The following is a 44,192-nucleotide window of genomic DNA, read 5'->3' as shown; positions in this document are numbered from 1 at the left end:
AGCGCCCCAATACGGTTCAAAACTCTTCTCTTGATGGAGTGGATTGTATTTCAATACGGTTTACTTAATGCTTTTGATGAATTTCATCTGACGATTTTCTGGCAATATAGCCATTTTGGGCAAGTCAGATTTTTCTTAAGTCAACTGTATTGATATATAAAGCAATACGGTTCACTTAAGACAATAAAGGTACGTAGTTGCGCTTCAGCGCTCTTTCTTATATATAAAGCAATACGGTTCACTCATGTACTGCTAGTCGTGAAAGTCCCATGAAAAATAGATACAGTTTGCTTCGTTCCTCTCGAAAGACAATCTTAAGTAAACCGTATTAGATTTTAAAATGGAGTATTTGCAGTTTAAGAGTTAGGAAATGGCGGAATGCAAAAGAAAGTTTGACAGTTATCCTATTTTCAGGCTCTAGGGGGTTAGTTTGATTGTAGGCGATCGACTTTATTTGCGATCGATCGAGTGCACGGGTGCGTCGCTTTGAGATTTTTGATATGCAAGTTAGGGATTTTTCGCAGGATCCACACCCTACGCTTACTGTTGCTTTGATCGTCACATTTCCCGCAGGGAAACGGCACTGCCCTCTCCGAATTTCGGGGCAATTGTCGATCGCATTTAAAACTGCTATAATTTTCGCCAAAAGGTCGATCGCCAAACAGCACCTACTTTTCCATGATGACCACAAAATCCTCAATCATCACGTCAAAAGTACGGGCTAACTTGTACACTGCGGCAAAGTCAACCATCGCCATCCCCTGAGAGCGGGCATAATTGCTAATCGTACTGTACCCCACGCCCGATCGCTCCGCAACCTCCTTCAGCGTCCATCCCTTCTCGGCCGCCAACTCTCGAACCCGCAACCTGACTAAACCTTTACTCATATAAACTATTTACAAAATTTTGGATTTAGTATAATATAGCAAAAAGCGATCGCCCGGGTGATTAGATTTTAGATTTTAGATTTTAGATTGACTCTAAAGATGAATCTGGAAGCTGGAACTTTGGTCTAACATTTTGGGCTGCTTACGGTAGAAATCGGCGCTGCTATCCGTTTGGCGGCAGAGTCAACGAAACTAAAGGCGATCGCCCGTTATAATTAATGCCGAGAGATAATTAATGTCGATCGCACCTAGCAGATAGACTGAGCTACCACCACCAGATGCAACTACAATGATATTAGAGAATCAGTTAAGATCGTCGTCAGCGATCGGCGCCTCAAAAATTATTCACAAATCGTTGACGGTCAATCCGCGATCGAGATTTGTCACCGAAGAAACCGTAGCACTTTTGTTCAACATCACGCCCGACCAAATTTACCGAATCGAATGCTGTCACAACATGGTGTACGTACACGCCAAAGGCCTCAGCAGATTCGTCAGCTACGCCGATTTCCCCCCAATCTTAGAAGTAAAACCGGCCTGCACCCAAGACTATCTCGGCTGGTACAAACGCTGGAAACGCACCCAAGCACCAGAATTTTGGACTAAATTTTATACGTACAACTTCAAAGCCGCTGTTTCAGTTGACAGCTTGCACGAGTGGGGTAAATTAGTCGCTACAGTTAAATTGGTAATTTCTGCCTCAGCATTGCAACAATTGCGCGATGTTTACGCTCAAGAAAAAACCTTAATGGAAAGTTTCTAAAGGGAGCATCTCATTTTGGTAAAAAGCATTTTTTCTTTGAGTGCGAGCGGGGACAGCACTACAAATGCAAAACTGAAATGCTCCCGAAGCTTTCTTACCCTATCTTGTTTTAGGCGATTTGTCTAGGATTGCCGGACTGTCTGATTTTCAGGCAACCTGTCACCCCGTCAGCTCGATTATTCTCCTGCATCACCAACTAAGCGCGTGATTGATACTCCCCACCGATGAATCGGGGGGATTCTTAAAGAGTCCAAATGCGAACCTTCAAGGGCGAAATCAAAGCGCCCCTACTGACTCCTTCAAGGCAAAGCCCTAAAGTTGCCGCTACTTTTCGCAAAATATTTGCAGCACCGTTGCAGTCTGCATTAATTTTGCTTCCATCTTTTGAGCGATACAAGCCACGCTTGACACGTTTCCCAGATTCTTTCCACCCTTCAGGTTTTTCACCGAACATAGGTAGTTCATCCTCATCTAAAAAACTCGCCTTACTTGTGTAGCTTTCTTCGGTTTCAACAAACCGAATGCCATACTGTTCACAAAGTTGAGAAATCCTATCTTTCAATCGAGCGGTAGGAATTTGCACAAAGTTTTGATTCGTTTTGCTGCCAAGATTGATTTCTTGACGCATTTTTTTGTTCCAGCCGAAAACAACTGTACCTATTTGGTTTTCCCGGCAGTGATTCAATACTAATCTAGCTGCTTTATTGACGGCATCCCTAACTTGTCTATTTCGTTTTTCCGTAATCCTCCCTAATTGTTTAGACCAAAAACCTTGAGGCTTGCCCTCTTTGATTGTTGCAACTCGTTTGTTGTACCACTGATTTAAGGATTTGATGTGCAGTCCATCTACAATCAAACTTGTACCCACATTGGAAACACAGGTCAACCAATTATTTAATCCTGGGTCAATACCTAGAACTTTACTGGCATCTAATTCAACTGTTATTGGCTGAATCTTGTAGACAAATTCAGCATAAAATTGCCCATTCTTTGGTAAGATGCGAATTTCTCGGATTTGGTCGTAATCCAAGTTTGACGGCATTGGTAGATAGAATTCACTAACTCCAAACCATAGTTTAACTTTACCTCCTAGTGGAAACCTTAATTAATTGCCCATTTTTTAACTTTACGTCCGCCTTGGGAAATGTCGCCAGCTTGAGGCTATTTTTGCGGTATCCCGGTAGTTTGGGATGTTGCGTTACTGTACCATTTTTGATCCCCTTAAGTAGTCCAATATACGACTGAAATGACTCTGCAACAGTTGTTAAAGTCTGTTGAGCTACGTGAGAATACAAGGCCTTGAAGTGGAGATTACTTTTTAATAGCCTGTGCAAAGTGGCTTTACTTGGGAATTTCCCAGTTTTGAAATACAATTGCCGAGAGTAGTAAAGTCCACAATTAGCTAATTTGTTTGATTCTTCACAAACAAACTCCAGGATACTTTTTAAAGCTCGATCTGGGCTAATTAAATTTTGTTGACAACCATAACTAGACATTTTTTTGATTTTCAATATACTGCTTGACTACTGAGATAGGCGCACCACCGACAGTTGAAATAAAGTAGCTGTTAGTCCACAGCGTTGGTAATCGACTTTTTAGCCAAGGAAATTCTTGACGAAGATATCGAGATGAGCGCCCTTTCATGTAACGAATTAGTTTGGCAATCCCAAATTGAGGATCGCATTCAACTAAAAGGTGGACGTGATCTGGCATTACTTCCATTTCAATTAATTCGCTCTTAAACTCAGTTACCACCTCTAGCAATATCTCCTTCAGCCGGGTATCAACGCCTTCAACTAGAACCTTGCGACGATACTTGGGACACCACACGATGTGGTATTTACAAGAGTAGACAACATTTTTGTTTGATTTGTATTTAACGCTCATACTATAGTTATACAACATAAAGCTGTATATGGTGCTGATTCTGTTTTAAGCTTTGTTAAATACTGAAGGCGGTTGAAACCGCTACCGACTTATCCCCATGTCTAAAACCCGGGGCCCGGCGGGCTCGTTCTTCGGTCATTGCGCCAGCAGCAGCAACGATCGTTTCGCCTGATTCCGATCGCCCCCCTATACAAAATTAGCCGGATCTTGATCTCGCCGGTGCTTCACAGGAATAGGCTCACCTTGGGCGTCACCCACGAGGGCGGCGGTTTCCTCTAAGCTTTCCCTGAGCCGTTTGGCCGCGTAAATGGACATATCGCGGGGCACATTTACCCGATCGCGCAAATACCGCAAAGCCCCATCAGATCCAACCGGTGGTTTACAAACTTCCCCAGTCACCATCAAAGTTAAAGCACAGCGCAAAGCCTCATCGAATAAGTTGTCATCAGCAGGGTTGACTTTAATAATGTTGCTGCGATGCTTAATGACGCGATCGAGTGCTTCTTTACGCGAGGTTTCCGGTTCTGGATACATCACATCGGGTAATCCAGCCCAAGGCCCATTATCCACGCGGGTTTTGTTGAGTAGCATTTGCGGTTCGCCGTTTTCATAACAGCCGCCCATTTGAGGTGGCAAATCGTGTACGTGGGTGTGAAAATCGCTTTGAGTACCGCGATAGGTCGATCGGCTTTCCATCCCCGCAAACCAGTCCGCAAAACGCGGGTTTTCTTCCCGCATTGAGTAGCCTTTGTAGTAGTAAAGACTGGCATTCATCCGTTCGACGTAGGGCGTAAAGATCACATCCGCAGTGCCAAATTCAGCGAGGAAATAAGGCCCGGGAGTGCTGGCCAAAGCTGCTTCAACTTGGGCGACGACGCTGATAAATTGGTTGCGATTGTGTTGTTCTACTTTGGCGGAACTGGCTGGGTAGCACAACCAAGAGCACCAAGCCCTAAATAACAGCCGTTCTAAACGCCGCATGGGAAGGACTTTCGGGTTTTCCATTCCTAAACTCAATGGCCCGTAAACTCGTTCGAGGGCGATTAAGATGTCATCGCTTTCGGTGATAATGCGGCTGTCTAGCTCGATCGCGGGTAGCATTCCCGATGGCACTTTGCGCTTGTACCAACTTTCTTTTTCCCCATAGCAGAACATGGTAACTTTTTCAATACGGTAGGGGATTTGTTTTTCTTCCAACCACAGCCAGATTTTTTGGCAGTAGGGACACCAGGCGTGGTTGTCGCGGTACAGAGTGACTCGCACATCGGATTCGGTTTTTCCAAACAGGCGCAACCGGGATTGAGAGTTGGTTGGGCCGTTGACTGTATCGACTTCAAAGTCTGTGAGGGCTTCTAATTCTGTCCAGGTTAGGGGAGTGGCGATCGTAGCGGTGGATGTCATTGGTTAATTAGTGCTGATGATACTTCCCCAAAATATAGACGAAATATCTAGCCTCAGTCGCGATCGTCCAGAAGCCAATGGCAAATTTGCCATTGGCTGATGTTTGTTACTGGCTACACCATCCCTACTGGCGATCGAGTTGCGATCGAGACTTACACGCAAGTAACTTATTTCTGTCATTGCGAGGCACGTTAGCGAAGCGATCCGAAGGAAAGCAATCTCAAAACCCTTTGCACACCGTAGAGCGTGCGTAAGTCCTAGTGACTCTCCACTGTTACCCGATCGGGTTTGCGATCGTTTACAGGTGGTTTTGGATCTGGGTTGCTGGTTGAGATGACGCTATTATCGGCGATCGAAGTTAGCTCATTTGCTGCTTTAGCCTGACTCAAGCAATCCTTGACATTCCCAAACAAATTGCACTCTATAGCAGTGTCTTTGGTGAATTTCAGATCGAGCATTCCTTGGGGGCTAACTGAATTCTTTATGAATTCCTCCTCTAATTTGTTAAAAGCCGCGATCGCATTGTTTGCTTGAGCATTTACTCCTGTAACCTGCAATAGGATTTTTCTGACTTCCTCGAAATGACTGCGGTTTAAAACAGTGCCTTCTGAAATTATTAGATTGGTTGTTCCTTCCGGGCTGTCGGATTTTTTTTCGACTTCCTTTTCTAGGGTTTCAACAGCCGCGATCGCCTTGTCCATCTTAGCATTATTATTTTTCTGCTTGATTCTTCTTTTTTGTTCACTTGCCTCTTGTTGAGTGATAGCTATTAAGAGTCGCTCTTGCAAGGAACGGAAGACAGCAGTCCCTGCCGAACCAGCGACTAAGGACATTGCTAATAACAGCAATACGCTGTCTGGTTTGATAAACACCATAGCAGGAACAGCAGCAGATGCACCAATAATAATTCTAGCAAAAATGCCCAAATCAATTACATTTTCTACACTAGCGTAAGCAAGTTTTGCCGCCAATTCATCTTCGCTGGGTGCGTGGGGCCGCTCAATATTGCCTTGCAGGTTCAGCAACTCAAAAACAATCCCGCCAACCCCTCCAGCAATTACCGTCACTAACAGCACTACGTAAAATTTGGGATTGTCTAGAGACTTGCTTTTTAAAATTACTTCGACATCCCAATCTGTTTGGACAGCCTGACTAGAACGTGCTGGTACCGATGCCGATGGACTTGGTTTATTGCTCTGGGCGCAGGCATCTGTGACACCTATGCTACTGACTAGGAATAACCCAATCAGAATAGATTTTATGCGTTTCATATTTTAGTTTCTCACTTTGTGGAAAATTTTAGTTTGAGCGATCGCTTTCTACCATTCCAGATAACTAGGATGCGATCGCACCAACCATCCCAACTGACACAAGGGCGATCGCTTCTTTTCACTACTTTTAACCGATGTTAAACAACTAACCCAGATGCAAGTATTGCTTGAGCAAGTTCTTGCAAACTAACGCAAACTCGCCCAATACCCAAACCAACATCAACACAGGCTTGTTGATCTACAAAACTAGCCGGATTCTTCAGATCGAACTCGCCTTGTACTGGCGTCGTTATGTCATACATTGTTACCCGTTTCACAAAGCTATCCCAAACGTGATGATGGCGAATCTGAACTCGGTAACGGATAATAAAGCCATCTTGTTCTAGCATTTCTATTGTTGCATCGCCTTTATTACCTTGGGCTATTGCATCGAAATATGATTCAATTTTTTGAGCCACTTCTGTGTTTCGCAAATCTTGAGCCATTTGACCCTCCTTAAAACATTACATTTCAATAATTTTGAGCTTTGATTCAGTAATAACCCGGATGCGCCGATCGCGTCAGTGAGAAATAGTTATAAATAGTTATAACTTGAGTGAAAAATATGCTATTATTTTAAGTATAATTACTTAATTTTCTGTATCGTCCAGCAGGAACCACCACTTTTTAGCTAACACACCCGATAATTTTAAATAAATGACGATCGACGAAGCACTGCTTTTCCTCGACTCGGTTCTCAAACAAGAACATCTCAACGATATTCACATACTGGTATTGCGGCAGACTTGGGAAGGACTGTCTTATCCGCAGATTGCCAAAAGCGCTGGTTATGATGCAGAATATATTAAGTTTGTTGGCTTTCAGTTATGGCAAGTTCTCAGTCGGGTATTCGGAGAAAAAGTCACTAAGAGTAACTTTCAGTCAGTTTTGCGACGGCAAGCACAACAGGCACAAGTCGCCGCATCACTACCAAATAGCCAAATTAGTCACAAGATCGACGCACAAGTCGATCGCAGTGGTACGATCGCCGATCGAACTTTAACTGACTTAACAAAACTCAACAAAACGATTAATTGGGGAGAAGCAATTGATGTTTCTATTTTCTACGGACGTGCAGAGGAATTAGCCTTATTAGAAAAGTGGCTGATTGTCGATCGCTGTCGCTTAGTTACGCTGTTGGGGATGGGTGGAATTGGCAAAACTTCTCTGTCTATTAAGGTAGCAGAACGCATCCAAGAACAATTTGATTATATTATTTGGCACAGTCTCTGCAATGCTCCCTCTATCCTTGACTTGTTACTAGAATTGATTCAATTTCTGTCGCACCAACAGGAAACGAATTTACCAGACAGCGTAGATGGTAGAATCTCGCGACTGCTGCACTATCTGCGACAGCATCGGTGTCTGTTAATATTGGATAATATCGAGTCAATTCTACAGGAAGAAGCACGCACGGGTTGTTATCGAGAGGGGTATGAAGGATACGGTCAACTTCTACGCTGCGTAGCCGAAATAAATCATAAAAGTACCCTGCTATTAACCAGTCGAGAAAAGCCGATCGGTTTAGCCGCTAGAGAAGGCGAAACTTTGCCCGTTCGTTCATTACAACTGAAAGGTTTAAGCACTCCCAAAGCACGGATTTTTTTTCAACGCATCGGTTCTTTTCAAGGGTCGGACTCTGAATGGGATATTTTGATATCTCACTATGGAGGAAATCCCCTAGCCTTAAAAATGGTTGCTCCCGCTATTCGCGATTTTTTTGATAGTAGCCTCCCCAAATTTTTAGAACTTTTAAATCAAGGAAGTTTAGTATTTGATGATATTCGCAACCTATTAGACAGGCAATTTAATCGTTTGTTAGATTTAGAAAAAAAGGTGATGTACTGGCTGGCTATTAATCGGGAGCCAGTATCGCTGGGTGAATTACAACAAGATTTAGTTGCAAAATTAACTGTTAAAGAATTACTAGAAGTTTTAGGTTCTCTGCTGAGACATTCTCTGATTGAAAAAACCTCAGACGGCTACACTCAACAACCCGTCGTCATGGAATACATGACGCAACGATTAATCGAGCAAGTCTGCACTGAAATCGCAACCAGCAAAATCGATCTTCTCAGAAGCCACGCTCTGCTCAAAGCTACAGCTAAAGAATACATTAGAGATACGCAAGCAAGTCTGATACTAAAACCTATTGCCGAGATCCTTTTTTTTTCTTTTGAACGCCAGCAAATCATCGAAAACCAACTCAAACCTATTCTGACATCCCTGCGCGGTAAACCCACACTAGACACTGGCTATGTTGCGGGTAATATTATAAATCTCTTGTGTCAAATGCAGATAGATTTAAGCGGTTGGGATTTTTCTCATTTGACTGTTTGGCAAGCTTATTTACCCGATACGAATTTGCATCAGGTAAACTTTGCTGGGGCCGATCTAACTAATTCGGTTTTCGCTCAAGTTCTGGGAAGCGGTTTGTCCATCGCTTTTAGCCCGGATGGAAAACTTTTAGCAATGGGCGATACTAATAGTGAGGTTCATTTGTGGCAAATGCCAGAAGTTAGGCTGCTGAGAACTGGCAAAGAATACGGCAGCATTGTGTTATCTGTTGCTTTTAGTCCAGATGGAAAAACCTTTGCTACTGGTGGTAGTAACGGTACGATTAATTGCTGGGATGTTAGCAGTTGGTCGATTCGTCAAATATTGCAGGGAAATCATAGCAGTGTGCTGGGAGTTGCTTTCAGTCCAGATGGCAAGATGCTTGCTAGTGGCATCGGTGATGGGACTGTGCGTTTTTGGGATTGGAGTCACGGACGATGTTTGCTAACTTTGCCGGCACACAAAAGTCAGGCTTGGTCGATCGCATTTAGTCCTCAAGGTAAGATGTTAGCTAGTGGCGGTGATGACGGCATACTTAAATTGTGGGATGTTGCTACCGGACAATGCCTGAAAATATTTGAGACTGACTGTCGTCAAATTCGATCGGTGGCTTTCAGTTTAGATGGTAAAATGGTAGCCCGGGGCGGTCATGACGCTTTGATTCGCATCTGGGATATTAACACGGGTGAACTCGTTAGGATTTGCTCTGGACATTCACAAATAGTAATGTCTGTTGCGTTTAGTCCTGACGGTCAGATTTTAGCAAGTTGCAGCGAAGACAGCACCGTGAGATTGTGGGAAGTGGCATCGGGTGAGTGTCTAAAAACACTCCAAGGACACGCCAGTCGGGTTTCAGCCGTCGCGTTTCGTCCAGATGGCAAAATTTTAGCTAGCACTGGTGAAGACTGTACGGTGAGACTGTGGGATGTTAAAACAGGTCGTTGTCTGAAAACAGTATTGGGGCAAAGCAATCCAGTAAATTCGGTAGTTTTTTCACCCGATGGCAAAACTTTAGCTAGTAGCGATCGCGCCGTGAGATTATGGAATATCAAAACCGGGAAGTGTTTTAAAAGCATACAGGATGGACGTACTAATCGATTGAAATCCATTGCCTTCAGTCCGAATGGAGACTTGCTGGCGAGTGGATTCTCTGACACGAGTGTCAGGTTATGGGATGCTAGGACTGGAGAATGCCTAAAAAGTTTAGAGGGTCATTCTGCTTGGGTTTGGGGAGTCGCCATCAGTCCCGACGGTAAGACATTGGCAAGTTTCAGTGAAGACCAGACGATCGAACTATGGGATATTAGTACAGGGCAATGTCTTTATTCTTTTACCGAGCATGAGAGTTGGGTGATGGGAATTGCTTTTAGTCCTTCAGGTGATATCCTGGCTTCTGCGAGTACCGATAAGACGGTGAAGTTATGGGATGTCAGTACAGGGAAAGTCTTAAGCACTTTGATGGGAAATAGCGGTTGGGTTTGGTCTGTTGCCTTTAGCCCTGACGGTAATATCTTGGCAAGCAGCCACAGTGACGGTAATATCAAGTTTTGGGATATCAATACCGGACAATTTTTGACCGCCCTGGAGGGACATGATGGTATTGTGTCATCGGTAATCTTCAATCATGATGGTACACTGTTGGCGAGTGGCGGTCACGATCGAACTGTACGAGTTTGGGATGCGAGCACGAAGAACTGCTTGCAAGTTCTGCGGGGACACGAAAATTGGGTGTGGTGTGTTGCTTTTAGTTTAGATGGTCAAATGCTGGCTAGTAGCAGTCAAGATGAGACGATTAAGTTTTGGGATGTTGTAACGGGTAATTGTATCAAAACTTTGCCTGTTCCGAAACCTTATGAAGGCTTAAATATTGCAGGTGTTAAAGGTGTAACTGAGGCGACTGCGGCGATGCTCAAAACACTGGGAGCAGTTGACAGTTGACAGTTGACAGTTGACAGTTGACAGTTGACAGTTATGGTACCCGAATCAAACCGTTTATGAAATGCTCCTTTGAGACTCTATTCATGATAGTTATTTATGTACTAACCGATGTGGCGGTTGCTTTACCAAAAACCCAAGAAAGCTAATCATTCCGACGCAACTGGATTTGATATTATACCAAATCCGCGCTTACTACCCTTTTTTTTGTATTATTTGTCATTGCGAGGAACGAAGCAATCGCAGAGACTAAGCGATTGCTTCGTTCCTCGCAATGACGGAGGGTTAGCCATGATATTAAACCCGGATTTGGGATCTGGCTACAATTCGGGAGATGGTGGGGCATCTTGAATTTTGGCGAGTGCTGCTTTAATTTGGGGAGTTGCCAGGAAGTTTTGGGTGGCTGCTATCAAGCGATCGCCCCAGAGGTTGTCTTTGAGAAAAGTTACTGTGGCATAGCGCTTGTCCAATTTCAGGGCGGCTTCTCCCAGGGCTAAACCTTTTTCTTTGTCGCCTTTGGTGTAAAGTGCTACTGCTAGAGCTAGCATTGGTTCTGCTGCTTTGTCGTCGATCGCGATCGCTTCTTGCCAGCGTTTGATGGCACTATCGACATCTCCTGTTTCGTATTTGACTAATCCGATATTGTTGATAGCGGGCCAGAGTTTTTTTTCTAAAGCAAAGGCTTTTTCATATTGGGCGATCGCGCGATCGAACTGCTTTAGCTTGTAAAAAGCGTTACCTAAATCAAATAATGCGCCCGGAGTGTCGGGCTTTATTTTTAACCCTGCTTGCAAATATTCGACTGCTTTCTCGTAGTTCGCTTTCCGAAAGTGAGCTTCTCCCAAGACAAATTTAATTGAGGCATTTTCTGGCGCCAGAGATTGAGCTTGCCCCAAAGCTTCAATGCCTTTGTCAAACTGCTCGATTTGAAGGTACAAGCTGCCTAACAAAGTCCAAGTTTGAGAATTCTTGGGGGCTAACTGCGTCGCGAGTTCGGCGCTGGGGACGGCGAGTTGGAACTGCTGGAGTCTCGCTAGCTGAACGGCTCGTTCTGCAAGGCTCAAGGCTGTCTGTTCGAGTCCGGCCGAGTCGATTTGCAGGGTGTAAGGCAAGAGTGCCTGACAGGCAACTGGCTTGGGCATTGTCCACAAACCGAGTGCGAGTACCAGAGATAGTAAAGGAATGCGATTAGGCACTGTATAGCCCCAAAAAAAAATATAATGGTTTCTCGATCGCCTATAATAACTCATATTTTTGAGTTTTGATATTGTTTCTTGACTCGCAACCCTTCCTACTTTTGAGTTGAATAGTTCCCAAATTCTGTTTTTACTCAGCTCTCAGACTTTTGATTTACTGCTTTTTTGCGGACTAAAGTCCTCACTACGAACCTGTTTTTACTCAGCTCTCAGACTTTTGATTTACTGCTTTTTTGCGGACTAAAGTCCTCACTACGAACCTGTTTTTACTCAGCTCTCAGGCTTTTGATTCACTGCTTTTTGGGGGACTAAAGTCTTCACTACGAACCTGGTAATTTCTTGACTCTTACGGAATTTATGAAGTTTATTTCACATTTTAAATAACTACCATAAAATCGGTTTGTAGTCAGGACTTTAGTCCTCCGAGTTTTCCGGGGAATGACTGGTTTCATTACCTACCTTTGCCACTCAATAATAGTTTTGATTCACTGTTTTTTTTGCGGGTTCAAGTCTTCACTACGAACCGGATAAATTATTCAATTTTAGGAATTTGAGTTATTTAATAAAGTCTGTTGAATTTGGTCTAACAATTGTGCTGCTGACAAGGAAGAAGGCAAAATTTTGGCAGATACTTCTTGCAGCAGAAAGTCGATCGCCTCCGATTCCGAATTTACAGCAGAGCGATCGTCCCAGACTAAAATTGGCAGTTTGACAGCCATTTGCCGCAGGTTCGATAGCGCTTGCAGCATCGCGGACGATTCTGAGGGAGCATCGCGCAAGCACAGCAACACTAAGTCCACGCTTTGATATTGCAACTGCTGCAAAACTTCTGTCCAGCAGGGAGCGATCGCCCCTCGAAAGCCTGCGGTTTGGATGTACTGAATCAAAGCTTGAAAGTTGGGAGTAGAAAACTTGGCATGGGGTACGGGAATCTCGGCTTTGGTCGATCGATCGCCCTTTGCCAATTCTCCTGTCGAATTCCCCCCAGTGGTGCAGTGCAAGTCCGGTAAAGTAGAAATGTCAGCAAATAAAATGCTGGGCTTCCAACTCATGCCCGCAGCTACTTGAATCACTTGCCACAACGCAGACGCCCCCAACCCGGTTTCTGAGGTTTCACCGCCTTCAGGACTCCCGCCTGCCAAACAGGGAAATACCGACAATCCTTTGACTTGATTTGCTAGTTGCGTCGTTACGGGGTCTAAAGTCACTAAGGGCAGAGAACCCAAATTTCGAGACAGACTTAACTGTTCGATAAAAGCTAAGGCGTTTTGCAGTTGGCTCGTACTGTCCAAGACGATCGCATCGGGCCGCCAAATTCGGGCCACGAGTTCTGCTTGGCCGAGATCGTCTGCTTCCAAAACTCGGCAGTAGTTGGGGTTGAGCAGTAAAGCAGAACCTTGAGAAGAACTGTTTTGCGGGCTGAGCCACAACACGGTTAAAGAACTCCTCACCTTGCTCGTACTGGCATCGGGGCGACCGATCGAGTCTGCCAACAGCCGCCGTAAAGCGGCTTCTTCCACCGGCAAGCTCAAAAAGCCTTCGGCGCGGTTGACAGAAGCCCGTTCTTTTTCGCCTCTGGTGGCTGTGACGATCGCCGGAATCGATCGGGTATCCGGATCGCTCTTCAGCAGCGTCAGCACGTCCCAACCGGACAGCAGCGGCAGCAGCGGGTTGAGGAAAATCGCTTCGGGACTGAACCTGCGAGCTTTTTCCAGCGCTTCGGTGCCGGAACGGGCGACTATTACTTGGTAGCCCAAACCAGAGAGGACTTTGCTTAAATCTTCGATATATTTAGGAACTGCTTCGACTATTAACACTAAACGAGAGCGAGAATTGGCGATCGGAATCTGATATTTTGGTTTGAATAATTCTTCCTCGTTCCCTGTATGTGCTGGGAATTCTTCCCCGCTATTTCCCGGAGGATTTGGAGGCAGCAACAATGTAAATTGAGAGCCTTGGTTTTCTGAGGAAATAAACGAAACGTCTCCGCCGTGGAGGCGGGCGAGCCGTTGAGTAAGTACCAGTCCCAGTCCGGTTCCTTGAAAGCGCCTGGTGAGGGGGCTTTCTAGCTGTTGAAATTTCTGAAATATCAGGTGCTGTTTGTCAGCCGGGATGCCGATACCGGTATCCCAAACTGTGAAGGCGAGCCAACCTTCCCAAACATTTACTTTCAATCCTATTTTGCCGCCAGCTTCGGTGAATTTTAGGGCGTTGGAAAGGAGGTTGACGAGCATTTGTCGCAGCCTTAGTTCGTCGGCAATTAAATAGCTCACTCCCGGATCTATTTCGAGTGTAAATTCGATTTTCGCAGGTGGTTCTTCTTGAGAAGCTTCGCCCTTGGTTTGGCTGGGCTGGGAAGGTGATTTTTCTTCTTGCTGTTGCAGTTGTTTTGCTTGTTCAAAGGCTCTTTTGCAGGTGGCTGCTATTTCGACTGGTTCCGGAATTAGTTCTAGCTGCCCGGTTTCCATGCGGGTCAAGTCTAAAATGTCGTTCACTATTGTCATCAAATGCCGCCCGCTTTGATGGATTAGTTTGGCGTAGCGTGTTTGGCGATCGTTGAGTTCTCCGATCAATTTATCTTTGAGAAGGCTGGACAAACCGAGGACGGCGGTGAGAGGGGTTTTTAGTTCGTGGCTGATGCAGGATAAAAATTCGTCTTTTAGTCGGTTGAGGTGGATTAAATCTGCATTTTTTGCTGCTAGTTCTTTGGCGACTAAATGTTCTTCGGTGACATCTTGTCCCATTACTAAAATTAGTTGATTTGAGAGTGGCTGTTTGACAAATTGCCAGATCCGTTCTTGACCTGTTTGTACGGGACAGTCACAAATATATGTATCTGGTTTGCCGGCGGTGGGACACCAAGCTGGAGCGGTTAAGGTTGATGGGGAGGCGGCGGCGTACAGGGGTAGCGGACAACTGGTGGCTGCGGTTCCATCACGGGCGGCGAAGCTATCCCGCAGCCCCTCGCCCGATCGACTTGCTCCTACTAGGCTCCTGCACTCAGAGGTGACGGCATCTACTTCCACGCTCTTGTATTCTTTTGTTACATGGCTTGTTTTGTGGGCCGAGTGTTTGCCCAAATTTGCCGTTGGTTCTGGAACTGGATCTGGGCCAGCTCCCAGCAAAATCCGCCACGCTGCGTTTTGGCTGACTATTTGGCCGGTGGGAGTTTGCAATCTCAGGGGTAGGGGCAGTTTTTCTAGGAGTTGGACTAGGGAGTTGAGGTTTTCCGAGGGTTTCAATCCTGCTTCTAGGAAGCGCACTTGAGATCCTAGGGCTGTGGCGATGGCTGCGGAAACCGTGGTTAATTCAATTTCTTTGACTGCTGCGGCTTCGGGCCTCAGGCTGCTGTTAAGTGCGGCGAATTGCAGCAGGCTCTGACACTCTAGCATTCCTAAAAATTTCCCGCTGGCATCTGTCAGGGCGATCGGGCTTTTGGAGCCACCACCGGCGCTAAGGCCAGACTCCCCAGGGGTGTTAAGTTCCTCTATTTGCAAATATTCCCAGAATTCGCTGACGCTCAGAGTCCCAGGGATTACCCGGATCGGCTCTATCGGCAGCGAACTTGCTGACAAAGGTTGCTCCCAGTCGTTTGTGCGATCGATCGCCCAGACCCAAAAGCTGCTCAGGTAAACTAATCCTAGGGGTTGTAGCTGTTCGTTGACTACTGCAATTCGATCGCAGTTGCCCTGGCTGAAAATTGACTGTAGCGATGATAGCGCCGCCGTTTGGAGGCACAGGGGCACTAACTCGATAAAATTTTTGAGACTGGGGCTGGTGGTTGACATAACAAACCTGAGAGTCTGCTATCGATAGCAGTAATATTTTTGATACCCAACGTAGCTGCCGATTTTTTGTATCTTATTTAGTTTTATACCAGTTCTCGATCGAGTCCCGTCGTGGCACCGAGACCTGCAAATTTGATGCCTGCACCTGATTTGAGGCAACTACCACTTATTTTAAGGCTTAAGCTTAATTGCAGAAATCAGGATAGGGGTGCTTGACACATCTGCCAATAAGTACACTCTGACGATCCCGCTGCTAAAAGCCGATCGCCATATTTGGCAGTTAAGATTGGTTACAATAAATGTTTAAATGATTGTTAAAATGTTAAGTATTTTATTATATAAGGAGATATCAACTCTGAGCGATCCAGCACTTTCGGGCAACTTGGGTAGTTCACCTAGAGGTTTGCTGCCCCAACTGTCGATCGGTATTTTTATCCGCTCTGAAAAACTTGCCAGCGATGCGATCGAGCTTTTGAGCGGGGAACGCTATACGTTAACCCACATTAAGTCGGCGGTGGAGTTTTTGGGATTCCTCAAGCACAATTACCACCTCGATTGTTTGGTTTTTGACGTAGATGACGTAGATAGGGATTTGCAATTGCTTTTGAGCAAGCTGCAAGAACGATCGCTCTTTTTACCTGCTGTGATTTTTTTGCCCCAGCCGGCATGGGATGGCAGCCAAGAATCACCACCCTCAGATGCTTTGGAGGGCGTGGCGAGTACCGCCGAGAAGAGTCAAGAGCAAAGTTGTGCTTTTTTTTATCACCCGGCTGAGGTGCAACTACCAATCGCGAGATCGAGCGACCTAGGTACAAGTATCGATCGGGCGATCGCACAATTTCTGAAACTTTCAACTCCGGTTCCTGTCAATGACCAATCCCCAAGGGTCGATGCCACGGCCCAATTGACTGCTCAAAGTTTACTCCAACGACAGCAGCGCCGACTTGCGGAAAAATTACGGGAGCGATTAGGATACTTAGGTGTGTATTATAAAAGAAATTCTCAGATTTTTTTGCGAAATCTTTCGGGAGAAGAGAAGCAAAAGTTTCTGGAGCAACTCAAGTCAAGTTATCGCGACATCGTTTTGCATTATTTTTCTGAAGATACTGCGGTCAACAATCAAATCGATGAATTTGTAAATTTGGCTTTTTTTGCCGACGTTTCCGTGACTCAAATTGTAGAAATTCACATGGGATTGATGGACGAATTTGCTAAACAACTAAAATTAGAAGGCCGCAGCGAGGAAATATTGCTCGATTACCGCTTGACTCTGATTGACGCGATCGCTCATCTGTGCGAAATGTACAGGCGATCCATTCCCAAAGAGACATCTCAAGTTTAGTTGACAGTTGACAGTTGACAGTTGACAGTTGACAGCTTACCCCCAAGCGCAGTCGAAGGGATGAGGGCCACCTCTACCTGGAAGTCCGAGGATTGGAGTAATGAATAGTCTGATTTTAATTTCTCCCTACAAGGGCTCCGGCTTTAAACCAATTCTTTCTGGCAAAAGCAAGAAGCAAGAAGGAAAAAGGAAGGCAAAATTTAACAAACTAGAAAGGAGAAGACAGTCGGCAGGGCTAGACAGAGGCTGAAATTATTATAAAATAACAAAGAACAGCGGATTCAAGACCAATAACAACTACAACTAACATCTGTCAACTAACACTCAACATTTAAAAAAGTTCATGAGTCCTCTGAAGAAAACCTACATTCTGAAGCTGTACGTTGCCGGAAATACTCCGAACTCAGTGCGAGCTTTGAAAACCCTAAAAGACATCCTAGAACAGGAATTTCAAGGAGTCTATGCCCTGAAAGTCATAGACGTTCTCAAAAATCCTCAGCTAGCAGAAGAGGACAAAATTCTAGCAACCCCCACCCTAGCGAAAATCCTGCCGCCGCCGGTGCGAAAAATTATCGGCGATTTGTCCGATCGCGAGAAAGTTCTGATAGGATTAGATTTACTCTATGAAGAACTTCGTGAAGAAGACCTGAATTCATAAGATAATCAGAAGACAGTCATTAATCAGCAGTCAGCAGTCATTACTTATTGACCAAGAGCCCAAACTACAAACTGGGTATAAAGACTCATGAGCTGGGGTTAATGAGTGACAACTAAAGAATACTGAGAGTTGACAAAAATCGACATGAATGAAATTAGTCAAACGGTGCAACCAGAAGGATTGGTAACGGCAGGCGTTGAAAAAATTCGCACAATGATTGAGGGTTTCGATGACATCAGTCACGGCGGAATGCCGATCGGCAGAACCACCCTCGTCAGCGGCACGTCAGGAACGGGAAAAACTTTATTTGCCGTACAATTTATATATAACGGAATCACCCATTTTGACGAACCTGGAGTGCTCGTAACTTTTGAAGAATCTCCGACAGATATTATTAAAAATGCTTGCAGTTTCGGTTGGGATTTGGCACGGCTAATCGATGAAGGCAAGCTATTTATTTTAGACGCTTCCCCCGATCCCGAAGGTCAGGATATTGTGGGAAACTTTGATTTATCTGCTTTAATCGAGCGAATTCAGTACGCCATTCGCAAGTACAAAGCCAAGCGCGTTTCTATAGATTCAGTAACAGCCGTATTTCAGCAGTACGAAGCTGCATCTGTGGTGCGCCGAGAAATCTTTCGCTTAGTTGCGCGCCTCAAACAAGTAGGCGCAACTACAGTTATGACTACCGAACGGGTTGAAGAATACGGCCCGGTAGCGCGGTTTGGAGTGGAAGAGTTTGTGTCAGATAATGTCGTGATTGTTCGGAACGTCTTGGAAGGCGAACGCCGCCGCCGCACCATCGAAATTTTGAAGTTGCGCGGTACAACTCACATGAAGGGTGAATATCCTTTTACTATGACCAATGATGGCATTAATATTTTCCCCTTGGGGGCCATGCGATTAACTCAAAAGTCTTCTAACGTGCGGGTTTCTTCCGGCGATAAAACTCTCGACGAGATGTGCGGCGGCGGTTTCTTTAAAGACTCGATTATTTTGGCTACCGGTGCGACGGGAACCGGCAAAACCCTGTTGGTAAGCAAGTTCTTGCAGAATGCTTGTATGAACGGCAATCGGGCACTACTTTTTGCCTATGAAGAGTCGCGGGCTCAGTTGTTCCGCAATGCTTATTCTTGGGGCATTGATTTTGAGGAAATGGAACACAAAGGACTGCTGAAGCTGCTGTGTACTTACCCCGAATCTGCGGGCTTGGAAGACCACTTGCAGACGATTAAATCAGAAATTGCTGAGTTCAAACCTTCTCGAATTGCCATAGACTCGCTTTCAGCCCTAGCTAGGGGTGTCAGCAATAATGCTTTCAGACAATTTGTGATTGGGGTGACAGGTTTTGCGAAGCAGGAAGAAATCACCGGCTTTTTCACGAATACCAGCGACCAGTTTATGGGTTCTCATTCGATTACGGACTCCCATATTTCTACGATTACTGACACAATTATCATGCTTCAGTATGTAGAGATTCGAGGCGAAATGTCGCGGGCAATTAATGTGTTTAAGATGCGCGGTTCGTGGCACGACAAAGGGATTCGAGAATACACGATTACTGAAAGAGGCCCACAAATTAAAGATTCGTTCCGCGGCTACGAACGGATAATCAGCGGTTCTCCAACTCGGATTTCGGTTAATGAGAAGAGTGAGTTATCCCGGATTCTCCAGGGCGTCCAAGGTCAAGACGATGACGATATTTGACAATCGGCAGTCTGTTGTAGGGTGCGCGGTGCGCGCTGCTGTGTTCTGAAATCGCCCACACAGCCAGAACTCCTTTACCAGGAAGAATTGGTTGAAAGCCCCAACCCCGATTGGGAGAAATTCAAATCAGACTATTTATTACTCCAATCTTCTTCCTTGTAGGTAGAGGTCGCTCTCTGGGAGTCAACTGTCAACTGTCAACTGTCAACTGTCAACTGTTGAACATTGGTCATAAAAAAGATCGATCGCGAACGATCGATCTTTTTATTAATTTCAGTGAGCACGGAGGGATTTGAACCCCCGACCCTCAGGACCGGAACCTGATGCTCTATCCACTGAGCTACGTGCCCTCAACGTTTTTTGAGTATAACACGTCTTGTCGAAAATGGCTAGTCGATCGAGCAAATTCGATCGACCCTCTCCAAACCGCTGGGCCGATGCGGGTTCTACTCGCCCGCGCGTATCGTGTATCAGGCACTTCTCGCAGCCTGAGACGGCAAATTTTGACAATTATTGTCAAAATAATAGGACAATGGGTAAAATAATATACTTTAATCTAAGCAAAGATTAGGCTCACATTCGATCGCGGTTCAGCGTCTACCACAGCTAATACAGCCCGCATCAATTTCCTCTAGCTAGTAGGTAGTAGATGGCGCTGCTGTTGCCATCAAGTAAATAATTCTCTGGAATCCCCTTGTAATTCCCGGTAAAAGCTGGTAGTCTGGATGTAGAACAAAAATACCGCCAGCAATGACTAAGTATGTCACACCGCGAAAAGCTTGCGAAATCCTGCAAGTCTCAGAAAAAACTCTTAGGAACTGGGAACTTGCAGGCAAAATCGCAACAATCAGAACCCCCTCCAACCAGCGACGCTACGACATTGAGAGTGTTCTTGGAACCGGGCAAAACCGAATCACCGCCATCTATGCCAGGGTTAGCAGTTACAAGCAGCGAGACGACCTCGAACGACAAGTCAGCTACCTGCAAAACCTCTACCCGCAAGCCAAAGTCTTCAAAGATATCGGTGGCGGACTCAACTTCAAAAGAAAAGCGCTGCTTGCCCTTTTGGGACAAGTCATGTCAGGAGATGTCTCAACAGTTGTGGTCGGACACCAAGACAGACTCGCAAGGTTTGGTGGCGACCTCATCAAATGGATATGCGAGCAAAACAATTGCCAACTCATGGTTCTCAGTAGAAACGAGCTATCTCCAGAACGAGAAATGGTTGAAGATATCCTTGCCATCATCCACGTCTTTAGTTGCCGACTCTACGGACTCCGCAAGTACAAATCTACTATCAAAGAAGATCCGAGTCTACCCGGAAACGGAGTTAGCAGCGAAATGGAGGACTTGGATTGCAGCAAGTAGATGGTGTTACAACCAAGCAATTGCCATTCTTAAGGACGAAAAAATTGGCAAATACGATCTGAGAAAAAAGATCATGGATTCAGTACCAGCTTGGGTTTCCGAACAACCTTACAACCCACGCCAAATGGCAGTATTTCAAGCTTTTGAAGCGCACAAAGCCGCCAAAAAGTCAAAAGGAATGGCAAAGTTTAGAAGCCGTTTTGATGGGTCTCAGACTATCAGGTTTCAAGTTGCCAATTGGAAGTCTGGAACTTTTTATCCGCAGGCGACCAAAGGACTATTATTTAAAGCCGCTGAACCAATTGTAGAAGTAATGGAACACGAGCCAACACTATCATTAATCAATGGGCAATGGTTTATTTGCTATGCAGTTGACACTGCAAGACTAGACCCGACCCAAAGTGACTTGGCTATTGCTTTAGACCCTGGTGTCAGAACGTTTCTAACTGGTTTTGACGGTCGTGATATCTTGGAGATAGGCTCATGTGATATAGGACGCATCTACCGACTGGCAAGACATTTAGATAAATTGATGTCAAGAATAGGGTTAAACAAGGGAGGGCAATTTAAACGATTGAGGTACTGCCTGAGAAAGTCAGCAGCAAAAATTCGGATCAAGATTAAAGCCTTGGTCAACGAGCTACACAAAAAGGCAGCCAAATACCTAGTCACAAAATATAAAGTGATTTTCTTGCCGACCTTTGAGACGCAGCAAATGGTAAAAAAAGGTAAGCGCAAACTAGCTACTAAAACAGCTAGAGCAATGGTTACCTTAAGTCATTACCGTTTCAAGCAAATGTTGAAGCATCAGGCTGTTAAATATGGCAGCACTGTAGTAGACGTAACGGAAGAATACACATCAAAAACCTGTTCAAAATGTGGACATATTCACATTAAATTAGGCGGGTCTAAAAAATTTAAATGTCCAGAATGCGGACACATTCTAGACAGAGACTTAAATGGCGCTTTCAATATTTTATTGAAAGCTTTGAGAGATACCTCCTTGACAGGAGAGCTTGCTGCTTTCTCCGTCTTGCCATACACGGCTAATTCGGGCTTAGTCCTGGATTTACCGGGTTAAATGTATCTGTTAAGATAAGCTCTCCAAGAACGGTTCTAGGCTAAGTTCACCAAACCTCTGAATCTTATGATTGATAAAATGTTAGATAAATTATCGCTGAGAACTGTTCTCATAGTTCCATTTGTGCTGCAAATCGTCGCAGCCGTGGGACTCGTAGGATATCTCTCTTTTAGAAACGGACAAAAAGCAGTTAATAATCTTGCCACTCAGTTAATGAGCGAGGTGAGTTTGCGTGTCGAGCAAAACCTGCAAGTTTACCTGACTACTCCCCATCAAATCAATCAAAGCAAGCTGGATGCTGTCAAACTCGGGTTGTTAAAGATGGAAAACTTATCAGATTGGGAGAAATATCTTTGGCGGCAAGTCCAATTATATCCCTATATCAATTTTACCTCCGTTGGCAACAAGAAAGGAGACTATCGAACCGGAGAAAAACTGTCAAATGGCTCTCTAATGATTAATTTGTCAGGCAAATCTACAGGTTTTGATTTTTATTCTTACAATACTAATAATACAGGCGATCGCACTACCGTAGCAACAGTTGTCAAAAACTTTGACATCCGCGAACATCCTTCGTACCAAAATGCGGCTAATGTCGGCCAACCAACTTGGAGTTCCGTTTATATTTCGTTTCTAGAACCGACCTTAATACTCAGCGCGCTCGAACCCGTATACGACAACAATCAGCTACAAGGAGTATTAATTTCTGCCTTGCGTCTCGACCATATTGGGAGATTTTTAAACAGTCTCAAAATTGGCAAAACTGGGCAAGCATTTATTATCGAAAAAAATGGTACATTACTGGCAACTTCAACTGTCGAACAACCATTCCGTACCAAAGACAATAATAAAAAAGAACTGTTCAAAGCAGAAGAGAGTATTGACCCCTCGACTCAAGCTACAGCTAAATATGTAGCAGTTCGGTTTCAGCAATTAAAGGAAATTCAAAGTTCCTATCTCTTGAATTTTGAAATAGACGGCAAGCGACAATTTGTCAACATTCTACCTTTCCAAGACGGCAAAGGTTTGGACTGGCTGATTGTGGTAGTTGTTCCTGAAGCAGATTTCACCGAACAAATCGATGCCAATACTCGCATGACAATTTGGCTTTGTTTGGCAGCTTTAGCCATAGCTGTAGTTATCGGCATTCAGACTTCTCGGTGGGTGACAAATCCAATTTTGCGCTTAAATACAGCAGCTAAAAATATTGCTAAAGGCGAATGGGATACCACAGTAGAAAGCGAACGTTCCGACGAATTGGGAGAATTAGCCAAGTCATTTAACAGCATGGCTCAACAACTGCAACAATCTTTTGCAACTTTAGAACACCGAGTGCAAGAGCGGACTGCCGAATTGGCTGTAGCCAAGGACAAAGCGGAAGTAGCCAATCAAGCTAAAAGTGCCTTTCTGGCTAACATGAGTCACGAATTGCGATCGCCCCTCAATGCAATTCTCGGCTTTTCCCAACTGATGACTCGCAGCCAAACTCTATCCCGAGAACACCAAGAAAATCTTAGCATAATTAGCAGCAGCGGAGAACACCTGCTCACCCTGATTAATAACGTGCTCGATTTATCTAAAATTGAATCGGGGCGCACCACCCTCAATCCCAAAAAATTCGACCTCTATCGCCTGCTACACGACTTGGACGATATGTTTCAAATCAAAGCAGATGACAAGCATTTGCAGTTAGTTTTCGATCGCAGTCCCGATCTACCGCAATACGTAGAAACTGACGAGTTAAAATTGCGACAAATATTAATTAATTTGCTAAATAACGCTCTTAAATTTACAGAATATGGCGGTGTTTCTGTCAGGGCTAGCAAGCATTCAACCAGCCAAAATCAACAGAAAAAATCAGTAAATAATTCTGTATCAAAAACCTACAAACATACCGAAGATGAGGCTAGTAATGGCATTAATTTTCCACATTTAACTATGTCAGAAAATGCGAGTTATAAAACCCAAAATGACGGTTCAGCTTCTGCCTCGTCTTTCTTTATTCATTTTGAAGTCGAAGATACTGGCCCAGGTATTGCCGCCAATGAATTAGACAATCTTTTTGAAGCTTTCGTGCAAACCCAGGCAGGCAAAGATTCCCAAGAAGGTACAGGCTTGGGATTGCCAATTAGTCGCAAATTTGTGGAATTAATGGGTGGCGAAATGAGCGTAAATTCTACTGTCGGGAAGGGAACTAATTTTAAGTTTGATATCCAAGTTTTGGCTGTTGATGCGGCTGATATTGAAAGCAAAAAACCGACTCGCCATGTGATTGCCCTGGAACCCAACCAACACCCCTATCGAATTTTGATAGTAGATGATAAACCGCTCAACCGTCAATTGTTAATTAAACTTCTCAATCCTCTGGGTTTTGAACTGAAAGAAGCTACTAACGGTCAAGAAGCTATTGACATTTGGGATAGTTGGGAGCCGCATTTAATTTGGATGGACATGAGAATGCCCGTGATGGACGGCTACGAAGCAACACAATACATTAAAGGCACTATTAAAGGTCAAGCTACTGCTATTATTGCGCTGACTGCGAGCGTTTTGGAGGAAGAACGGGCTGTAATTTTGTCGGCGGGCTGCGATGCTTTTATGCGGAAACCTTTCCGGGAAGCCGATATTTTCGATGCTATGCACAAACATATCGGAGTACGCTATATTTATGAAGATCCGGGGCAAGCTAACTCATCGGCAGTCAAAGAGCGCGATCGCGAAATGACTGCGGCTGACTTCCTGAAATTGCCTGAGTCGCTGGTAGCTGATTTAAAGCTGGCGATACTGAAAGTGGATATGGATTTCATTGAGAGTGCGATCGACCAAATTAGATTAAAGGATACAGTAACTGCTGCTGCGATCGCCAATTGTATAGAAAATTTCGAGTACGACAAAGTTTTAAAGTTAATCTCTCAAGCAAGCTCACATGAATAATGACATTCCTAGTACCCCTCCCGGTAATATTTTAGTAGTGGACGATACCCCAGCGAATTTGCGACTGCTAGCCGGAATTTTGAATGGCAAGGGCTATAAAGTCCGCCCCGTACCGAGCGGCGAGTTAGCACTTTCGGCCGCACAAGGTATGCCTCCCGATTTGATTTTGCTGGATATTATGATGCCCGAAATGAACGGGTATGAAGTTTGCGAAAAAATTAAAGCTGATGAACGCACTCGCGACATTCCGGTGATTTTTATCAGCGCGATAAATGACGTACTAGATAAGGTTAAAGCTTTTGCTGTGGGCGGAGTTGATTATATTACCAAACCCTTTCAGATGGAAGAGGTATTAGTTAGGGTAGAAACCCATTTAGCAATGTGCCAGTTGCAAAAAAAACTCAAACAGAAAAACGATGAACTGACAATCACTTTAGAGCAACTGCAAGCAACTCAGGAGCAATTAGTTCAATCGGAAAAAATGGCTGCCTTAGGGCAACTGATTGCAGGCATTGCTCACGAAATTAATACGCCGCTAGGGGCGATTCGATCGTCTATTGGGAATATCACCGGCTTTTTGGATAACAATCTCGACAGTTTGCCAGTTTTTTTTAAAGAACTGTCTGCCGAACGCCAGCACGATTTTTTGAGTTTAATGTACAGTTCCCGCCAACAAACTTACTCTTTATCTACGCGAGAAAAACGGGAATTTAAAAGAGGCGTGAAGCAGCAACTAGATGCGGAAGGGATTGATAATGCTGACAGCCTTGCTAGCATTTTAGTCAATATCGGATTGCAAGGAAATGTGCAAGAATTCGTGCCGTTGCTCAAAGACCCTGACAGCGAAAATATTATCAAAACCGCCTACGATTTTGCTAGTATTCAAAAAAGCGCCAGAACCATCGCTACCGCTACAGAACGCGCTGCAAAAGTCGTTTTTGCTCTCAAAAATTATGCGCGTTACGATGTGCATGGGGATAAACTAGAAGTGAATATCACTGATGGAATTGAAACTGTATTAACTCTTTATCAGAACCAGCTAAAACAAGGTGTAGAAATCGTCAGAAACTATCAAGCTCAATTGCCTCCGGTATTGTGTTATCCAGACGAACTCAATCAAGTTTGGACAAATTTAATTCACAATGCCTTACAAGCGATGGACAATCAAGGAACTTTAACAATTGACGCCTGGGAGCAAGATACCAACTTTGCCGTAAAAATTACCGACAGCGGCGCTGGAATTTCACCGGAGATTTTGCCGAAAATTTTTGAGCCGTTTTTTACGACCAAACCAGCGGGAGAAGGCAGCGGATTAGGATTGGATATTGTCAAAAAAATCATTAAAAAACATCAGGGTACAATTGATGTGGAGTCGGTGCCCGGTCAAACTGCATTTACAGTGTCTTTGCCGATTAATTTAATTGAGTAGGTAAAACACCAGACTGAAATCTGGGGCTAAAAATTTGCAGTCTAGGCGCGCGGAATGTAGAATTTGGAAAACGGCGTGCTGCCCATCCGGGTTCACCCTGCCAGACGAAAGGAGGAAACTAGCGATGTCTAAACCAGCAATTTTGTGTGTTGACGATGAAGTAGCGGTGTTGGAAAGTCTGGAAATTGAACTGCAACATGCATTTAAGGGTAAATATCTTTGCGAATTTGCTGAAAGTGCTGCCGAAGCACTGGAGATTATTGAAGAGCTGTGTGAAGATGAGGTTAACATTCTAGTTATTGTCTCTGATTGGTTGATGCCTGGAATGAAAGGAGATGAGTTGCTGATTAAAATTCATCAAAAATATCCGCAGATTGTGACAGTTATGCTGACGGGACAAGCGGAAAAAGAAGCAATTGAACGCACAAAATCTCAAGCCAATCTTCATGCTTTTATACAAAAACCTTGGCAAAATCAAGAATTAATTGAAGCGATTAAGTCTGGTCTAGCAAAGTTATGAAAAAACCTGTAATTATTTGTGTGGATGATGAGCAGACTATACTCGATAGTCTGGAAATAGACCTGCTAAAAGCCTTTGAAGATAAATATTTAATTGAAACTGCCCAAAGCGGCGAAGAAGCTTTGGAATTGCTGTCTGAACTTTTAGCAGAACAGTATGAAGTTCCTTTGATTATTTCCGATCATATCATGCCGAATATGAAAGGAGACGAGCTATTGAGAAGCGTTCATGCCATCTCGCCGAGAACTCTCAAGATTATGCTGACGGGGCAGGCTAATTTGGAGGCGGTAGCCAATGCTATTAATTATGCTAAATTGTACCGATACATACCTAAGCCTTGGCAAACCGATGATTTAAAATTAACTGTTACTGAGGCAATCTACAGATATTTTCAAGATAAACAATTAGCTGAAAAACAAATAGAACTTCAGGAAATGAATCAGGAGTTGGCAAGATTAAACCGCAAGCAGGCGATGCTGATTGCCAAACTCCACGAAAACGAAAGTCGGTTGACGCAATACCTGGAAGCGATGCCGTTGGGCGTGTGCGTGCTTGATGCGAACGGTCAATCTTTTTATGCTAATCAAAAGGCACGGGATGTATTTGGAAAAGGCAATGTACCCCATATTAATTCAGAGCAGAAAGCAGCAATTTATCAATTCTATAAAGCCGGAACTAATCAGAGATGTCCTGTGGAAGAATTGCCAATTATGCAGGCGCTGCGGGGCGAAAGTGTGCGGACTGAGGGTGTAGAAATTCGGACTGGTAATAAGGTGATTCCGGTGGAGAGTTGGGCGACTCCTATTTATGATTCTCTCGGGGATATTTGTTACGGGATTATTGCTTTTACTGATATTACGGAACGCAAGCAAGCTGAAGCAGCGCTGGTGCAAGCTGAAGAGAAGTATCGCCGGATATTTGAAAATGCTCTCGAAGGTATTTTTCAGACTGCACCTGACGGAACTTTGATCAGCGCTAATCCTGCTCTCGCTCAAATCTATGGCTATGATTCTCCTGAAGAATTGATGGCAAGTGTTAATGATTTTCAGCGCCAATTGTACGTGCAACCGCACCGCCGTCAAGAGTTTTTTGAGTTGATGCAAGAGTACGGTACTGTGTCTGAGTTTGAGTCGGAAGTTTACCGCCGAGATGGCACTGTTATCTGGATTTCTGAGGATGCGCGTACTGTTTTTGATGCTAGGGGTGAACTGCTTTACTATCAGGGTTTTGCTGAGGATATTACTTTGCGAAGACTTGTAGATGCGGAACGCCTGAAGTTTACGAATGATTTGGAAAAAGCTTTGATAGCTGAAGAAAAGTTCAATGAAGCGCTGTTAGAAAGCGAAAATCGGCTGACTCAATTGCTGGAAGCGGTGCCGGTGGGTATATTTGTGGTTGATGGTATTGGGAAACCTTGTTACATGAATTCTTGGGCTGAGAAAATACTTGGCAAAGGCTTGGTTTCTGATGTTATTCCTAGCACTTTGCCGGAAGTTTATCAAACTTACTGCGCCGGAACTAATGAGCTTTATCCAAGCGAGAGACAACCGATTGTGCGGGCGCTGGGGGGGGAAGTGGTGCACTCTGATGATGCAGAAATTCACCGCCCGGAGAGGATTGTGCCGATCGAGATTTGGGCGACTCCAATCTACGACGAACGGAAAAACATTGTTTACGCGATCGCAGTTTTTCAAGATATCACAGAGCGTCAACAGGTGGAAACCGAGCGCCGCCAATTTACAAACGAGCTGGAAAAAGCTTTGGCAGCGGAAGAAAAATTAACAGATGCTTACGGGCGGTTTGTGCCGCACCAATTTCTCCACTTTCTCGGATATGAAAGTATTCTGGACGTAAAATTAGGCGATCAGGTGCAGAAAGAAATGTCGGTGTTGTTTTCAGATATTCGGAATTTCACGGCTCTTTCAGAACAGATGAGTCCTGAAGAAAATTTTCAATTTATTAATGCTTATTTGTCGCGGATGGAACCGGCAATTACTGAAAATTTTGGGTTTATTGATAAATATATTGGCGATGCGATTATGGCGCTGTTTAATGGCAGTGCGGACGATGCGGTGAAAGCTGGAATTGCGATGCTAGAACAGCTTAATGAGTATAATATGAGTCGCAGTCGGCCCGATCGCGCGCCGCTGCAAATTGGCATTGGCATCAATACGGGTTCTTTGATGTTAGGCACGGTTGGCGGCCAAAGTCGGATGGATAGCACGGTGATTAGCGATGCGGTTAATTTGGCTTCCCGTGTGGAAAGTTTGACGAAAGAGTATGGAGTTTCGATGTTAATTACTCACAATACTTTTGTACAGTTAAATGATGTTTATGATTTTAGGTTGATCGATCGCGTTACAGTCAAAGGCAAATCGCGCATGGTTACGGTTTATGAAATATTTACGGCCGATCCGCCCGAGTTGCGGCAGAAAAAGTTAGATACAAAGACAATGTTTGAGCAAGGTTTGGTTTTCTACAATAGTGACAAATTTCTCGAAGCTACAAGATTGTTTTCGGCGTGCTTGCAAGTCAATCCTGGGGATAAGGTAGCTCAAATTTATATACACCGATGTGTGAAACGGGCGATCGCTCCTCCATAAGCTTTGTTAGCCGGAGAGATTGTCTGTTTGCAAGAATGAGATGCTCCCGATCTCAACCCCGCTCCACTAAATCATCCCCAAATCTCAAATCTCAAATCTCAAATTGTTTAGATTGGCAGGAAAACGGAAACAATTGTTTCTTGCTGTGGCAAACTTTCTATTTTAAATTGTCCTCCGTGCAATTCTGCTAGGCGTTGAACAATGGCCAAGCCCAATCCCAAACCTGGTTGTTGGTAAAGTTTGCGATCGAACTGCCTGTAAGCTTCTAGCTGTGCAATCTGATCGGGAGTCATGCCGCGGCCTTGGTCTTTGACAGACAGAATAAAAGTCTCATTTTCTACGAAAGTGCTTAAGAAAACTGGCGTTCCTTCTAAAGAAAATTTGAAGGCATTGTCCAGCAGTTCCTCAACAATTTTTGTAAGTCTCATAGAATCAATAGCTACCGACGCATCCTGCAAATTTAATTGTAAATCGTCTGTTCTATTCACCTGTTTCGCTTGCTGGAGCGCTTTTTGAGTGAGCAAAGATTGTACGCAGCTAAATTGGCTACAGCGCATTTCTTTTAGCAGTTCGGGATTTGTGCCTGCTATCTCCAGTTCTGCATACAGCAAAAAGTTCTGAATCAGCCGATACAAGCGATGACCTGAAGTGTTAATTTGACCGATCATTTCTAAGATGTCTGAATCCTCGAACACCTGATATTCTGACAAAATTAACTCGGAAAAGCCCAGAATAGCATTCAAAGGAGTCCGCAATTCGTGGGGGAGCGACATACTAATATTAATGCGTAATTCGTCTAGGGTTTTTTGAGATTTCTTGCTAATTGTTTTCTGTTTATCAAGTCGAATAGCAATTGCTTTTAGCAGTTCTTGTGGCGTACAAGGCTTAGTAATGTAATCGTCTGCTCCCATTTCCATGCCAGTGCGAATGTCACTTTTATCGGCTTTGGCTGTGAGGAAAATAAACGGAATTGTGGCAGTTATGGGGTCGGAACGCAAAGCTTTGAGGACGCCGTGACCGTCAATTTCCGGCATCATCATGTCGCACAAAATTAAATCGGGGATTTGTGCGATCGCCAATTTGATGCCGACTTTACCGTCGTTCGCTCCAATGCCTTCAAAATTCTCGGCTTCCAGCAACTCTAAAATGTTTTCTCTAATCGATTCTTCGTCTTCTATTACTAAAATCTTTGCCACGGTTATTGCTCCTTTTCGTTAGTAGTTGTTGCAAAAAATCTGTGTGAGGACACTTGACAAATTTGTTTGTTTGTGTTATTAACTGAGCGTTAAGTGGCGGATGCTTATAGTTGACAATTTAGTCGTGAAGCTGGACTGCATTTAAATTGTATAACCTTTCTCCAAAAAATGATGTATGTCTGGTAATGGGTAATTGGTAATTGGTAATTGATAATCGATAGTTTGTTTCCTCCTATAAGCTTTCTGAGGTTAAACTCCGGTAAAGAGGCTCTGGGCGCGTGTGTGTTCTCAATCCGACGATCGTAGCAGAATTTGACATAGCTCATCTTTATGAGAACCGCTATATATTTGAATGAACTATTAAAGTTAATCAACTCCTCTCCCCCTCTCTCCCTCTCTCCTTCTCCCTCTCTTCCTCTCCCTCTCTCTCTGGCGCAGCAGCTTATTGGCTGGCACAAATTAAAGGTAAGGTAATAGTGAAAGTTGTGCCTTTTCCTTCTTGACTCTCGATCGCCAGTTTGCCGTCGTGAAGTTCCACGGCTCTTTTCACAATTGCTAAACCGAGACCTGTTCCCGAAATAGTGCCGACATTTGTAGCTCGGTAAAAAGTTTCTAAGATCCGCTCTATATCGGCTTGGGGAATCCCGATGCCCTGATCTTGAACCTGGAAAACAGCTTTGCCGTTTTGACAATTGAGTCGCAAGGAAACTGAACTGCCGGCGGGGGAATATTTGATGGCATTTGAGAGGACGTTTCCCAACATTTGCCGCAGCAGTTTTTCATCCATTTGAGCGTCGCAGTTGCCCCCTTCAGGTATAAAGGCGATCGGATGTTGGTTGCTATCGTTGAGCTGCTGTTCTTCTACGAGGTGACGGCAAAATTTTTCGAGGTTTAAGGAAATCGGTTGAAATGGTAAGGTGTTTGCTTCTATTTTGCCAATTACGAGGATATCTTCTAATAACTCTGTCATGCGTTTGATGGCTAGTTGAATCCGCACAAAATGAGTGGATTTTTTTTCTTCTGACCACTTAGCGCTGTAATCTTGGAGCAATCCAGCGGAAAATTGGATGGTTGTCAGGGGGGTGCGGAATTCGTGGGAAACCATGGTGACAAATTTGGCTCGCAGTTCGGAAAGTTCTTTTTCTCGTGCGAGGGCTTTGAGAATTTCAGCTTCTGCGCGTTTGCGATCGCTAATGTCGCGGGCTTCAGCAATCAGCAGCAAAACTTGTCCTGTCTCATTTTTAACAGGTTTGAGTGAGAAATCAACTGTGACTATTTGGCCGTTTTTGCCTAACAAGTCGATTTCGCTGCGGAAAAACTCGCCGCGGCTGGCTTTGGCGATCGCAAATTGCAGTTGTTCGGAAAAATTTCGGGTTTGAGGCCAAATCGCCATTTGCCAAATCGGGCGGCCGACTATATCTTGCGATCGCACTCCGGCAAAATCGAGGGCTGTCTCGTTGACTTCGAGCACGACTCCTTCGGGAGTCAGCAGCTTGGTGAGTTGAAACGAAGAGTCAAAAATCGCCCGAAAACGTCGCTCGCTTTCCCGCAGCATTTGGAAGGTTTGCGATCGTTCGATCGCGTAGCGGATAGTCCGCACTAATAATGGAGTAGTAATTTGACCTTTAACAATGTAATCTTGAGCTCCCAAGCGAACTGATTCCAGGGCTATAGCCTCATCGTCCAAGCCTGTCATCACCACCATTGCTGTATCGGGGGCCACTTCTCGCAGGCGAGTTAGGGTTTCCAAACCGCGGCTGTCTGGCAAAGAAAGGTCGAGCAATACTATATCAAAGTTTTGTTTGCACAGTTGGGCGATCGCCTCATGCAGGAACTCAACAGACACGAGTTCCCACTGAACGCCCCCAGATACTTCTAAAAGTTCTGCAAGCAAATCAGCATCAGCGGGATTGTCTTCTATTAACAGAATCTTAATCCACATAGCTTAGAGGTTTTTGGCTGTAACATTTTCACGGCGTATCAATCTCAGCTTAAACTTTTTTTCTTGACCCTGCCATTTGCAACTTGAAAATTATTATTTGGTAACACTTCCAAACCACTTTATTTAGCCAAATTCAAGTCAAGCATAATGCAATCAAGACGGGGTACGCCCACTACAAACTTTCTGGCTGGAAAAAAATCCTTGCTGACCGAAGAGCGAAACGCAAGCCCCGGGCTAACGACACGGATCCAAGTCGGTAGCGGTTGAAACCGCCTTCAATATTTCTTTACATACATCAATCAATACTTCGGACAGTTTTAGATCTGATCGAGTATCTCAAACCCTTGATGGCTATAGGGCTGACTATTTTTTCAATCTTTAAGTCTAGCCCGCTCGTTTCAAAAAATCATTAAAAATGCCAGGGCTTAGTCTGTAACGCTTACAGAGTCGTTAAAAAACTGTCCGAACTATCGATCGATGAAACATATCGAAAATTGATGTTATGATTAAGAAGATTGAGTAGGAATAACCATCTACGTGTTGAAACAACCTAGTACGGTGCAATCCCGGCAACGGACATATCCGACTTGATTCGGAATAGTTAAAGGGCAAACAAAAGGCAGGTTGTTGAGCGTACCGTAACTTTTGGCTAGTGATGGACTCTGAAAGCAAAAAAAACTAAAGTATACGCAATGCTTGAAGAAATTCAAGTTGAGCGAGTAGCGGCGAATTGATAGCGCCTTTGTAGATCCGATTATGGTTTCTTCAAGAATCCCCTCGCCTTTAGGCATGGGGAGTATCAAACTCCATCTTCCACTCTTATGCCACTTGTGAAAAAAATGCTTTTCGCCAGACTTTTTCTAGCCAAGTGATACTATTTGCGATTTGCGATTCTGGCATGAGAAATGGCTCTGGGGTTTGGAGTTAGCCTACATTTGCATTTTTTATCAATATCAGGACTGCTGGTTCATCAGTTGACAGTTGACAGTTGACAGTTGACAGTTAACAGTTGACAGTTGACAGTTGACAGTTGACAGTTGACAGTTGACAGTTGACAGTTGACAGCTACCCATAGCCGTCGATAGAAGAGGATTGAAGCAATGAATCATTTTAAGCTGTTAGTGATTTAGATTTATTGCCTCAACCCCTTACAGTATGGGGTCTGGTACACAAATAGTGCAGTTTGAATGTCGAACAGCTTATTTGATTTCCCCAGTTTAGGGGGAGGCTTCAGACCCAATCTTCTGGGTGAATCCTTCTATACCGAATTTAAAAAATTGAAAAAATTTTATATTGGCCATCAGCAAAATATCTGTTGTTTAATTTAGAGGAAGCTTGACGACTGCGAGCCAGAATTCCTCAATTAACCTGACTACCTTAGTAAATTGTACGAAGTCTACAGGCTTAGTTATGTAACAGTTGGCGTGGAGCGAGTAGGACTTGGCAATATCCTCCGGAGCTGCTGAAGTGGTGAGAATCACTACAGGAATTAATTTTAAATTAGGGTCAGTTTTAATTTCTTCTAGCACTTCAACGCCACTTTTTTTGGGCAGATTCAAATCCAGCAAAATTAAATCAGGACGGGGTACGCCCAGGTAGGGTGCTGTTTTGTGTAAAAACTTGATTGCTTCAACTCCATCCTCCACAAAATGTAAGTTATTCAATATTTTACCCTGGCCGAAGGCTTCTATTGCCAAATCGGCGTCGCTGGGCGAATCCTCAATCAGCAGAATCTCAACGGGTCTAACAGTGCTTCGATCGCTCATAACTGGCGTATCCTTTTGATTAGAGGAAAAAAAAATTGAACTTTGACCCTTCAGCTATTAATTATAGGAATAGTGAAGTAAAAAGTCGCTCCTTTTCCCTCCTGAGATTCCACCCAGATCCGCCCGCCATGGCGTTCCACAATGCGCTTGCACATCGCCAAGCCTATGCCAGTACCGGAATATTCGCGGCGTCCGTGCAGGCGTTGAAAAATGATAAAAATGCGATCGGCATACTCAGGGGCGATGCCAATGCCCCGATCGCGGACGCTGAACAGCCATTCGCCCTCTTGCCTTTGGGCTGCGATCTGAATGAACGGGATGTCTTCGCGGCAAAATTTGATGCCGTTGGCGATCAAATTTTGGAATAATTGCACCAGTTGAGATTCATCTGCCATCACCGTTGGCATCTCGTCGCAGGCGATCGCAGCTTTGGTTTCGGCGATCGCAATTTGCAAATTGCACAAACTTTGCTTGACAGCAGCATTGCAGTCGGCTGGCTCAAACTCCTGACCCCTCGTTCCCAGTCGCGAATACGCCAACAAATCATTAATCAATTGTTGCATTCTGGTCGCGCCGTCAACAATATAATTAATATACTTATCGGCGCGATCGTCCAAATTTTCTTGATAGCGCTGGGCGAGCAATTGAGTGTAACTGGTAACAGCTCGGAGCGGTTCTTGCAAATCGTGGGAAGCCACATAAGCAAATTGTTCTAGTTCCTCGTTAGAACGCTTCAAATCTTCTGTAAGTTGCAGCATTTGCTGCTCTGCTTCTTTGCGGTCTGTAATGTTGTAAACCAACGCACAACAAGACAGCATATTCCCCAGATTGTCGAATACTGGACTGGTAGAAATATAAGTCCAAACATCTTTACCCTCCTTAGTTTTTAGTTGTACTTCACGTTTTTCACCAATAGCTTGCTGGCGCCGATCCACAGGATAGAGATTTGATGTTCTTTCCGGTTCGTCCGTGAAATCAAAAATCGGTCTACCTAACATTTCTACTTCACTATAGCCAAGCATTCGTGCCATTGCGTGATTGACGTAAGTCGTGAGGGAATTGCTGTCAATTACCCAAATACCTTCTTCTGCTAATTCAACTATTTGTCTGTACTTGAATTCGCTTTCCTGCAAGGCTGTTTCAGTTAGTTTGCGATCGGTTATATCTTTCATGAAACAGTGGTGACCGTTAAATGTCCCTTGGGCGTCGCAAGCTTTTACCAGAGTTATTTGCTTGTAAAAAAACGTTCCATTTTTCCGGACTCCTCTAGCTTCCACGTCTACTTTGCCAGAAATTAGCATCTCCTCATAAGCTGAGATTAGCATCTCAATATCATCAGGATGTACGGTGAGTATCCATTCCATACCGACCATTTCTTCGGGTTCGTAACCGCAGGTATGAGCGTAAGCTCGGTTAGCATTGACGTAGCGTCCCTCAATGTCCAGTCGCGAAATGCCTTCCACGGCATTTTGCAAGGCAATGTTGAGGTCGCGGAAATCTTTTTCAGCTTGTTTGCGATCGCTAATATCCTGACCGATACCCAAAAAACCGTTAATATTTCCGTTGTCGTCAAATAAGGCAGTCACAGACAGCAGTACCGGAAACCGCGAACCATCTTTGCGAATGTAACTCCATTCATTTTCGTCAGCTATTCCCCGACGCGCCCCGGCGACAAAAACCTCAAACCCCGGCTCTATGTTTACTCCCAATTCTTGAGAAATAATTTCTGCTCTTTTACCGACCTCCACAGGATCGTGAATGATTGCTGGTGTAAATTTTCCCACCACTTCTTCGGAGGAATATCCTAAAAGTTTCTGGGCTGCCAGATTAAATGTTTTAATAGTACCGTCTGGTTCGGTAGAAATAATTGTGTAGTTAGGGCTATTAAGAATTGCATTTTGCAGTTGCGTCAATTCTAACAAAGTGAACGCAATTTTTTGTCTGTAGGCGATTTCTTTTTGCAATTTGTGGTTGTAAATTTCAATTTGAGCAGTGCGATCGACTACTCGACGCTCCAGGGTTTCATTGAGCAGTCGATTTTCTTCTTCTACCTGCTTGCGTTCTGTAATATCAGTAATAGTAGCAACATAACTTTTAACCTTCCCATTTTCTCCAACTTGACCGACAGCTTGACCGAATACCCAACTGATTTTAGTGCGATCGATGCCTTGAAAGCGGTACTCAGATTTAAACGGCAATTTCTCGGCAGCGGCGCTGTACCATTGGTCAAAAACCCGCTGGCGGTCGTCTGGATGAATGCCTTGGAACCACCCTTTACCCAAAGCTTCATCGCAGCCCATTCCCGAAATTTGACACCAGCGCTCGTTGACATACAAGCAATCTCCTATAGCGTCTGCATAAAATATTCCCACCGGCGAAGCTTCAGTTAAGGTTTGATAGCGAGCTTCTGTTTCTCGGCGTTCGATGATTTCTTGTTGCAGTATGCGATCGATCATCCCTAATTGAGTTGGACTCAGGAGAGTTAATGCTTGGGGAACTAAAGGAATTAATGCAAAAGCCGTGTAAGCAGAAATCGCGGCGGTAATAATTTTCAGACAGCCCGAAACCCAATAAACAGGATGCCAAAGCGTCCAAACTTCCATTACATGAGTAGTGCCACAGGAGATAATAAAGGCGGCAAACAGCCAAAAAATGTTGCGAAATGGTAAGTCTTTTCGCTGAGCGATAAAATAAATTAGCGATAGCGGTATTGAATAGTAAGCCATGGCAATTATCGAGTCTGACACGATGTGGAGCGCCACAAGCTCTCGCTGCCAAAGGTAACAGTGACCGTGAGGAATGTAATTCCCGATGAATAAGAGGTTATTTAAAACAGTCCACATGATAAAGAAATGAGTAATGGGGAATGGGGAATGGGGAATGGCATTGGTGTAAACTTAAGCTTAAAAACCCTTATATCTCTCGTTCACAATCGAGGCGCGATCCCCCTCGCATCCCCCTTATAAAGCATAGCTGATAGTCAGGGAGTGGAGCGATAGAGACTAAGCTAGAAGCGAGATTTGTCATGTATTTGCGCCGAGAATCGACACTAATAGGACGGCTGATTTGGGCCTGCTTACCAGAAATAATTGGTTGAAAGCCGGAGCCCCGGGAGAAATTAAAATCAGACTATTCATTACTCCAATCCTCGGACTTCCAGGTAGAGGTCGCCCTCTTGCTGTCCCAGGTCAACTGTCCCAGGTCAACTGTCAACTTACCGCTGTGTCAGAGCAAGTTTGTGTCGGAGTTGAGTCCGCTCCAAACGATTCAGGATGCGAGCAATTAATTCCGGTTCCACGATCGGCTTATTCACGTAGTCATCAGCACCCGCGACAAACATTTGACGCACTATTTCCGACTCAGAATGAGCAGTCAAAAATAGCACGGGAAGCTTGCTCCAGCGCAAATCGTTCCGTACCGCCAAACACAGCTCGATACCACTATAACCGGGCATCTCCACATCTAAAATTAGCAAATCTGGACAAGTGGTTTCGAGTACCTCCCAGAACTTTTCGGGCCGCTCTAATGTTGTGACTTGCAATCCCCAAGGTTGTAGAATCATTTTCAGCGCAGCCAATAGATGCACATCATCGTCTACTACCATAACTTTGGCTTCAGCAGTGCCTGTTTGATCGAGAACCTGGGCGACTGATTTGAGTATATCTGCTGGGGTGATAGATTTGTGTAAAAAGCCCGAAGCTCCCAAACGAGCAACTTCAATTCGATCGCTCAATTGATTGTTCCCGCTAAAAATCATCACTGGAATATCAGGTTTTTCAGTGCGGAGTTCGGCTAGGAGAGTAAGTCCGTTTTCCTGAATTCTGGAAAATCTCAAATCCAGCAAAATCGCGTCGGGAGGCCGTTGAGAAATCGCGCTTCTTGCGGATTGCCCAGATGTGGCAACTTCTATCTCAAAGCCGGAACCGGATGCTGCTGCTTTTAGTAAATCGCTCTGCAAAGTATCATCATCAACGATCAGAATGCGGCGCTTTTTGGAAACCGCAGTAACCAGCTCGCTTTCAGGTTCCGGCGGGCGATCGAATATCTGTTTGAGCAAATGCAGAAATTCCTCAATCTGCTGAGCAGTCTCCGGTTTAAAGATGTTTTGGGCCTTGAACAACTGTTCGATATTGCGCGCAACTTCCGAACCTTTCGGCAGCCCTAAAGTTCCCAAAGAACCGACTAATTTGTGAGCTTGCTCCTGGGCTTCCCGCCGCAGTTGGTTGTCCAAGGTTCCGGTTTTCAGTTGGGCGATCGCGCGATCGAATATCACCACCTTTTCGATAAAATTAGCTTTTAACTTGCCCCGAATTTCCGCAACCACACTCAGGACTTGGAGGCGGCGCTCATCGTTGCTTAATTCCTGGCTGTGCGCGATCGATTCAGCAGATACATTTTCTTGACTTTTAGCAGTTTCTGCCGTATCCCGGGCAACTTTTGGACTCTCAATCTCCTCCGGCAGACTTTTGAGCCGGTAGCCCAATCCATACACCGTTTCCACTAAATCTACAGTCATCCCGGCTGCTTTCAGCTTGTGCCGCAGCCCCTTGATATGAGCGGTAACAGCTTCTTCCTGAGGAAATTCGCCGGCCGACCAAATGCGATCGAGGATGGCACTGCGACTGAAAATGCGCCGGGGATTTCTCAGAAAAAGTTCCAGCAGATTGTACTCTTTGGGAGTCAAATGCAGAACTTTTTCGCCATAAGTTACTTCCGTAGTGTCCGGGTTGACTTGCAGTTTTTCCCAAGTCAAACTTGTACTCGACAAACTTGCCTTACCCCGGCGCAGCAAAGCCCGAATTCGAGCAATTAATTCTTGGAGATTAAAGGGTTTGACCACATAATCGTCTGCACCCGCTTCTAAACCTTGGACTCGATCGTTACTGCTATCTAGCGCTGTCAGCAATAAAATCGGCATTTGGCAGCCGGACGATCGCAATTCCCGACACAAACTAATACCGTCGAGTTTAGGAATCAGCACATCCAAAACAATCAAGTCGTAATCGTAGGCTTGTGCCAACTCCAACGCTGTTTCGCCGTCTTCTGCCGTATTCACATTGTAATTATGAGCATTCAGCGCTCTGGTCAGCAAATTGATTGTAATTGTGTCATCTTCCACTAACAAAATTTTCATAAGCCTTGCCTGTTATTTGACCAATTCTTGTGATTTTAAATCAAAATCTTGTGATGCAAATAGCGTTGCCTAACTTTTAATTTATTGGTATTAACCTCCTTCAAACAAATAGTATTGTGCAAATTGTAAAATTGTTACTTTTTATTTTTTCAGACCAACCGCCCCGACGATTATGAAGTTCTTGAAACACGAGCTTTTTTCCAGATATCACGACGATAACTCAAGGCGTCTTCCTTTTTCCTTCTCCTTCTCCTATATAGCGGTTCTCAAGCGTAGTGAGTATGCCCCCTGAGGCCACGGAGGCCACGGAGGCCCATCCCTCCGCTTCGCTTCGCCCGATGCCCCATGCCCCATCCCTCCGCTTCGCTTCGCCCCATGCCCCATGCCCTATGCCCTATGCCCATTCGTACCTCATATGAGAGCTAGAAAGGCTATACATATCGAAAAGTTAAATCAGATGAACGCTAGAATTTTAGGGTTTTTTCGACTTCAGCGCCTGCTGAATTTTTTGAATCAGATATTGCGATGAATCTTGCTGCTTAACTATATCTTCCCATTCAGAAATTTCAGCTTCAGCGTCTTCTAAATCTTTAACTAAAGAATGAGCAACAACACTTTTTTTAACTCCCAAATTTTCTTTAATGGCGGTCGGTGAATTGAAATCTTTTTCCGCTATTAATTCCTCCAACTCTAACAAAGCCATTTCCGCACGATCGATCTTGATGGTCACCGATTTAGCTACATTAGCACCCGCTCTTGCTGCCTCCGTGAGTTCGTGAACCCGAAGTTTAAATCGGCTGGCAATTTGCTCGATTTGGGTCCCCAATTCAAAAGTTTTACTTGCGAGTCTGCCAATTTCCAAACTCACCTTGCTCAGACCGCTGGGCTGATTTCCCATTTGATTGGTAACTACAGCCACCTGTACTGCTAAATGCCTGACTTGTTCGATCGCCTCCCCGATGGTTCGGGAAGTGCGGTTAACCGTTTCTAAATCATTAGCTATTGCTTTGCTAATACCCAAAATTTTCTGTGTATTATTGCAAATAGAATTAGCACCTTGAAAAGTAGCTTGAAATGCTTGGCGGCCTTCTGAAGAAATTAACTTTGCAATCCTCACAAATCGCTGATTCATTTGAGAAATTTCTTCAGCTTGTTTGAGCAGTGTCACTTGCTCGCGACTCGGAGTATTCTGCAATACTTGGGCTTGAAGGTGTTGGGATTTTAGCAACTCCTGGCATTCATAAAATTTTGCCTTTTCTTGTTGAATAATTCCCATATATTTCTGTCTTTCTACTCTGTATTTTTGAATAAGCTTGTTAGCTTGAGCTAAAAGTTTAGACTGGGCAATCACCAGAGTCCGAACGTCCAAAAGGCGGAAACTATGATTGTCCATTACCACAATAATTGGTTCATAAATTAAATCTTTATGCCTGTTGAGAGACGCTTGTACGGCATCCTCAACTTTCCAGTTTTCCTCCATCAGCAAAGGCGGTATTCTTATAAAATCTAACAAGGCTCGAATCGGGTGCTGCCCGTAAATTTCTACGCGATCGGGGAGACTCATTTGCTCTCGAAATTTGACGCGAGAAATCATGCCCAATACCTGTGATTCGTGAGTAATAATCACTCCCGGCAGGTCTGGTTCTTGCTCGAATCTTTGAGCTACTACCTGTCCTGGAGTTGCAGCAGTCACTTGGAAGTGGTGACACGGCAGATGTCCGATCGTGAAATCGGGGGTGAGTTGAGTTGGATTGCTCATTTACCCGGATAGTGTTAAGTAGAAGTTAACAAATTATATATTGATATTATACTGGATTAAGATTGTTTAAAGTAGTCAGCAACCCAGTCTTAAAAGAACTGAGCTTGTAAGAGTAATATCTCGCAAGCTGTGTTGACCAGCCTCAGCCTTAACTGGCTACGTTATTTGAGTCACGACACCGCAGAAAAACGGATACAAGCGCGCGACTTAAGTTGCGAGCAGCCCAAAATCTTAGCTCGAAGTTCCTGCTCCGGTGATTCACCTAGCTGCAAGTAAATCTAAAATCTAAAATCTCAAATCTAAAATCGACTGACTTCTTTGATCTCAAGTCTTTTGGAGCGGCCCCGTCTGCTGCGCCCCTGGTTCCCTCCCCAAAACAGCGGCATTCATATTTTGTCCTTTAAAACAACCGGGAAAATACCTAGATTGAAACCAAAAACCTTAAATCGAACTTTGCCGCTAGCAACCTTTGAGGCTGCTTACCAGTTGTTACAGCAAATGGCTGAACTCCCGGGGGCTATTTGGCTCGCCGACGATGCGATCGCGAATCCTGAAAATGGGAAAGGAAACTCGTCAGAAAGGTTTGCAGCAGTGGTATCAGATCGGTTTAGCGCGCTGCTGCGGGGCGAGGTATTAGATGAGTTGGCAACAAACGGACGCAAACACAGTGAAAAACATCTCACTTCGCAATTAAATGTGGATTTGACTTTCGATCCAGGGGCGATCGCCAATTTCCTCTCTCCCCTCGCAGACAAACTCGCAGAAATAACGCCCGCACCGCCAAGACAAATTGACATTCGCGCCCTCAAACAAGCAATTAACAACATACAGCCGAACTCGGCAATTTTGCAAAGCGAATTCACCCTAAATTTGCTGGATCTTCTCGCTACCGATGCCAGCAAAAACAATCGCCCGCCCCTACACGTCCCAACAGAAATAGAGGGAAACTCCGCGATCAAACCCATCGATCCAGAAACGCTACAGCACCAGATTGCCGAAGCCGTCAATCACTTACAAATTGCCAGTCCCTGCATTTCATTTTGTCAGCCTGTAGAAGATGCTTTGCAGCAGCAGCTAGAACAAGAGCGACTTTTGAATCAGGTGACAACTCAAATCCGCCAGAGTTTGGAATTACCAGTAATTTTGTCAAAAGCAGTTTCGAGAGTGCGAGAGTTTTTGGATGTCGATCGCCTGTTAATATATCAATTTGAAAAAGTGCCAGCCCCCCACCATGACGAATTAGGTAAAGAAATACCTATGGCCGTTTCTGGCGAAGTCACAGAAAATCCCGGTTTTTACTTGTATTTAGGTCGCGTTACCTACGAAGCTTTAGCCAGCGATGCTATCTCGTCTGTACTGGATTTTAGTGAAGGCGCCCAGTGCTTTCCCGATGGAGTCATTGACAGAGAGAAATATCGCAAAGGTTTGGCTTTGTGCGTCACTGATGTGGAAATAACTTACTCTTCGCACTCTTGTTTTTTAGAGTTGATGCGGCGGGCGAAGGTGCGGGCGAAGTTGCTAGTGCCGATCGTAGTTCAAGACCAATTGTGGGGGCTGCTAATTGCCCACCAGTGTACTGTGTGCGAGTGGGAGGAAAGCAAAAAAACATTTTTGCGGCAAATAGCAGAACATTTGGCGATCGCCATTTACCAAGCCGAACTTTATGCAGAAGTCCAGCAGCAAAAGTGCACCTCAGAACAGCGCGTCATAGAGCGAACCCAAGAACTGCGCGATGCCCTCGCCGCCGCCCAGTCTGCCAGCCTCGCCAAGAGCGAATTTTTGGCAGCTATGAGCCACGAATTGCGGACTCCCCTCACCTGCGTCATCGGCATTTCGGACACGCTGCTGCGGTGGTCTTACGGCAAAGTTGGCACCAAAGAAGTACCAATTGCCAAACAGCGACAGTACCTGCAAACTATCCGGGACAGCGGCGACCACTTATTAGAATTAATTAACGATATTTTAGATTTATCGCAAGTAGAAGCAGGAAAAGCAGTATTAAAAATTAGTGAATTTTCAATTTCTAAATTAGCTTCTCAGAGCCTGCACGCCTTCAAAGAAAAAGCTATAGCTAAAGGCGTGGAACTCGTGCAAGAACAGCGGATCAAACAAGAGTGCGATCGCTTCACCGCAGACCCGCGCCGCCTGAGACAAATTCTGTTCAATCTTTTAGGAAATGCGATTAAATTTACTCCCGAAGGCGGGCGAATCGTCCTGCGAGTGTGGGTGACAGAAGATAAAACTCGGACGCCAGCAGTGCGACAGCCCGGTACTGCACCCCCAGGTAGCACCGCTGTTTTTCAAATCAAAGATACCGGCATTGGAATTCCCGAAGATCAGCGATCGCTCTTGTTTCAAAAATTCCAGCAGTTAGATTCCCCCTACCGCCGCGAATACGGCGGCACCGGTTTGGGATTGGCATTGACTAAACAATTAGTAGAACTTCACGGCGGCGCGATCGAAGTCAACTCTACAGTTGATGTCGGCTCTACTTTTACCGTTTTTATACCCATCCAAACTAAAAGCAAAGATGAATCCACAAAATTCAAATACGAAAAATCTAATTCATCTTTACCGCTGCACTCTTCCTCCTTGCGGGGCAGCCTCGTCCTCGTAGAAGAAGATGAAGAAACTGCCATGCTGATTTGCGATATCCTGACAGCCGCAGGAATGCAAGTAGTGTGGATGATTGAAGGCTCGGCGGCGGTAGAACAAATTGAACTTTTGCAGCCCAATGCTGTAATTGTGGATATGCGTTTGCCCGGTATGAACGGCTGCGAAATAATTCAACAACTGCGCCAAAAACCCGCTACTGAAAATCTCAAAATTCTGGCTTTAAGCGCTAAAGAAATTCCCATAGATCAGATATCTTTCGTGACGGCGGGAGCTAACGATTGTTTGGCTAAACCGATTCACCCCGAGCAATTGCTTGACAAAATTCTTTCTTTAATGGCCGAGATTAATGGATAATAGGGCATTGGGCATTGGGCATTGGGCGAAGCGAAGCGGAGGGATGGGGCATTGGGCATTGGGCATGGGGCATGGGGCATCGGGCATTTAATATAATTGAGTTTTTGTGGTGATTATGGGAAGACCTGATTTTGAGGAATTAGAAGTTTATAACCCACATTCCGCACCCCCAACTGGCACATAGGGGGATTGAGGGGGGAAAAGTGAATCATCCGAGACAAAAATGAGTAGAAATACTCAATTATCTCGGTGACTCAACATCACCCAGTAGTCCATTCT

At 44.7% G+C, this 44,192-nt stretch carries 28 protein-coding genes, 1 tRNA gene and 2 pseudogenes; 14 read left to right on the top strand and 17 right to left on the bottom strand.

Features of this window, described 5'->3' with window-relative positions:
* Positions 1–668: 668 nt before the first annotated feature.
* Positions 669–887 carry a helix-turn-helix transcriptional regulator gene (locus QZW82_RS27615; RefSeq protein ID WP_293155976.1) on the bottom strand — a complete coding sequence of 73 codons (219 nt, stop codon included), beginning with the start codon at positions 885–887 and terminating at the stop codon, positions 669–671.
* 289 nt (positions 888–1,176) lie between these two features.
* Here QZW82_RS27615 and QZW82_RS27610 point away from each other — a divergent pair, with 289 nt between their 5' ends.
* Positions 1,177–1,650, top strand: a complete 474-nt coding sequence (locus tag QZW82_RS27610; RefSeq protein ID WP_293155973.1) for a hypothetical protein — start codon at positions 1,177–1,179, stop codon at positions 1,648–1,650.
* A gap of 241 nt (positions 1,651–1,891) precedes the next feature.
* Here the strand turns inward: QZW82_RS27610 and QZW82_RS27605 are convergent, their stop codons facing one another.
* The 6 genes from QZW82_RS27605 to QZW82_RS27580 all read right to left on the bottom strand — a co-directional run bounded on the left by QZW82_RS27605 (position 1,892) and on the right by QZW82_RS27580 (position 6,694).
* Positions 1,892–2,692, bottom strand: a complete 801-nt coding sequence (locus tag QZW82_RS27605) for a transposase (protein WP_293155970.1) — start codon at positions 2,690–2,692, stop codon at positions 1,892–1,894.
* Positions 2,693–3,138: 446 nt separating this feature from the next.
* Positions 3,139–3,537 (bottom strand): IS200/IS605 family transposase, encoded by a 399-nt coding sequence (gene tnpA, locus QZW82_RS27600; RefSeq protein ID WP_293155967.1) that lies wholly within the window; start codon positions 3,535–3,537, stop codon positions 3,139–3,141.
* 186 nt (positions 3,538–3,723) lie between these two features.
* The gene (locus tag QZW82_RS27595) at positions 3,724–4,938 is read right to left on the bottom strand and encodes a glutathione S-transferase family protein (protein WP_293155964.1); all 1,215 of its coding nucleotides are present in this window, start codon (positions 4,936–4,938) and stop codon (positions 3,724–3,726) included.
* Positions 4,939–4,941: 3 nt separating this feature from the next.
* Positions 4,942–5,118, bottom strand: coding sequence for a hypothetical protein (locus tag QZW82_RS27590; RefSeq protein WP_293155961.1), 177 nt, complete (start codon positions 5,116–5,118; stop codon positions 4,942–4,944).
* A 77-nt stretch (positions 5,119–5,195) separates the two neighbouring features.
* Positions 5,196–6,209 (bottom strand): hypothetical protein, encoded by a 1,014-nt coding sequence (locus tag QZW82_RS27585; RefSeq protein WP_293155958.1) that lies wholly within the window; start codon positions 6,207–6,209, stop codon positions 5,196–5,198.
* Positions 6,210–6,346: 137 nt separating this feature from the next.
* Positions 6,347–6,694, bottom strand: a complete 348-nt coding sequence (locus tag QZW82_RS27580; protein WP_293155955.1) for a hypothetical protein — start codon at positions 6,692–6,694, stop codon at positions 6,347–6,349.
* Between the two features lie 211 nt (positions 6,695–6,905).
* Between QZW82_RS27580 and QZW82_RS27575 the strand changes: the two genes are divergently transcribed.
* Positions 6,906–10,523, top strand: a complete 3,618-nt coding sequence (locus QZW82_RS27575; protein WP_293155952.1) for an NB-ARC domain-containing protein — start codon at positions 6,906–6,908, stop codon at positions 10,521–10,523.
* Between the two features lie 317 nt (positions 10,524–10,840).
* Here the strand turns inward: QZW82_RS27575 and QZW82_RS27570 are convergent, their stop codons facing one another.
* Positions 10,841–11,770: a tetratricopeptide repeat protein gene (locus QZW82_RS27570; protein WP_293155949.1), complete on the bottom strand. Its 930-nt coding sequence runs from the start codon at positions 11,768–11,770 to the stop codon at positions 10,841–10,843.
* A gap of 488 nt (positions 11,771–12,258) precedes the next feature.
* On the bottom strand, positions 12,259–15,504 hold the full coding sequence (locus tag QZW82_RS27565; RefSeq protein WP_293155946.1) for a hybrid sensor histidine kinase/response regulator: 3,246 nt from the start codon (positions 15,502–15,504) through the stop codon (positions 12,259–12,261).
* 307 nt (positions 15,505–15,811) lie between these two features.
* Here QZW82_RS27565 and QZW82_RS27560 point away from each other — a divergent pair, with 307 nt between their 5' ends.
* The 3 genes from QZW82_RS27560 to kaiC all read left to right on the top strand — a co-directional run bounded on the left by QZW82_RS27560 (position 15,812) and on the right by kaiC (position 19,211).
* Entirely contained in the window at positions 15,812–16,846 is a 1,035-nt protein-coding gene (locus QZW82_RS27560; RefSeq protein WP_366665098.1) for a circadian clock protein KaiA, read from the top strand.
* Between the two features lie 343 nt (positions 16,847–17,189).
* Positions 17,190–17,504 (top strand): circadian clock protein KaiB, encoded by a 315-nt coding sequence (kaiB, locus tag QZW82_RS27555; RefSeq protein ID WP_265233654.1) that lies wholly within the window; start codon positions 17,190–17,192, stop codon positions 17,502–17,504.
* A 144-nt stretch (positions 17,505–17,648) separates the two neighbouring features.
* On the top strand, positions 17,649–19,211 hold the full coding sequence (gene kaiC / locus QZW82_RS27550; RefSeq protein ID WP_293155940.1) for a circadian clock protein KaiC: 1,563 nt from the start codon (positions 17,649–17,651) through the stop codon (positions 19,209–19,211).
* Positions 19,212–19,488: 277 nt separating this feature from the next.
* Here the strand turns inward: kaiC and QZW82_RS27545 are convergent.
* Positions 19,489–19,561 (bottom strand) — tRNA-Arg (locus tag QZW82_RS27545).
* On the opposite strand from QZW82_RS27545, the gene QZW82_RS27540 reads away from it, so the two are divergent.
* The 8 genes and pseudogenes from QZW82_RS27540 to QZW82_RS27510 all read left to right on the top strand — a co-directional run bounded on the left by QZW82_RS27540 (position 19,535) and on the right by QZW82_RS27510 (position 29,146).
* Positions 19,535–19,756, top strand: coding sequence for a hypothetical protein (locus QZW82_RS27540; protein ID WP_293155937.1), 222 nt, complete (start codon positions 19,535–19,537; stop codon positions 19,754–19,756). The two genes, QZW82_RS27545 and QZW82_RS27540, sit on opposite strands and share 27 nt — an antisense overlap.
* 205 nt (positions 19,757–19,961) lie before the next feature.
* Positions 19,962–20,531 (top strand): annotated as a pseudogene (locus tag QZW82_RS27535) (IS607 family transposase); the annotation flags it as partial.
* Positions 20,518–20,565, top strand: a pseudogene (locus QZW82_RS32315) (hypothetical protein); the annotation flags it as partial. The pseudogenes QZW82_RS27535 and QZW82_RS32315, both read left to right, overlap by 14 nt.
* Positions 20,566–21,660, top strand: coding sequence for a transposase (locus QZW82_RS27530; RefSeq protein ID WP_366665099.1), 1,095 nt, complete (start codon positions 20,566–20,568; stop codon positions 21,658–21,660). It abuts the pseudogene before it with no gap.
* A gap of 66 nt (positions 21,661–21,726) precedes the next feature.
* Complete coding sequence (locus QZW82_RS27525; RefSeq protein ID WP_293155931.1) at positions 21,727–24,594, top strand: hybrid sensor histidine kinase/response regulator; 2,868 nt, start codon at positions 21,727–21,729, stop codon at positions 24,592–24,594.
* The gene (locus tag QZW82_RS27520; RefSeq protein WP_293155928.1) at positions 24,587–26,023 is read left to right on the top strand and encodes a response regulator; all 1,437 of its coding nucleotides are present in this window, start codon (positions 24,587–24,589) and stop codon (positions 26,021–26,023) included. Before QZW82_RS27525 ends, QZW82_RS27520 begins: the two co-directional genes overlap by 8 nt.
* A 124-nt stretch (positions 26,024–26,147) precedes the next feature.
* A complete protein-coding gene (locus QZW82_RS27515) occupies positions 26,148–26,543 on the top strand; it encodes a response regulator (protein WP_293155925.1) in 396 nt (131 codons plus the stop codon).
* The gene (locus tag QZW82_RS27510; RefSeq protein ID WP_293155922.1) at positions 26,540–29,146 is read left to right on the top strand and encodes a PAS domain S-box protein; all 2,607 of its coding nucleotides are present in this window, start codon (positions 26,540–26,542) and stop codon (positions 29,144–29,146) included. The genes QZW82_RS27515 and QZW82_RS27510 overlap by 4 nt, the downstream gene beginning before the upstream one ends.
* Positions 29,147–29,253: 107 nt before the next feature.
* Here the strand turns inward: QZW82_RS27510 and QZW82_RS27505 are convergent, their stop codons facing one another.
* From QZW82_RS27505 to QZW82_RS27475, 7 genes are all read right to left on the bottom strand, one after another.
* Positions 29,254–30,342 (bottom strand): response regulator, encoded by a 1,089-nt coding sequence (locus QZW82_RS27505; protein WP_293155919.1) that lies wholly within the window; start codon positions 30,340–30,342, stop codon positions 29,254–29,256.
* A 442-nt stretch (positions 30,343–30,784) separates the two neighbouring features.
* The gene (locus QZW82_RS27500) at positions 30,785–32,284 is read right to left on the bottom strand and encodes an ATP-binding protein (protein WP_293155916.1); all 1,500 of its coding nucleotides are present in this window, start codon (positions 32,282–32,284) and stop codon (positions 30,785–30,787) included.
* 953 nt (positions 32,285–33,237) lie between these two features.
* Positions 33,238–33,393, bottom strand: coding sequence for a hypothetical protein (locus QZW82_RS27495; protein WP_293155913.1), 156 nt, complete (start codon positions 33,391–33,393; stop codon positions 33,238–33,240).
* Positions 33,394–33,603: 210 nt separating this feature from the next.
* Entirely contained in the window at positions 33,604–34,050 is a 447-nt protein-coding gene (locus tag QZW82_RS27490) for a response regulator (RefSeq protein WP_293155910.1), read from the bottom strand.
* Positions 34,051–34,100: 50 nt separating this feature from the next.
* The gene (locus tag QZW82_RS27485) at positions 34,101–36,776 is read right to left on the bottom strand and encodes a PAS domain S-box protein (protein WP_293155907.1); all 2,676 of its coding nucleotides are present in this window, start codon (positions 36,774–36,776) and stop codon (positions 34,101–34,103) included.
* Between the two features lie 488 nt (positions 36,777–37,264).
* Positions 37,265–39,184, bottom strand: coding sequence for a response regulator (locus QZW82_RS27480; RefSeq protein ID WP_293155904.1), 1,920 nt, complete (start codon positions 39,182–39,184; stop codon positions 37,265–37,267).
* A gap of 472 nt (positions 39,185–39,656) precedes the next feature.
* Complete coding sequence (locus QZW82_RS27475; protein ID WP_293155901.1) at positions 39,657–40,943, bottom strand: chemotaxis protein; 1,287 nt, start codon at positions 40,941–40,943, stop codon at positions 39,657–39,659.
* Positions 40,944–41,369: 426 nt separating this feature from the next.
* Here QZW82_RS27475 and QZW82_RS27470 point away from each other — a divergent pair, with 426 nt between their 5' ends.
* Positions 41,370–43,913, top strand: a complete 2,544-nt coding sequence (locus QZW82_RS27470) for a GAF domain-containing hybrid sensor histidine kinase/response regulator (protein WP_293155898.1) — start codon at positions 41,370–41,372, stop codon at positions 43,911–43,913.
* The last annotated feature ends 279 nt before the right edge of the window (positions 43,914–44,192 follow it).

Source organism: Microcoleus sp. bin48.metabat.b7b8b9.023, assembly GCF_013299185.1.
GTDB lineage: Bacteria > Cyanobacteriota > Cyanobacteriia > Cyanobacteriales > Microcoleaceae > Microcoleus.
The sequence above is the reverse complement of the archived record's forward strand: the minus strand, read 5'-3'. Positions and strand labels throughout refer to the sequence as shown.

Excerpts from the sequence above, each read along its gene's own strand:
- QZW82_RS27615 (WP_293155976.1), bottom strand. The coding sequence starts at position 887 with ATGAGTAAAGGTTTAGTCAGGTTGCGGGTTCGAGAGTTGGCGGCCGAG.
- QZW82_RS27610 (WP_293155973.1), top strand. The coding sequence starts at position 1,177 with ATGATATTAGAGAATCAGTTAAGATCGTCGTCAGCGATCGGCGCCTCA.
- QZW82_RS27605 (WP_293155970.1), bottom strand. The coding sequence starts at position 2,692 with ATGCCGTCAAACTTGGATTACGACCAAATCCGAGAAATTCGCATCTTA.
- tnpA (WP_293155967.1), bottom strand. The coding sequence starts at position 3,537 with ATGAGCGTTAAATACAAATCAAACAAAAATGTTGTCTACTCTTGTAAA.
- QZW82_RS27595 (WP_293155964.1), bottom strand. The coding sequence starts at position 4,938 with ATGACATCCACCGCTACGATCGCCACTCCCCTAACCTGGACAGAATTA.
- QZW82_RS27590 (WP_293155961.1), bottom strand. The coding sequence starts at position 5,118 with ATGACAGAAATAAGTTACTTGCGTGTAAGTCTCGATCGCAACTCGATC.
- QZW82_RS27585 (WP_293155958.1), bottom strand. The coding sequence starts at position 6,209 with ATGAAACGCATAAAATCTATTCTGATTGGGTTATTCCTAGTCAGTAGC.
- QZW82_RS27580 (WP_293155955.1), bottom strand. The coding sequence starts at position 6,694 with ATGGCTCAAGATTTGCGAAACACAGAAGTGGCTCAAAAAATTGAATCA.
- QZW82_RS27575 (WP_293155952.1), top strand. The coding sequence starts at position 6,906 with ATGACGATCGACGAAGCACTGCTTTTCCTCGACTCGGTTCTCAAACAA.
- QZW82_RS27570 (WP_293155949.1), bottom strand. The coding sequence starts at position 11,770 with ATGAGTTATTATAGGCGATCGAGAAACCATTATATTTTTTTTTGGGGC.
- QZW82_RS27565 (WP_293155946.1), bottom strand. The coding sequence starts at position 15,504 with ATGTCAACCACCAGCCCCAGTCTCAAAAATTTTATCGAGTTAGTGCCC.
- QZW82_RS27560 (WP_366665098.1), top strand. The coding sequence starts at position 15,812 with ATGATTGTTAAAATGTTAAGTATTTTATTATATAAGGAGATATCAACT.
- kaiB (WP_265233654.1), top strand. The coding sequence starts at position 17,190 with ATGAGTCCTCTGAAGAAAACCTACATTCTGAAGCTGTACGTTGCCGGA.
- kaiC (WP_293155940.1), top strand. The coding sequence starts at position 17,649 with ATGAATGAAATTAGTCAAACGGTGCAACCAGAAGGATTGGTAACGGCA.
- QZW82_RS27540 (WP_293155937.1), top strand. The coding sequence starts at position 19,535 with ATGCTCTATCCACTGAGCTACGTGCCCTCAACGTTTTTTGAGTATAAC.
- QZW82_RS27525 (WP_293155931.1), top strand. The coding sequence starts at position 21,727 with ATGATTGATAAAATGTTAGATAAATTATCGCTGAGAACTGTTCTCATA.
- QZW82_RS27520 (WP_293155928.1), top strand. The coding sequence starts at position 24,587 with ATGAATAATGACATTCCTAGTACCCCTCCCGGTAATATTTTAGTAGTG.
- QZW82_RS27515 (WP_293155925.1), top strand. The coding sequence starts at position 26,148 with ATGTCTAAACCAGCAATTTTGTGTGTTGACGATGAAGTAGCGGTGTTG.
- QZW82_RS27510 (WP_293155922.1), top strand. The coding sequence starts at position 26,540 with ATGAAAAAACCTGTAATTATTTGTGTGGATGATGAGCAGACTATACTC.
- QZW82_RS27500 (WP_293155916.1), bottom strand. The coding sequence starts at position 32,284 with ATGTGGATTAAGATTCTGTTAATAGAAGACAATCCCGCTGATGCTGAT.
- QZW82_RS27495 (WP_293155913.1), bottom strand. The coding sequence starts at position 33,393 with ATGATTCATTGCTTCAATCCTCTTCTATCGACGGCTATGGGTAGCTGT.
- QZW82_RS27490 (WP_293155910.1), bottom strand. The coding sequence starts at position 34,050 with ATGAGCGATCGAAGCACTGTTAGACCCGTTGAGATTCTGCTGATTGAG.
- QZW82_RS27485 (WP_293155907.1), bottom strand. The coding sequence starts at position 36,776 with ATGGCTTACTATTCAATACCGCTATCGCTAATTTATTTTATCGCTCAG.
- QZW82_RS27480 (WP_293155904.1), bottom strand. The coding sequence starts at position 39,184 with ATGAAAATTTTGTTAGTGGAAGATGACACAATTACAATCAATTTGCTG.
- QZW82_RS27475 (WP_293155901.1), bottom strand. The coding sequence starts at position 40,943 with ATGAGCAATCCAACTCAACTCACCCCCGATTTCACGATCGGACATCTG.